Annotated in this window: 54 protein-coding genes, 1 tRNA gene and 1 pseudogene (2 of these 56 running past the window's edge); 34 read left to right on the top strand and 22 right to left on the bottom strand. The window is 64.6% G+C overall.

Annotation, left to right across the window (positions count from 1 at the left end; all coding sequences use genetic code 11):
- Positions 1-174 carry the start of a PspC domain-containing protein gene (locus tag ACF07D_RS04310; protein ID WP_391504018.1) on the bottom strand. The gene continues 1,299 nt to the left of window position 1, outside the view, so the window shows 174 of its 1,473 coding nt (coding positions 1-174); its start codon is at positions 172-174; its stop codon lies off the left edge, out of view.
- Between the two features lie 114 nt (positions 175-288).
- Between ACF07D_RS04310 and ACF07D_RS04315 the strand changes: the two genes are divergently transcribed.
- Together ACF07D_RS04315 and ACF07D_RS04320 are read left to right on the top strand one after the other, a co-directional pair.
- Positions 289-2,013, top strand: coding sequence for a PspC domain-containing protein (locus ACF07D_RS04315; RefSeq protein WP_391504019.1), 1,725 nt, complete (start codon positions 289-291; stop codon positions 2,011-2,013).
- Entirely contained in the window at positions 2,010-2,504 is a 495-nt protein-coding gene (locus ACF07D_RS04320; protein ID WP_391504020.1) for a hypothetical protein, read from the top strand. Before ACF07D_RS04315 ends, ACF07D_RS04320 begins: the two co-directional genes overlap by 4 nt.
- Before the next feature lie 247 nt (positions 2,505-2,751).
- Here the strand turns inward: ACF07D_RS04320 and ACF07D_RS04325 are convergent.
- Positions 2,752-3,476: pseudogene (locus ACF07D_RS04325) on the bottom strand (IS5 family transposase); the annotation flags it as partial.
- 122 nt (positions 3,477-3,598) lie between these two features.
- A complete protein-coding gene (locus ACF07D_RS04330) occupies positions 3,599-5,107 on the bottom strand; it encodes a sensor histidine kinase (RefSeq protein ID WP_119284966.1) in 1,509 nt (502 codons plus the stop codon).
- 206 nt (positions 5,108-5,313) lie between these two features.
- Between ACF07D_RS04330 and ACF07D_RS04335 the strand changes: the two genes are divergently transcribed.
- The 4 genes from ACF07D_RS04335 to ACF07D_RS04350 all read left to right on the top strand — a co-directional run bounded on the left by ACF07D_RS04335 (position 5,314) and on the right by ACF07D_RS04350 (position 7,866).
- Positions 5,314-5,781, top strand: a complete 468-nt coding sequence (locus tag ACF07D_RS04335; protein WP_391504021.1) for an Rv3235 family protein — start codon at positions 5,314-5,316, stop codon at positions 5,779-5,781.
- Positions 5,782-5,944: 163 nt separating this feature from the next.
- Positions 5,945-6,676 carry a VIT1/CCC1 transporter family protein gene (locus ACF07D_RS04340; RefSeq protein ID WP_391504022.1) on the top strand — a complete coding sequence of 244 codons (732 nt, stop codon included), beginning with the start codon at positions 5,945-5,947 and terminating at the stop codon, positions 6,674-6,676.
- A gap of 36 nt (positions 6,677-6,712) precedes the next feature.
- Positions 6,713-7,051: an MGMT family protein gene (locus tag ACF07D_RS04345; RefSeq protein WP_391504023.1), complete on the top strand. Its 339-nt coding sequence runs from the start codon at positions 6,713-6,715 to the stop codon at positions 7,049-7,051.
- Entirely contained in the window at positions 7,048-7,866 is an 819-nt protein-coding gene (locus ACF07D_RS04350; RefSeq protein WP_391504024.1) for a LysR substrate-binding domain-containing protein, read from the top strand. The genes ACF07D_RS04345 and ACF07D_RS04350 overlap by 4 nt, the downstream gene beginning before the upstream one ends.
- Positions 7,867-7,926: 60 nt before the next feature.
- Here the strand turns inward: ACF07D_RS04350 and ACF07D_RS04355 are convergent, their stop codons facing one another.
- Positions 7,927-8,835, bottom strand: a complete 909-nt coding sequence (locus tag ACF07D_RS04355) for a DMT family transporter (RefSeq protein ID WP_391504025.1) — start codon at positions 8,833-8,835, stop codon at positions 7,927-7,929.
- 68 nt (positions 8,836-8,903) lie between these two features.
- On the opposite strand from ACF07D_RS04355, the gene ACF07D_RS04360 reads away from it, so the two are divergent.
- Positions 8,904-9,485: a TetR/AcrR family transcriptional regulator gene (locus tag ACF07D_RS04360; RefSeq protein WP_391504026.1), complete on the top strand. Its 582-nt coding sequence runs from the start codon at positions 8,904-8,906 to the stop codon at positions 9,483-9,485.
- 27 nt (positions 9,486-9,512) lie between these two features.
- On the opposite strand, the gene ACF07D_RS04365 is transcribed toward ACF07D_RS04360, so the two are convergent.
- Together ACF07D_RS04365 and tdh are read right to left on the bottom strand one after the other, a co-directional pair.
- Complete coding sequence (locus ACF07D_RS04365) at positions 9,513-10,700, bottom strand: glycine C-acetyltransferase (protein ID WP_391504027.1); 1,188 nt, start codon at positions 10,698-10,700, stop codon at positions 9,513-9,515.
- A complete protein-coding gene (tdh, locus tag ACF07D_RS04370) occupies positions 10,700-11,743 on the bottom strand; it encodes an L-threonine 3-dehydrogenase (RefSeq protein WP_391504028.1) in 1,044 nt (347 codons plus the stop codon). Before tdh ends, ACF07D_RS04365 begins: the two co-directional genes overlap by 1 nt.
- A gap of 86 nt (positions 11,744-11,829) precedes the next feature.
- On the opposite strand from tdh, the gene ACF07D_RS04375 reads away from it, so the two are divergent.
- Complete coding sequence (locus ACF07D_RS04375; RefSeq protein WP_119284974.1) at positions 11,830-12,753, top strand: LysR family transcriptional regulator; 924 nt, start codon at positions 11,830-11,832, stop codon at positions 12,751-12,753.
- Here the strand turns inward: ACF07D_RS04375 and ACF07D_RS04380 are convergent.
- Complete coding sequence (locus ACF07D_RS04380) at positions 12,750-13,640, bottom strand: neutral zinc metallopeptidase (RefSeq protein WP_255808377.1); 891 nt, start codon at positions 13,638-13,640, stop codon at positions 12,750-12,752. The genes ACF07D_RS04375 and ACF07D_RS04380 overlap by 4 nt on opposite strands.
- Before the next feature lie 17 nt (positions 13,641-13,657).
- A complete protein-coding gene (locus tag ACF07D_RS04385) occupies positions 13,658-15,349 on the bottom strand; it encodes a DUF885 domain-containing protein (protein WP_391504029.1) in 1,692 nt (563 codons plus the stop codon).
- A 64-nt stretch (positions 15,350-15,413) separates the two neighbouring features.
- On the opposite strand from ACF07D_RS04385, the gene ACF07D_RS04390 reads away from it, so the two are divergent.
- Positions 15,414-16,007, top strand: coding sequence for a helix-turn-helix domain-containing protein (locus tag ACF07D_RS04390; RefSeq protein ID WP_391504030.1), 594 nt, complete (start codon positions 15,414-15,416; stop codon positions 16,005-16,007).
- Between the two features lie 14 nt (positions 16,008-16,021).
- Here the strand turns inward: ACF07D_RS04390 and ACF07D_RS04395 are convergent, their stop codons facing one another.
- Entirely contained in the window at positions 16,022-16,771 is a 750-nt protein-coding gene (locus tag ACF07D_RS04395) for a DUF1028 domain-containing protein (protein ID WP_391504031.1), read from the bottom strand.
- A gap of 113 nt (positions 16,772-16,884) precedes the next feature.
- Here ACF07D_RS04395 and ACF07D_RS04400 point away from each other — a divergent pair, with 113 nt between their 5' ends.
- Genes ACF07D_RS04400 through ACF07D_RS04415 form a run of 4 tightly spaced genes read left to right on the top strand, consistent with a single transcriptional unit; the run spans position 16,885 to position 21,927 of the window.
- Positions 16,885-18,423 carry an ABC transporter substrate-binding protein gene (locus ACF07D_RS04400; RefSeq protein ID WP_255808380.1) on the top strand — a complete coding sequence of 513 codons (1,539 nt, stop codon included), beginning with the start codon at positions 16,885-16,887 and terminating at the stop codon, positions 18,421-18,423.
- On the top strand, positions 18,420-19,403 hold the full coding sequence (locus ACF07D_RS04405; protein WP_391504032.1) for an ABC transporter permease: 984 nt from the start codon (positions 18,420-18,422) through the stop codon (positions 19,401-19,403). Before ACF07D_RS04400 ends, ACF07D_RS04405 begins: the two co-directional genes overlap by 4 nt.
- On the top strand, positions 19,400-20,314 hold the full coding sequence (locus tag ACF07D_RS04410) for an ABC transporter permease (RefSeq protein ID WP_391504033.1): 915 nt from the start codon (positions 19,400-19,402) through the stop codon (positions 20,312-20,314). Before ACF07D_RS04405 ends, ACF07D_RS04410 begins: the two co-directional genes overlap by 4 nt.
- The gene (locus ACF07D_RS04415) at positions 20,311-21,927 is read left to right on the top strand and encodes an ABC transporter ATP-binding protein (RefSeq protein WP_391504034.1); all 1,617 of its coding nucleotides are present in this window, start codon (positions 20,311-20,313) and stop codon (positions 21,925-21,927) included. Before ACF07D_RS04410 ends, ACF07D_RS04415 begins: the two co-directional genes overlap by 4 nt.
- On the opposite strand, the gene ACF07D_RS04420 is transcribed toward ACF07D_RS04415, so the two are convergent.
- Positions 21,924-22,841: a glutaminase gene (locus tag ACF07D_RS04420; protein ID WP_119284983.1), complete on the bottom strand. Its 918-nt coding sequence runs from the start codon at positions 22,839-22,841 to the stop codon at positions 21,924-21,926. The genes ACF07D_RS04415 and ACF07D_RS04420 overlap by 4 nt on opposite strands.
- 30 nt (positions 22,842-22,871) lie before the next feature.
- The gene (gene pip, locus ACF07D_RS04425) at positions 22,872-23,849 is read right to left on the bottom strand and encodes a prolyl aminopeptidase (RefSeq protein WP_391504035.1); all 978 of its coding nucleotides are present in this window, start codon (positions 23,847-23,849) and stop codon (positions 22,872-22,874) included.
- Between the two features lie 115 nt (positions 23,850-23,964).
- On the opposite strand from pip, the gene ACF07D_RS04430 reads away from it, so the two are divergent.
- Genes ACF07D_RS04430 through ACF07D_RS04445 form a run of 4 tightly spaced genes read left to right on the top strand, consistent with a single transcriptional unit; the run spans position 23,965 to position 26,279 of the window.
- A complete protein-coding gene (locus ACF07D_RS04430) occupies positions 23,965-24,291 on the top strand; it encodes a PadR family transcriptional regulator (protein WP_391504036.1) in 327 nt (108 codons plus the stop codon).
- Between the two features lie 49 nt (positions 24,292-24,340).
- On the top strand, positions 24,341-24,721 hold the full coding sequence (locus ACF07D_RS04435) for a DUF1048 domain-containing protein (protein ID WP_119284985.1): 381 nt from the start codon (positions 24,341-24,343) through the stop codon (positions 24,719-24,721).
- Positions 24,718-25,518, top strand: coding sequence for an ABC transporter ATP-binding protein (locus ACF07D_RS04440; protein ID WP_391504037.1), 801 nt, complete (start codon positions 24,718-24,720; stop codon positions 25,516-25,518). The genes ACF07D_RS04435 and ACF07D_RS04440 overlap by 4 nt, the downstream gene beginning before the upstream one ends.
- Positions 25,515-26,279, top strand: a complete 765-nt coding sequence (locus ACF07D_RS04445) for an ABC transporter permease (protein ID WP_391504038.1) — start codon at positions 25,515-25,517, stop codon at positions 26,277-26,279. Before ACF07D_RS04440 ends, ACF07D_RS04445 begins: the two co-directional genes overlap by 4 nt.
- 72 nt (positions 26,280-26,351) lie before the next feature.
- On the opposite strand, the gene ACF07D_RS04450 is transcribed toward ACF07D_RS04445, so the two are convergent.
- From ACF07D_RS04450 to ACF07D_RS04460, 3 genes are all read right to left on the bottom strand, one after another.
- Positions 26,352-28,430, bottom strand: coding sequence for an acyl-CoA dehydrogenase (locus ACF07D_RS04450; protein ID WP_255808387.1), 2,079 nt, complete (start codon positions 28,428-28,430; stop codon positions 26,352-26,354).
- A gap of 216 nt (positions 28,431-28,646) precedes the next feature.
- Positions 28,647-30,155 (bottom strand): DEAD/DEAH box helicase, encoded by a 1,509-nt coding sequence (locus tag ACF07D_RS04455; RefSeq protein WP_391504039.1) that lies wholly within the window; start codon positions 30,153-30,155, stop codon positions 28,647-28,649.
- 186 nt (positions 30,156-30,341) lie between these two features.
- The gene (locus ACF07D_RS04460; RefSeq protein ID WP_391504040.1) at positions 30,342-33,839 is read right to left on the bottom strand and encodes an efflux RND transporter permease subunit; all 3,498 of its coding nucleotides are present in this window, start codon (positions 33,837-33,839) and stop codon (positions 30,342-30,344) included.
- A 65-nt stretch (positions 33,840-33,904) separates the two neighbouring features.
- On the opposite strand from ACF07D_RS04460, the gene ACF07D_RS04465 reads away from it, so the two are divergent.
- A complete protein-coding gene (locus ACF07D_RS04465) occupies positions 33,905-35,200 on the top strand; it encodes a DUF445 domain-containing protein (RefSeq protein ID WP_391504041.1) in 1,296 nt (431 codons plus the stop codon).
- A 48-nt stretch (positions 35,201-35,248) separates the two neighbouring features.
- Here ACF07D_RS04465 and ACF07D_RS04470 read toward each other — a convergent pair whose 3' ends face one another.
- A complete protein-coding gene (locus ACF07D_RS04470) occupies positions 35,249-35,893 on the bottom strand; it encodes a hypothetical protein (RefSeq protein ID WP_119284992.1) in 645 nt (214 codons plus the stop codon).
- A 128-nt stretch (positions 35,894-36,021) separates the two neighbouring features.
- Between ACF07D_RS04470 and ACF07D_RS04475 the strand changes: the two genes are divergently transcribed.
- Positions 36,022-36,213, top strand: coding sequence for a DUF3073 domain-containing protein (locus ACF07D_RS04475; RefSeq protein ID WP_119284993.1), 192 nt, complete (start codon positions 36,022-36,024; stop codon positions 36,211-36,213).
- A gap of 75 nt (positions 36,214-36,288) precedes the next feature.
- On the opposite strand, the gene ACF07D_RS04480 is transcribed toward ACF07D_RS04475, so the two are convergent.
- From ACF07D_RS04480 to ACF07D_RS04490, 3 genes are all read right to left on the bottom strand, one after another.
- Entirely contained in the window at positions 36,289-37,029 is a 741-nt protein-coding gene (locus tag ACF07D_RS04480; RefSeq protein WP_119284994.1) for a phosphoglyceromutase, read from the bottom strand.
- A gap of 62 nt (positions 37,030-37,091) precedes the next feature.
- A complete protein-coding gene (locus ACF07D_RS04485; RefSeq protein ID WP_391504042.1) occupies positions 37,092-38,204 on the bottom strand; it encodes a YgfZ/GcvT domain-containing protein in 1,113 nt (370 codons plus the stop codon).
- A gap of 151 nt (positions 38,205-38,355) precedes the next feature.
- Positions 38,356-38,721 carry a hypothetical protein gene (locus ACF07D_RS04490; RefSeq protein ID WP_255808391.1) on the bottom strand — a complete coding sequence of 122 codons (366 nt, stop codon included), beginning with the start codon at positions 38,719-38,721 and terminating at the stop codon, positions 38,356-38,358.
- Between ACF07D_RS04490 and ACF07D_RS04495 the strand changes: the two genes are divergently transcribed.
- The 9 genes from ACF07D_RS04495 to pstB all read left to right on the top strand — a co-directional run bounded on the left by ACF07D_RS04495 (position 38,720) and on the right by pstB (position 48,663).
- A complete protein-coding gene (locus tag ACF07D_RS04495; RefSeq protein ID WP_162921380.1) occupies positions 38,720-39,463 on the top strand; it encodes a response regulator transcription factor in 744 nt (247 codons plus the stop codon). The genes ACF07D_RS04490 and ACF07D_RS04495 overlap by 2 nt on opposite strands.
- A gap of 19 nt (positions 39,464-39,482) precedes the next feature.
- Entirely contained in the window at positions 39,483-40,442 is a 960-nt protein-coding gene (gene mshD / locus ACF07D_RS04500) for a mycothiol synthase (RefSeq protein ID WP_391504043.1), read from the top strand.
- A 4-nt stretch (positions 40,443-40,446) separates the two neighbouring features.
- On the top strand, positions 40,447-42,570 hold the full coding sequence (locus ACF07D_RS04505) for an RNA degradosome polyphosphate kinase (RefSeq protein WP_391504044.1): 2,124 nt from the start codon (positions 40,447-40,449) through the stop codon (positions 42,568-42,570).
- A gap of 4 nt (positions 42,571-42,574) precedes the next feature.
- A complete protein-coding gene (locus tag ACF07D_RS04510; protein ID WP_391504045.1) occupies positions 42,575-43,528 on the top strand; it encodes an NUDIX domain-containing protein in 954 nt (317 codons plus the stop codon).
- Positions 43,529-43,541: 13 nt separating this feature from the next.
- Entirely contained in the window at positions 43,542-44,438 is an 897-nt protein-coding gene (locus ACF07D_RS04515; protein WP_391504046.1) for a diacylglycerol/lipid kinase family protein, read from the top strand.
- Between the two features lie 389 nt (positions 44,439-44,827).
- Positions 44,828-45,931, top strand: a complete 1,104-nt coding sequence (gene pstS / locus ACF07D_RS04520) for a phosphate ABC transporter substrate-binding protein PstS (RefSeq protein WP_370647893.1) — start codon at positions 44,828-44,830, stop codon at positions 45,929-45,931.
- Positions 45,932-46,031: 100 nt separating this feature from the next.
- Positions 46,032-46,967, top strand: a complete 936-nt coding sequence (gene pstC / locus ACF07D_RS04525; RefSeq protein WP_391504047.1) for a phosphate ABC transporter permease subunit PstC — start codon at positions 46,032-46,034, stop codon at positions 46,965-46,967.
- A 2-nt stretch (positions 46,968-46,969) separates the two neighbouring features.
- The gene (gene pstA / locus ACF07D_RS04530; protein ID WP_391504048.1) at positions 46,970-47,854 is read left to right on the top strand and encodes a phosphate ABC transporter permease PstA; all 885 of its coding nucleotides are present in this window, start codon (positions 46,970-46,972) and stop codon (positions 47,852-47,854) included.
- Between the two features lie 29 nt (positions 47,855-47,883).
- Positions 47,884-48,663, top strand: a complete 780-nt coding sequence (gene pstB, locus ACF07D_RS04535) for a phosphate ABC transporter ATP-binding protein PstB (RefSeq protein ID WP_119285004.1) — start codon at positions 47,884-47,886, stop codon at positions 48,661-48,663.
- Positions 48,664-49,040: 377 nt separating this feature from the next.
- On the opposite strand, the gene ACF07D_RS04540 is transcribed toward pstB, so the two are convergent.
- On the bottom strand, positions 49,041-49,670 hold the full coding sequence (locus tag ACF07D_RS04540; RefSeq protein WP_255808395.1) for a hypothetical protein: 630 nt from the start codon (positions 49,668-49,670) through the stop codon (positions 49,041-49,043).
- A 13-nt stretch (positions 49,671-49,683) separates the two neighbouring features.
- Positions 49,684-50,235, bottom strand: coding sequence for a DUF308 domain-containing protein (locus tag ACF07D_RS04545; protein WP_391504049.1), 552 nt, complete (start codon positions 50,233-50,235; stop codon positions 49,684-49,686).
- Positions 50,236-50,443: 208 nt separating this feature from the next.
- Between ACF07D_RS04545 and ACF07D_RS04550 the strand changes: the two genes are divergently transcribed.
- The 3 genes from ACF07D_RS04550 to ACF07D_RS04560 all read left to right on the top strand — a co-directional run bounded on the left by ACF07D_RS04550 (position 50,444) and on the right by ACF07D_RS04560 (position 52,069).
- On the top strand, positions 50,444-50,707 hold the full coding sequence (locus ACF07D_RS04550; RefSeq protein WP_391504050.1) for a GlsB/YeaQ/YmgE family stress response membrane protein: 264 nt from the start codon (positions 50,444-50,446) through the stop codon (positions 50,705-50,707).
- 434 nt (positions 50,708-51,141) lie between these two features.
- Positions 51,142-51,840, top strand: a complete 699-nt coding sequence (locus ACF07D_RS04555; RefSeq protein WP_391504051.1) for a hypothetical protein — start codon at positions 51,142-51,144, stop codon at positions 51,838-51,840.
- A 154-nt stretch (positions 51,841-51,994) separates the two neighbouring features.
- Positions 51,995-52,069, top strand: a tRNA-Leu gene (locus ACF07D_RS04560).
- A gap of 129 nt (positions 52,070-52,198) precedes the next feature.
- On the opposite strand, the gene ACF07D_RS04565 is transcribed toward ACF07D_RS04560, so the two are convergent.
- Entirely contained in the window at positions 52,199-52,939 is a 741-nt protein-coding gene (locus ACF07D_RS04565) for a DUF3800 domain-containing protein (RefSeq protein ID WP_391504052.1), read from the bottom strand.
- A 471-nt stretch (positions 52,940-53,410) separates the two neighbouring features.
- On the opposite strand from ACF07D_RS04565, the gene ACF07D_RS04570 reads away from it, so the two are divergent.
- Positions 53,411-53,800: a hypothetical protein gene (locus tag ACF07D_RS04570; RefSeq protein ID WP_391504053.1), complete on the top strand. Its 390-nt coding sequence runs from the start codon at positions 53,411-53,413 to the stop codon at positions 53,798-53,800.
- 326 nt (positions 53,801-54,126) lie between these two features.
- Here the strand turns inward: ACF07D_RS04570 and ACF07D_RS04575 are convergent, their stop codons facing one another.
- Complete coding sequence (locus ACF07D_RS04575) at positions 54,127-54,357, bottom strand: hypothetical protein (RefSeq protein ID WP_391504054.1); 231 nt, start codon at positions 54,355-54,357, stop codon at positions 54,127-54,129.
- A 739-nt stretch (positions 54,358-55,096) separates the two neighbouring features.
- Here ACF07D_RS04575 and ACF07D_RS04580 point away from each other — a divergent pair.
- Positions 55,097-55,573, top strand: coding sequence for a hypothetical protein (locus ACF07D_RS04580; protein ID WP_391504055.1), 477 nt, complete (start codon positions 55,097-55,099; stop codon positions 55,571-55,573).
- A protein-coding gene (locus ACF07D_RS04585; RefSeq protein ID WP_391504056.1) for a hypothetical protein crosses the window boundary here: on the top strand, positions 55,560-56,434 show its 5' portion. It continues 787 nt past the right edge of the window; only the first 875 of its 1,662 coding nucleotides appear in the window; the start codon lies at positions 55,560-55,562; its stop codon lies beyond the right edge, outside the window. Before ACF07D_RS04580 ends, ACF07D_RS04585 begins: the two co-directional genes overlap by 14 nt.

The raw sequence follows: 56,434 nt of genomic DNA on the forward strand, positions 1-56,434 counted from the left end.
CCAGAGGTACAAGATGCCGCCCGCGCCGCCGGCAAGCAACGCCAGCAGCATGCCGATCCGCACGGCAAGCACCGGAACCCTCAGGTGCTCAGCAAGCCCACCGCACACCCCGGCGAGCAGCCGCTCGGACGGCGAGCGCGTGAGGAGTCGCGGGGTCGGGTTCGAACTTGCCATGCACCTATCAAAGCACTGAGTACCCCCGGACGGGGGCCTCAGGGCTACAAACCAGGGTGGGCTCAGGGTGAACCCTCATAGCCCCGAGGCGCCTGCCCGGGGCACACTCGAAGTATGAACCAGACACCCCCTCCTCACGGCAGCGCCCCGGGCGGCGCACCCCAGAACGCGCCGTTCGGCGCCGGCTTCTTCGCTTGGATCCGTGGCCTCGGCATCGGCCGGGGAGGCGACCGCTGGTTTGCCGGCGTCGCGGGCGGCATTGCGATGCGCGCCGGAATCGATCCGATCATCGTGCGCGGCATCTTCGTCGTACTCGCTGTGCTCGGCGGCCCAGGTATCGTGCTCTACCTCGCGGGCTGGCTATTGCTTCCAGATCAGGGCGGCAAGATCCACCTCGAGGAGGTATTCCGGGGGCGAGCAGGGACCGCGGCGGTCGTAGCAACTGTCGCGGTCGGCGTCTTCGTCGTCCTTCCGGTCTTCTTCAGGATCCTCGGCTTCACAACGATCGGCGGCTGGAACCTGTGGAACGCCTTCGGTCTGCCACACTGGCTTGTCACGACAATCTCGGTCCTCGTGTGGATCGGTGTCATCGCAGTCGCAGGGTTCTTGATCAGCAGGCTCTTCCTGGAACGCGGCCGCCGGGTGCGCGACGAATCACAGGCTCAATCGCCGAACGGGCAGCAGTCATTTGGTGAGGGAGCCTCGTGGTCGGCCGCCCCGGGTCAGTCCTGGGCCACCCCGCCAACGACAGGGGGCGCGGCCGACGCGCAGGCTACCCACGCGTTCGCATCTCCTCCCAGTGCGGCATCAACTGACGCGCCGTTTGCGGGAGCGGCACCGCAGCAGGATCAGCCCCCGACGACGCAGCTCCCCCAGCCTGCACCAGATTGGACGCAGCGCATCGCGGACAGCGCCGAGCGCGCAAGCGAGAAGGCAACGAAGTGGAGCGAGGACGTCGGCCGTCAGGCGGATGAGTGGAGTGCACGCTACGCAGCACAGCACGATCTCATGAAACTTGGCGCCGCACACGTCGTCATCACTCTCGCCATCGCGTTGCTTGCAGCGGGCGGCGCGGCATACATCGCGTTCGACATGCAGTTGAACCAGAATCTGGTACTCACCGCAGCTCTGCTCGGGGCCACCGGAGTCCTCGCGGTCTCGCTCATCGTCGCTGGTATTCGGGGCCGCCACACCGGCTGGGTGGGCTTCCTCGCGGCCTGCGGCGTGATCGCGCTCCTGTTCACGTCAATCATTCCCGACGGCTCACGCTTCCAGCCGTTTGGCACTGCGCTCGTGACGGCAGACGATCCAGGATCCGTGCTCATCGCTGGCACAACCGATGTCGACCTCACGACGCTCGACGACGTGAACGGTGCGAGCGACATGGAAGTGTGGCAGCTCGCTGGCCGCTCGGTAATCACGCTCCCCGAGGACGAGCCTGTACTCCTCACCATCCGACTGCTCGCGGGCTCGCTCGACGCGTCCGAGCTCAGCACAGGATCCTCATCGGCAGCCGGACCGTTCCTCTCTCGCACGATTGACACCCGTGTCGATCGCGATGACGACGCCGCACGGGTGACTGTCTACCTTCTCGCCGGTAGCGTGCGAGTGGAAGAAGCGCCAGCTTCAAACGAGAGCTTGAAACGCGCGGCCGACAGCGCGACGGCGAACCGCGCGGATCTGCGCGAGGAGCTGACCGACCTTCGCGAGGAAGAGAGCACTTTGCGCTCTGAACTTGATGAGCCGGGCCTCAGCGAGGTGCGCCAGGAGCGGCTCGAAAATACGCTTGACTTCACCCGCGACGAGATCGCAAAGCTAGAGAAGGAGCTCGCACGATGAGCACCGAGACGACCCCAGTACCCGAGCCGGCGCCGGGCGACGCAGAACAGACAGGTACCCCGGGTCTCGCGGCTGAGCAGCCTGGCGGCACGGCTCCGGCCGCGCAACTCGCGGACGACTCAGCGCCAGCCACTGAGCTCCCACCGATTCCTCCGGTGCCGCCAGTCCCGCCCCTATCGACGACAGGTCAGTTCACGCCTGGCGCCGGGTACGCCCACACGTATCCTTCGGGCCAGCCCACACCGCCTCAGGTCCACCCGGCAGCGGCCCCAGCCCCCGTCCAGACGGCCGCGCGCAAGCCGAGACCGCGAACAAGCCCGATCGTCTGGGGCGCACTCATCCTTGTGTTCTGCGCCTACGTCGCGGTGCGCGCGGCTGGAGGGTCGATCGACGTGACCACGTGGCTCATCACCACGATTCTTGGGCTCGGGACACTGCTCCTCGTCGTCGGCGTAGCCGTGCTCGTGCGCACGTCGCGCGACAAGAACTAGGGCATGTCTCGTAAACGAGGTCTGCCCCAAGCGGCCCGAACTGCCGCGCACCGTGAGGCGGAGGTGGGCGCTCATAGTGGTGCTATGTGCGCACGCCGACAACGATGCGGGGCGCGGCAGAGCGGGGCGCGACGGCAAGCTCAATTGCGAGACATGCCCTAGGCGCCGGCTGGCGACCTTGCGTGTCGTGGTTTGGGCCCCCTTAGGCCCGGCGAGGGCACCGCACCAGGCTCGAGACCGCCTACGACCACCGAGACCGCTCACCCTGCCACGACAGGGGATGCGGTCTCGGAGGCGAGATGCGGCCTCGGCCGGCGCCGGCGCCAACTCACTGGCCGGAGCCGGCGCAAAAGGCTAGGGCGCGTCTGTTCCCGCGGTTCAGGGATCACAGCCTCGATGCCACGCTTACGCAGGTGTGAACGATTCACTTGCGACGAGTACGCCTTATCGCCAAGCACCGCGTCGGGACGGCACCGGCGCCCGACCCGCAAATGCTCCAGCAACGGAATGAGTATCGGTGAATCGCCATCCTGCCCCGCCGAGCAGATCGTCACACGCGGCAGACCTCTCCCAACAACCAGCTGATGCGTCTTCGTCGACAAGCCACCCCGGGAGCGGCCGATCGCGTGATCAGCTGGCTCGGTCAGAAGATTCTTGTAATTCGACGAAGCCCCTGTTGAGGCGCGTAATATTCGTCGCGTGTTGGTGCGCCCCGGCGATCGTGGAGTCCACGGAGATATCCCAGTCGATCAAACCGGCCCGGTCAGCATGCTCGAGCAGGCGGGCCTGTACTCGATCCCAGACGCCGTCATCGGCCATGCGCTTGTGCCACTGCCACACCGTCTGGTGCGGCCCGAACACTTCGGGGAGGTCACGCCACGCGATCCCGCACCGATACCGGTAGATGATTGCCTCGATCATCGTGCGGGCATCAGCGAACGGGCGCCCTTTCTTCCCGGTCAGGCCGGGCATCAGGTCTGCAATCAATGCCCATTGATCGTCTGAGACGAGCTGGAAACGTGACCCGGTTCCAGGTTCCCAGCTCTACCCAGAAACACTAGACCGACACACCCTAGCCCCGTCGTGTTAGCTCGCTAGCGCTCGACCTTCGCAATCGGCCGGGTCTGCGCGGCGAGCCAGTGCAGCGGAATATCAATCGCCACGCGGGTTCCGCCAGCAACGTCTGCGCCCCACTGGATCGTCCCGCCGAGCTCACCCTCGATGAGGGTACGCACGATCTGCGTGCCGAGCCCGTCGCCCACGGTGCCGCCTGGTAGCCCCGTTCCTGTGTCAATGACCTCAACGGCCAGCCGCTCCGGAGTACGGTCGGCCCGAATGAACACTTCGCCCTCGCGCCCGGCGAGCCCGTGCTCGACAGCGTTCGTGACGATCTCGGTGAGCGCGAGCGCGAGCGGTGTTGCGTACTCCGACGGCAGCTCGCCGAACTCGCCTTCCTTCCGCGGATGAACCGTGGTCCCGTGCAGGCTTGCAACCTCGGCTGCGAGCCCGAGCACTCGCTCAAACACGACGTCGAAGTCGACGATCTGCGCGAGCCCCGTCGACAGGGTGTCGTGCACCACTGCGATCGCGGCGACGCGGCGCATCGCCTGGCCGAGTACCTGCTTTGCTTCTTCACTCCGGGCCCTCCGGGCCTGCACACGGAGTAGTGAAGCGACAGTCTGGAGGTTGTTCTTCACCCGGTGGTGGATCTCGCGAATTGTCGCATCCTTGGTGATGAGCTCCTGGGCTTGCTGCCTGAGCTCGCTCACGTCGCGGGTGAGCACGACCCCACCGATCCGCTCGCCATCGCGGAACACGGGAATTGATCGCATCGCAACCGACAGCCCTCGGGCGAAGATCTCCGTTCGCTTGGCGACCTTGCCCTGGCTGATGAGCGGTAGCGACTCGTTCGTATCGAACTGCCCCTTCAGCACCTCAGAGAGCACCTCTGAGAAGTTCTGATCTTCGATCTCATCGCGGTAGCCAAGCATCGTGAAGGTTGTCTGCGTATTCGGGCTCACAAACGTCGCAATGCCCTCAAGGTTCACCCGAACGAGCCCATCAGTTGCACGCGGAGCGCCCTGCTGTCCGCCGACTCCACCGGGGTTGGGAAACGCGCCGGTCTGGATCATTCCGAGGAGGTCGTTCGCAACCTCCCTAAAGGCGGCCGCGATACGTGACGCATGCTGCGTGTCGTGGGCGCTCGTGTGCACCGTCGCGACGGCGAACGGGCCGAAGACCTTGCCCTGGCTGTCGCGGCGGCTGATCGAGTACGCCGTCAGCTTCATCGGGTTCTCTTCGTACCACGCGGGAGAAGTCGAAGCAGCCGGCTTGCCGGTCTCGAGCGCCTGCTCGACGACCTCACGCCACTCGGGCCGAAGGAAATCACCGATCACGTCGCGGTAGAACAGCGTGATGTACCCGGCAGGTCGGCTGTGCGCGACGGCCAAGTAGTCGCCGTTCTCAGACGGGACCCACAGCACAATATCGCTGAGCGCGACGTCGGCGAGCAGTGGAAGGTCGAGCGCGAGCAGCTCAAGCCACTCGAGTTCCTCTTCCGTGAGATCCGAGTACTTTGTTGCAAGGTTTCGAAGGGTCGCCACGGTCTAAGCCTAGGGCACGCGACACCGTTTTCCCCGCTGCTCGCAACTCGCTTTCGCAGTCACCCGGCACGCAACTGCCAGGAAGCAAAGCACCACGTCGAAGCACGCACTTGACCCGTTCGTACGCGCCGCCCGTACCGTAAGGTTCACAGTTCAGCCGCCGAGGGGACAGCGGGTCATTTCGCCCGAGCCAGGGAGTCCCTTTCATGAGCATGCCGCTTTCCAGCGAACCACTCGAACACGGCGATGGAGAAGCGCCCCCGCGACCGCTCCGTGCACTCGATGTCGACCCACCAGGATCGGCCGCATTGCCTGATCTGCCGCAGATCGGCGTGCTTGCCCAACTTGAGGCACGAGTGATCGGCGCGATCGCAGTCTTCGCGTTCGAGGCAGTCGAGGGAACACGCCAGGTCGCCCAGCTCGGCAAGTGGGTCACGACACGGGTCGCCGATGAACTGGATGAGGTGCGGCGCCTCAACGTTGAACGCAGGTCGCTCTATCACGACACCCGTCGCATCGTGCCAGTCGTCGGGCGCGTCCGCGCCACGAGCCCGACGGCCTGGGTGACGGAGGCGGCAGTGGTCCTCCTCACCCCCAGCAGATCCCGAGCCGTCGCCATCCGCTTCGAGGCGATTCGAGGGCGGTGGCAAGCGACCTCGATAACGGTGCTCTAAGAAAGCGTCGCACCGCGAGCGAAAGTTCGTTCAGCCGAACTCAAAATCACAGGTTTACCGAGGTCACAAACGGGCTATTCCCTCAGGCAAAATCCCTGTTAACGTTGCACTTTGCGCCGCAGGCCAGCGCTACGCGGCAGTCGTTTTACTTAGAGAGCTCATTGTGAACCTACCCACCGAATCGGATGACATTTCCCGCCCACACGATTACGACCATCGCCATGCCGATGTCTCATCGGGCTGGCTCCGCGCGACGGTGTTCGGCGCCATGGACGGCCTCGTCTCGAACATTGGTCTCATCGCCGGCATCGCCGCGGCTGGCGCGTCAAACACGATCGTCGCAATTACAGGAATCTCGGGCCTCATCGCTGGTGCGATCTCCATGGCTCTCGGCGAGTACACCTCCGTTCGCACTGCCAACGAGCAACTCGACGCCGAGGTCGTCACCGAACGCGAGGCGCACACCCGCAACCCGATCGGCGAGCAGGCTGAGCTCACGGTGCTGTTCTCGAATCTCGGGATGGAGCGGGAGACGGCAGAGATCGCGGCGTCGCAGGTGCACGCGAACAGCGAGAGCGCTGTGCGCGTGCACCTGGCCCACGAGCTCGGCCTCAGCCTCGATGACCGCCCATCCCCGTGGGTCGCGGCGTTCTCATCGCTCCTCTCGTTCGGCATCGGCGCATTCATTCCGATCATCCCGTTTGTCTTCGGATTTGGAAACCTGTGGCTCGGTCTCGCCTTCGGTGGCGCCGGCCTTCTGCTCGCTGGTGGCCTCGCCGCAACGACAACGAAGCGCAACTGGCTTGCCGGCGCCGGCCGCCAGCTCCTCTTCGGAGGCATCGCTGTTGCGGCGACCTACACGATCGGAAAGCTGCTGGGAGTCTCGGGTATCTAACCGCCAGCGGGGCCTTGCGGGCGTAGGCTAGACCTCGTGCCCGATCCTGATTTCGCCGAAGCGGTGCTTGCGATTGTCGAGCGGATCCCCGCTGGCAGAGTGATGACGTACGGTGATGTAGGGATCGCGGTTGGTTCTGAGGCCCCGCGCGCCGTAGGCCGCGTGATGGCCCTGTACGGCCACTCGGTGAGCTGGTGGCGAGTCGTTCCCGCGAGCGGCATGCCGCCCCAAGGGCATGAACGGCTCGCACTTCCGCACTATCGCGAGGAGGGCACGCCACTCAGGCGGGTCGAGTCACCCGACGAGTACCGCATCGCGCTCTCGGCAGCGCGGCTGCCCTATTCCCATGAAATCTATGCAGAGGTAGTGCTGTGACCGATACTCCCGAACCCACCGCCGCAGCCGAGATCCAACTTGGCTTCACGCGCGGGGTCGCCCCCAGCAAGTGGGTCAGGCGCTGGAACGCGATCTCGCCGGAGCAGCCGCTCAGCATTGTGCCGTTTCCGAAGCCATACGGCAGGCCCGAACATGCCGCCGACTTCGACATGATCCTCGAACGAACTGCTCCGGGCGGGACTCCGGTGGGGGCCGACGACGGCGCAGCACGCACCCACCATGCGCTCCGGCTGTACGACGAAGCCGTCGCGCTCGTGCTCCCAAAGGGACACGATTTCACGGGCAGGGAGTCAGTATCGATCGCTGATCTTGCCGAGGTGAGACTCCTCGACCACCCCGACCACGCGCCCGACTGGCCCGCCGCCGAGGCGTGGGAGGACCCAGCATGGATGCCTGCCGACGTGCACGCCGCGCTCGACATCGTCGCGACTGGGCTCGGTGGCATCCTCATGCCTGCGCCGCTCGCCAGGCACATCGTCGATAAGCACGCCCACCTGACCGTCAGGCTTGAGGAGCCGATCGTCGGTGGTTCGATCTGGGCGAGCTGGCCTGTCGAGCGAGACGCCCCCGACATGCAGCACCTCGCCGGGGTCATGCGCGGCCGCACTGCGCGGTCCTCGCGCGGCGTGCAGGCCGACGCGCAGACGGCTCCGAAGGAGCCAAAGCGCAGGCAACAGCCGAAAGCGAAGGCGAAGCCCAAGCTCAAACCGAACTCTCGTGGCGCTCAACTGCAGGCGGCCGCCGAGAAGCGTGAGCGTGAGAAGGCCGAGCGCCGGCGGGCGAAGCGCAAGTAGCGACGCCAGAAGCGGTGAGCTCCGCCGCACGATCGAACCCCCGTGAGAACGCTGCTGCGTTCAGCTGAGGTGCCTGCGCGCGGGCAGAGCGAACAGCACCAGGCTCGCACCGATGAGCACGACGCCCGCAATACCTCCTGCGGCGAGACGCTCACCGACGATCACCGCGGCGAACCCTGCCGCAATCACAGGCTCCGACAGGGTCAGCACTGTCGCCGAGGTCGCATCGATGTGTCTGAGCGCGAGCCCGAACAGCACATAGCCGAGAAACATCGGCACGAGCGCCATGTACGTGCCGACCCCAAACGCTTGCCACGAGCTCACAAGTGGGCCTCCCGTTGCGAAGAGCACAGGCATGAGCAGCAACCCGCCGAACCCGAACACCGCACCCATCGCGACGCGGGAGTCGACGCCGGGCCCGATCAGCCTATGAGCAGCCCATGCGTACCCGGCGTAGCTCACGCCAGCGACTAGGCCGAGTCCGACGCCGAGACCTACCTGACCCGTGCCACCCGAATTCCCGTGACCGCCAAACACGCTGAGAACGGCCATACCCGCAAGGCCGAGCACTGCGGCCACGAGCCAGCGGCGCGATGGCCGCTTCCGATCGGTCGCCCAGTCGAGCAGCGCAGCAAACACTGGCGCGGAGCCAAGCGAGACGACAGTGCCAATCGTCACCCCGGCGGTGTGCATGCTGCTGTAGAACGCGAGTGGGTACGCGAAAACACCAAGCCCGCCAAAGAGTACGAGCGCCCATCGCGCTCGCAACTGTGGGAGCGCACGCACAAGGCCGCGCCCGGCGACCACCGCCTGCAGCAACCCGCCGACGCCGAGCGCAACGGCGCCGATCGCCAGCGGACCAACCTCGGGCGCGAACGTCGCCGCCGTGCCCGTTGTTCCCCAGAGAACCGACGCCGCGAGGACAAGCACGACCCCGAGCCCGGGGCGGGTGTGAGTGGAATTGCGCATTCGTCAAGCATAGTAGACAGATCGGTCTACCTTGGTACACTTGTCGCGACACCGATCTTGGAGAGAACGTGAACGGCAGAAGCACAGCCCGCACGAAACGCGAACCGGCGCGCGACAAACTACTTCGTGCCGCAGCCGAGGAGTTCTACTCCAAGGGAGTGACTGGAACCGGCATCGATACGATCATCGCGACCGCCGGCGTCGCGAAGAAGAGTCTCTACAACAACTTCGAGTCAAAAGAGACACTGATCGCCGCCTATCTCGAGGAGCGACACCGGGAGTGGCTCGCCTTGTTCTCCACGCGTCTCGCGCACGCCGACACCCCCGCAGACAGGGTACTCGCGGTGTTCGACGCGTACGCAGACCACGCGAACGCTGGGTACCGCGATGGCTGGCGGGGCTGTGGTCTACTCAACGCAGCGGCCGAGCTCCCCGTCGGTCACCCCGGGCGGGCCGCCGTGCGCGCCCACAAAGACGAGGTCGAGCAGATCCTGCGGCTGCACCTCGCCGAGATTTCTGACGCACCCGACGAGCTTGCCGCACACCTGGCGCTCCTCCTCGAAGGCTCAATGGCGAAGTCCGGCCTCGAAGGCACTGACGCCTGGGTACTCACAGCACGCGGGCTCGCGGAGCGGCTGCTGCGCCCCTGAAAGCGCAGCAGCCGCCTCCTGGCCAGATCACTCGCCCGGTTGCACCGCGCGTGCCGCATCGATGAACGCGGTCACGCAGGCCTTGATCTGCGACTCGGTGTGGGCCGCAGAGAGTTGCACGCGGATCCGTGCCTCGCCCCTGGGGACCACGGGGAAGCTGAAGGCAGTCACAAACACCCCTCGACGCTGCAGCTCAGCCGCGATCTGGGCGGTCACCGCAGCATCCCCGAACATGACAGGCACGATCGGATGGTTGCCGGGGAGCAGCTCAAAGCCCGCTTCCGTCATCAGCGCCCGGAAGAGCTCAGCGTTGTGCTGGAGCCGCACCCGCGCGTCACCGGCCCCCTCGACGAGATCGAGCGCGGCGAGCGATCCAGCGACAATCGCTGGAGCGAGGGTGTTCGAGAAGAGGTACGGCCTCGCGCGCTGGCGCAGCAGCTGGACGATCTCGCTGTGCCCCGACACGTAGCCGCCAGAGGCCCCGCCGAGGGCCTTGCCGAGCGTGCCGGTGACGATGTCGACGCGGTCGGCAACTCCACAGAGCTCGGGGGTGCCTGCGCCAGTCTCCCCCATAAAGCCGACGGCGTGGGAGTCGTCTACGAGCACGAGCGCGTCATACTTGTCGGCGAGGTCGCAGATCGCCTCGAGCGGCGCGACAAAACCGTCCATCGAGAACACGCCGTCAGTCACGATCACTCGGAACCGGGCATCCGCAGCCTCTTGCAGGCGCGCCTCAAGCTCTGCCATGTCGCAGTTCGCGTACCGGTAGCGGCGGGCCTTGGATAGCCTGATGCCATCAATCAGCGACGCGTGGTTGAGCGCATCCGAGATGATCGCGTCCTCCGCACCAAACAGGGTCTCGAACACGCCGCCGTTCGCGTCGAAGCACGATGCGAAGAGGATCGTCTCTTGGGTCCCGAGAAACGTCGAGAGCCGCGTCTCAAGCTCAAGGTGCTGATCCTGCGTCCCACAGATGAACCGCACGCTCGCCAGGCCGTATCCCCACTCGTCAAGCGCGGTGTGCGCCGCGGCGACGATGCTCGGATGGTCGGCAAGACCGAGGTAGTTGTTCGCACAGAAGTTCAGCACCTGGGTGTCGCCGACGGTGATCTCGGGACCCTGGGGCCCCGCTATCCCGCGCTCGCGCTTGAACAGGCCTGCGTCCTCGATCTCGGTGAGCTCTGTCGCGAGGTGTGCTTTGAATGCTCCGTACATTACAGTTCCGTCCAGTCGAGGATGATTTTTCCGGTTGTCGCCGAGCCTGCGGCCGCAAAGCCACGCTCCCAATCGCGCGCGGGGATCGTGTCGGCAATCACCGACGTGATGCGCGCCCGCAGCTGCTCGCTCGTCTCAAGCATCGCGGCCATTGCGTTCCACGTCTCAAACATCTCGCGCCCGTAGATGCCCTTCAGCGTGATCATGTGGGTCACCACCTTGGCCCAGTCGATGGCGAACTCGGCAGTTGGCAGCCCCAGCATCGCGATCCTGCCGCCGTGGTTCATGTTCTCGAGCATGCCTGGAAGCGCCGGGCTCGCGCCACTCATCTCGAACCCGATGTCGAAGCCCTCACGCATGCCAAGCTGCGTCTGCGCGTCACGAATCGACTCGGTCGCGACGTTGACTGTCGCGTGGGCGCCAAGGCCACGCGCGAGCTCGAGGCGGGCGTCGCTGATGTCGGTCGCGACGACGTAGCGCGCGCCAACGTGCCTTGCGACGGCGACCGACATGAGCCCGATCGGGCCGCAGCCGCTCACAAGCACGTCCTCGCCAACGAGCGGGAACGCGAGCGCCGTGTGCACCGCGTTTCCGAGCGGGTCAAAGATCGCGCCGAGCTCAGGCGAGATTGTGTCCGAGTGCACCCAGACGTTGCTTGCTGGCAACGACAGGTACTCGGCGAACGCACCGTCGCGGTGCAGGCCGAGCCCCTTCGTTCGGATGCACATCTGGCGGCGGCCAGCCCGACAGTTGCGGCACGTGCCGCAGACGATGTGCCCCTCGCCTGACACACGGTCACCGACGCGCACGTCGCACACTCCCGCACCGATCTCGACGACCTCGCCATAGAACTCGTGGCCTGGGATGAGCGGGGCTGCGATGTTGTTCGCCGCCCACGCGTCCCATTCAAGGATGTGCAAATCGGTACCGCAGATGCCGGTTCGCAAGACGCGGATGACGACATCGTCAGGGCCACACACAGGATCAGGGACCTCGCTCAGAACGAGGCCTGGCCCCGCCTCCGGTTTCATGAGTGCTCGCATACAGCTATTTCGCCATGGAACACAGTTCAGAACAAGATTGTCTTTCTTCAGATTTGATTAAGCTAGAGCTAAATCAAGGAGGCGCTGTGGAGATCTACCAACTCGAGATTCTGCGCGAACTCGGCACCCTCGGCAGCGTCACTGCGGTCGCCGACAGCCTGCGTGTGACCCCCTCCGCGGTCTCGCAACAGCTCAGCGCACTCCAGCGCGGCTTCAGGGCCCCACTCACCCGCCGGGACGGACGCACCCTCGTGCTCACCGAGGCCGGCTACGCGCTCGCCCGAGCCGGCACCGGCGTCATCGAGGCGATGGCAGCCGCGGCGGGCGCAGTCGAGGCCTTTGAACAAGAGCCCTCGGGAGTCGTCACAGTCAGTGGCTTCCACAGCGCGTCGCAGGCAATCTTCGGCGGACTGCTGAGCGAGCTGCGGGACATCGCCGCCGCCCCCGATCTCAGGCTGTCTGACGAGGATGTGGCGCAGGAGGAGTTTCCGCTGCTTACCGCAAGCTACGATCTGGTGATCGCGCACCGCCTTGAGCACAGCCCGCCGTGGCCCGAAACCGGGCTCAAGGTCATCCGGCTCGCGCAGGAGCCCCTCGACATTGCGCTCCCAGAGGGGCACCCACTCGCCGACCGTGAGCAGCTCACTCCAGCCGACGTCGCTGGCGAGGCCTGGGTCACAAGCCGCGCGGGCTACTCCCCTGACGACCTGCTCGGAGCCATCGCTGCCGTCGCAGACCAATCAGTCAAGGTCGTGCACCGTATCAACGACTACGGCTCAGTCGCCGCAATTGTCGCCACGGGCGATGCTATCGGCATGGTGCCGCGCTACACCGTCGGCTCAGCCCTTGCAGGGCTGGTGCTCCGACCGCTCGCCGGCGTCAACGCGACCCGCGCAATCGACATGCTGACACGCCCGGAGACACTGCACCGCCGCTCAGTGCAAGTTACAGTGACGGCACTGCGCACCGCGATGAACAGACTCGTACAGGCGGGCGAAGCGAGGCGCTAGAGCTGGCTCGCTGGCACGTCGAACGTGCCACACGATGTCGGCCCCTGCTCGTAGCCGGTCATAAACCAACGCTGACGCTGCTCGGAGGTGCCGTGCGTGAACCGCTCGGGATCAACGCGCATACCCGAGGACTGCATGATGTGGTCGTCGCCAACCGCGGCAGCAGCGCTCAGGGCATCGTTGATTTCAGACTGGGTGACGGGCTTCAAAAACGGAACGCCACTGTCGTCGGTGACGGTCTGAGCCGCCCCGACCCACGCACCCGCGAAGCAGTCGGCCTGCAGCTCAAGCCGCACCGAGCCCGACGTCGCACCGGATTCGCGGCCCGCCTGGTTGAGCGAACCGGTGATGTTCGAGATGTGGTGGCCCCATTCGTGCGCGAGCACATACATCTCGGCAAGCGGCCCGCTCGAGGCGCCGTAGTCCGCGCGCAGGGTGTCAAAGAAGGCGGTGTCGACGTAGATTCGCTCCTCGGGCGGGCAGTAGAACGGACCAGTCGCGGCAGACGCGGTGCCACACTGCGACTGGGTCTGGCCGCTGAAGAGCGCGACGGGCTGCGGACTGCGATAGTTGCCGACCTGAGTGTTCCAGTAGCGGTTGAGAGAATCGCTCGTCGCGGTCATGCGGCACTCAACGTTTGCGTTCGCGTCGGCACCCGTGTTGCAGTTCTCGACCGCAACGATCTCTTCGCTCGACGAGCTGCCACCGCCCGAGCTCAGCGCCGGCGCGAAGCCTGTGAGATCAATTCCGAGCAGCTGTGACCCGAGAAACAGCACGAGCATGAGCCCAATGCCGCCACCGCCGACAGCCAGGCCGGTTCGGCGTCCGCTGCCGCTGCGCTTCTGCACCTGACTCGTGTCGATGCGAACGTTCTCGTTGAATGTCATGCTCGAATATTATCCCGTCAGCGGCGCATCGCCCACTGCAGGGCGTCGAGACCAAGCGTGCCAAGTGAGAGCGCTCGATCGTGAAACGATGCAAGCGTGAATCCCGGCTCTCGTTCTGCCTCCGCCCGCAGTCCGAGCCACAACCGTTCACCCAGCTTGTAGGAGCTCGCCTGGCCGGGCCAACCGAGGTACCGGAGCACCTCGAACCGCAGCGCCTCGGGGCGCATCGTCACGTTGTTCGCCATGAACTCGTACACGCGCTCAGCCGTCCAGACGCCGCCGTCTGGTGCGCGCTTACCAAGGTGCAGGCCGATGTCGACGACCACCCGAGCGGCACGCATCCGTTGCGCATCGAGCATGCCGAGGCGGGCCCCGGGATCCTCAAGAAACCCAAGCTCGACCATGAGCCGCTCGGCATAGAGCGCCCAGCCCTCGAGGTGACCGGATGATCCCGCCCGGGTGCGCCGCCAGGCGTTCAACGTGTCCCTGCGGGCGACGGCGCCGCCGAGCTGCAGGTGATGTCCGGGCACGCCCTCGTGGTAGACCGTTGTAAGCTCGCGCCAGGTTCGAAATTCAGTCACTCCTGCTGGCACGGTCCACCACATGCTGCCCGGCCGACCAAAATCATCGCTGGGTGCCGTGTAGTAGATCCCGCCCTCCCGCGTCGGAGCGATGCGGCAGTCCAGCCTGCGGAGCTCGCTCGGGATCGCGAAGACCGGGCCGTCGAGAGCCTCAATAGCCTCGTCGCTCCGCTCCTGCAGCCACCGCTGCAAGGCGGCCTCCCCGTGAACGATTCTCCCGGGGTCTTCGTCGAGCAGAGCGATCGCCTGGGCCGGAGACGCTCCCGGCGAGATCTCAGCGGCCACCAATCGTTGCTCACCGGCTATCCGGTGGATCTCGGCGAGTGCCCACTCGTAGCACTCGTCGGCGTCGATCTCGGTGCCGAGGAAGTCTCGGGCAGCAAGAGCGTAGTTGTCGCGGCCAACGGCATCGCGTGAGTGTGTCCTCGGCGCGAGCTGCTCCCGCAGGTACCTCGCGAACGACGCGTAGGCGCGCGCGGCGCCAGCGGCTGCCGCACCGACCTCGGTTGCCAAAGCGCGGCCCGCCGCCGGCCAGGTGCGGGCTTCATGGGCGGCGGCCTCACCAAACCCTGGGAAGTACTCGGCCGCAAACCGATCTGCCTGAGCCGCGACGGCGAGCACCTGCCGCCGGGCGGGGCCGTTGCCGTGGGTCGCGCCGAGCTCTAGGGACTGCACATACCCAGCCAGCGCCGCAGGCACCGCAGCGAGCCGCGTGGCGATCGCGGTCCAGTCATCCTCCGTCGCCCGTGGCATGAGGTCGAACGCCTGACGAATGAGTTGTGCGGGCGTCTCGAGCACGGTCAGGTCTCGGAGCACGTGGCCTGCCTCGTATCGCGCGACTTGGATATCGAGTCGATCGCGCAGCTCGCGCGCCGTCACGGCGTCAGTACGATCGAGCGGGGTCGCACGGTCAAGTTCGATGAGCACCGCCCGGGCCTCGGCTGCCGCATGCGCAGCCCCCTCAGGCGAGTAATCTCCAAAGGTCGTCGCCGATTCTGATCGACCGAGCTTCGTTCCGAGCACCGGATCGAGCGCGACCTCAGTGTCGAGCCAGCGCTCGGCGACCGCGTCGACTTCCGTGACATGTCTGGAGCCAGAGGCCGCTCCCACTCGCTGCTGAATACTCATGGTCCGGTCACCTTTCTACGGCGCCGGTGTGGGAGTGACCCGGCTGGGAGATTAGTCTGAGGGTGTGAGCAAGGAACGAGACGCCCCGAACGCCGAGGTCGCCGCACTGGGTCGCGAGCTGCGCGACGAGCGCCAACGGCAGGGATTGAGCCTGAATGCGTTGAGCCAACGCTCGGGAGTGAGCTTCGGCCTGATCAGCCAGCTCGAACGCGGCCTCGGCAACCCGTCGTTTCTCGCGCTGAAGCGGCTGGCCGAGGCGCTCGGAATCCCGATCTCGCGCTTCCTTGACGGGGGCGCAGACCGCGACGACCTCGTGGTGCGCGCGAACGAGCGCACGCTGCTTCCGGTGCTCGAGAGTGAACCCAAAAGCCAGCTCGTCGTTCGCGAGTTGCTCACACCGGGCCGACGATCGTCGCTGCAGGTCATTCGCAGCACGCTGCCGCCGGGCTTTACCAACGAGGGCAAGGCGTTCAGACATCTCGGAACAGAGTGCGTTGTCGTCGAGTCCGGGACGCTCACGGTTGTTCATGGTGAGCGACGCGTTGTGCTCGAGCCGGGAGATGCCATGACGTACCCATGCTCGGTTCCGCACTGGTGGGCGAACACGACCGCAGAGCCGTGCGTCGTGCTCGGTGCAGTGACCCCGTTCGAGCAATAGCACCGGCCTGCGAGTCATCTGCCTGCCGCTCGGCGCTCGGCAAGGGCGAGCTCGAGCAGCCTCGCCAGCTCGTCGATCGGTCGCTCGTGATCATCAGCGCGTAGGTCGATCGCGAGCGGTTCGTCGTCCGCCTCCACCGCATTCCAGGTCGCGGTTCTGCCCGGGCTGGACTGCTCGGTAGGTGTCGCCCCGGAAGGTACTGGTGAGACGCCGACAAGGATCGCTGCCGATTGCCTGCCACGAAGGTCTCCCCCTGCGGCGTCACCTGCGGCGAGCGCCGCGAGCACCCGTCGCGAGAAGTTCGCGAGTGCGCGGTCCCCCTCGGAAACGTCGAGCGCCGACGCAGTCGCGCCTTCCGGGTAGCGTTCAAACGCGACGCACATTGCCTCGACAACCTCCGGCCCGGGAAGCAGATTGCCGAGTACGACGAAGCCTGCACCAGATTCACTTCCCGCCCACGCGGTACAGGCCTCGCCGGTGTGCACCGCCGCGGCACCGTCCGCCGACACGACCGCTGCCTGTCGCCATGCAGCGCCTGCATCCCACTCGGGGATTCGCGCGACGGCGCTCGACGGGGAGTCCCCCGCGGCGAGCGCGTCGAGCAGTCGTGAGCGAAGGGAGCGGTTCGTGTATGCCTGGCTCGCTGCGGCGCCAATGCCGACTCTCACCGCCGGCACGCCAGCACCCACCGCGAGCGAACGACTCGCCGTTGCCGCGGCGAGGAGGCCCCTCGTTGGATCACTCGCCAGGATTGTAAATGTCATGTCGCTGCTTTCTCAGGTTGACGCGAGCCCGTTTTCGATGTTGACTATCGCAATAATGATGATTCCATCATAAAAATGATAATTCCGCCCACTCACGCAGAGGATCAGTGCCGATGAAGTCACGCACACTACTCCCAGGAGTCGCCCTACTGGGCGCCCTCGTTCTCGCAGGTTGCTCGACAGGCACCGCTGTCGACCTCGACGGTGGGAGCGCTGGCAGCACGCCAGGATCCGTGCTGTCGGCGGCAATCGCGGGCGAACCTGACCAACTCGACCCACACAAGACCACCGCTTACTTCTCGTTCGAGGTGCTCGAGAACGTCTTCGACACGCTCGTGCAACCCGACGAGAACCTCGAAATGCAGCCGGCGCTTGCCGAAAGCTGGGACCTCAGCGACGATCAGCTCACGTGGACCTTCCACCTCCGCGAGGGTGTGACATTCCACGACGGCTCACCGTTCACCTCAGCCGACGTCGCATACTCGCTCAGCCGCATCATCGACGAGGAGCTCGCAAACGCTTGGCGCCTCAGCGCCATCACAGGGATCGAGACCCCCGATGACGCCACAGTCGTCATCACAGTTGCCCAGCCCACCCCGAACCTCCTCTCAAGCCTTGGCGGGTTCAAGGGCATGGCGATTGTGCAGCAGGAGAACGTCGAGAGCGGCGACATCACCACGAAGCCGATCGGCACCGGGCCGTTCTCACTCACGAGCTACACCCAGGGCGATAGCATCAAACTCGCCGCGAACCCGGACTACTGGGACGGGGCACCCGAGATCGGCGGCGTGACGTTCTCGTTCCTCTCGGAAGGGAACACCGCCATCGCCGCGTTGAAGAGCGGAGAGATTGACTGGACTGACTCGATCCCCGCCCAGCAGATCGAGCAGCTTGGCGGCGACTCTGCCCTTGAAATCGGAGTTGAGCCGAGCACCGACTATTGGTATCTCGCACTGAACGAAGAGCACGAACCGTACGGCGATGTCCGTGTGCGCCAGGCAATCGCCTACGCCATCGACAGAGACGCGATCGCCCAGGTCACCAGCTACGGCACCGCGGCGACGAACCAGCTCGCCATCCCCAAGCAGAGCGCCTGGTACACCGAATTCGACGAGTTCAGCACAAACGTCGAGGAGTCCAAGAAGCTGCTCGCCGAGGCAGGAGTCGACGGGTCGTCACTCACCCTCGACCTACTCGCCTCCTCGGACTACCCAGAGACCGTCACCGCCGCGCAGGTCATCGCCGATAATCTCGCCCCACTCGGAATCGACGTCTCGATCCGGCAGCCCGACTTCGCAACATGGCTCGACGAGCAAAACAGCGGCAACTTCGACATGCTCATGATGGCCTGGCTCGGCAACATCGACCCGGACGACTTCTACTACGCGCAGCACCACTCGAAGGGCGCGAGTAACGCACAGGGGTACAGCAACCCCAAGGTAGACGAGCTGCTCGATGCCGGTCGGACCGAGACGAACGTCGACGCCCGCAAGAAGCTCTACGACGAGGCGGCGACACTCATCGCCCAAGAGGCAAGCTACATTTACCTTTACAACCCCTCGGTTGTGCAGGCCTGGCTCCCCGCAGTTGAGGGGTACGAAGTGCGCAGCGACAGGGCAGTCCGATTCAAGGATGTGAGCCTCGCCGAATGACGTCTACGCTGACGAGCCGAATCACAGGCTCGGCGACCCTGCGCTTCCTCGGGAAGCGGCTGCTCCACACAGTCGTCGTGCTGCTCGGCGTACTCGTGCTCGTGTTTACGCTCATTCACCTGGTGCCGGGCGACCCTGTTCGAATCGCGCTCGGAACCCGGTACACGCAGGAATCGTATGACGCGCTTCGGGCCGCCTCGGGACTCGATAGGCCGCTCATCGAGCAGTTCTTCGCGTACGTCGGTCACGCCCTCACAGGTGATCTCGGCGTCAGTTTCAGAAATGGTCAGCCGGTCACCGAGATCCTGCTCGAGCGGCTCCCGGCAACGCTGTCACTCGCCGGCGTCGGGATGCTCATCGCGCTCCTCATCTCGATTCCCGCCGGAACGTTCTCGGCGCTGAAGGAAGGCACCGTTGGCGACGGCATCGTCCGAGTCTTCAGCCAGTTCGGTGTCTCGATTCCCGACTTCTGGATGGGCATGCTGCTCATCACGCTGTTTTCGACGATCCTTGGCTGGCTGCCGCCGTCTGGCTACGTCGCGTTCGGCGAGGATCCTGGCGAGTGGCTCAGGCGTGTGTTTACTCCCGCGCTGACAGTTGGCCTCGTCGCAGGTTCGATCATGACCCGCTATGTTCGGGGCGCGGTGCTCGAGGTCGCGGAGGCGGCGTACGTGCGCACGGCACGCTCGAAGGGTCTGCGACCCGCGGTCGTGACTGGCGTCCATATCGCCCGCAACGCCTTCATCCCGATTCTCACGATCACCGGCATCCAGCTTGCAACGATGCTCGGGGGTGTGCTCGTCGTCGAGGTCGTGTTCGCCTGGCCCGGGCTCGGCCGGCTCGTTTACGACTCCGTCGCCTCCCGCGACTACCCAGTCGTGCAAGGAGCGGTGCTGCTCATCGCCATCGCTTTCCTCGTCGTCAACCTCATTGTCGACGCACTGTATGCCCTCATCGACCCGAGGATCCGACTGTCATGACCGCTCCAGACACCGTCGCAATCGCGACCGCGCCCGCACTCGCTGATGGCCGTCGCCCGTCGGCCTTCCGACTGTTCCTCCGAAGCCCGGTGAGCCTCGTCGGTAGCATCGTGCTCCTCGTAATGATCGCCGCGGCGATCCTCGGGCCGGCACTGGCGCCCTACGGCGTGAACGAGACCGATATCGCCGGAGCGCTGAGGCCGCCGAGCGCCGAACACTGGTTTGGAACCGATGACCTCGGGCGAGACGTCTTCTCGCGCGTCGTCATCGCCGCCCAGGTGTCGCTCCGTGTCGCGGTCGTGAGCGTCGCGATCGCGCTCGTCATTGGGGTGCTCCTCGGCATCCTCTCAGGCTATGCGGGCGGCTGGGCCGACGGTGTTCTCATGCGAATCGTTGACGTGATGTTCGCGTTCCCGATGCTCATCCTCGCGCTCGCGATTGTCGCCGTGCTCGGCCCCGGCGCAAACACCGCAACAATCGCGATCGGCGTGGTCTACGTGCCGATCTTCGCCCGCGTCGCCCGCGCCAGCACGCTGAGCGTGCGCTCAGAGCCGTTCGTTCGCGCGTCACAGACGATGGGAACGGGAGCCGGCAGGATCCTCGCGAAACATATCCTCCCGAACATCTCGGGTCCGATCATCGTGCAGACCTCACTCTCGCTCGCCTTCGCGATCCTGTCCGAGGCTGCACTCTCGTTCCTGGGCCTCGGCGTACAGCCGCCGCAGCCGTCGTGGGGCCGCATGCTCTTCGAGGCACAGTCCTTTCTCGGTTCTGCATGGTGGCTCGCTGTCTTCCCCGGCCTCGCGATCTTTCTCACCGTACTGTCATGCAACCTCGTCGGCGACGGCCTCCGCGACGTCCTCGACCCCAAGCAGCGCAGCGTTATCGAATCAAGGAGTGCTCGCCGATGAGCCAGACAAACACCCCGGTACTCTCCGTCCAAGACCTGCGCGTCACCATCGGCGGGACCGAGCTCGTGCACGGTATCTCGTTCGACGTCCACGACGGCCAGACCATCGGCATCGTCGGCGAGTCAGGTTCCGGCAAATCACTGAGCGTCCTCAGCGCCACCCGGCTGCTCGATCTCCCGCACCAGCGGGTGACCGGGAGGTCGCTGCTCCGCGGAGACGACCTTGTCACCGCCCCGAAGGCGCAGCTCAGGCGCGTGCACGGGCCGCAGGTGGGGTTCGTGTTCCAGGATCCAAGCACCTCCCTCAACCCGCTCCTCACGCTCGAACGGCAGCTCACGGAGGGCCCAGAGGCGCACCTCAGGCTCAGCCATCGCGCGGCACGCACCCGCGCGATCGAGCTACTTGAAGCCGTCGGACTCCCCGACCCAGAACGCAAACTGCAGGCGTATCCACACCAGCTCTCCGGCGGGCAGCGCCAGCGCGTGATGATCGCAATCGCGCTCGCCTGCGACCCCTCGCTACTCATCGCGGATGAGCCGACGACGGCGCTTGACGTCACGACGCAGGCGCAGATCATCGACCTCATCCGGGAGATGCAGCGCGAGCGCGGCATGGCGGTGGTGTGGATCAGCCACGACCTCGGGGTGATCGGGCAGGTCGCGACCGACGTCACCGTGCTGTACCGGGGCGACGCCGTCGAGCAGCAGCCGGTGCTCGACCTTTTCCACCGACCCGAGCACGACTACACGAAGCGGCTGCTCGCGAGCCGCCCCTCGCTGTCGAGTCCGCCACCCGAGCCAGCGCCTGTCGACGCACAGCCCGTGCTCGAGGTTGCCGGCCTCAACGTCAAGTTTCCGGTGAAGTCCAAGACGGGCACAACCTGGGTGCACGCGGTGCGCGACGTGAGCTTCACGATCGCCCGCGGCACCACGCTCGGCCTCGTCGGCGAGTCAGGGTCGGGCAAGTCAACGATTGCCGGTGCGCTCACCGGGCAGGTAACTCCCGAGAGCGGGTCGGTCTCCCTCGGAGGCGCCGATGTCCTTACCGCCCGCGGAAAAGATTTGCGCAGCATCCGACGACGGCTCGCCATGGTCTTCCAAGACCCGTTTTCGGCACTGAACCCCCGAACGACGGTCTCAGAGGCGATCTCCGAGCCGCTCATCGTGCACGGCCTGCGCGAGGGCAAGCGCGCCCGCGCGGCGCGTGTCACCGAGCTCCTCGAACAGGTCAACCTGCCTGCATCGTTCGCGTCGCGCTACCCGCACGAGATGTCCGGCGGGCAGCGGCAGCGGGTGTGCATTGCGCGCGCGCTCGCCTGCGAGCCTGAGCTCCTGGTCCTCGACGAGTCGACCGCATCTCTTGACGTTTCGATCCAGGCCGACGTCATGGATCTCCTGGGGCAGCTCCAACGCGAGCTCGGCTTGGCCTATCTCTTCATTGCACACGACCTCGCCGTCGTGCACGAGATGAGCCACGAGGTCATGGTGATGCGCCGTGGCGAGATCGTCGAGGCTGGCCCAAGCGAGGAGCTCTATGGGGCACCCCAGCACGAGTACACGCGATCGCTCCTCGCCGCGATCCCGCCCACCAGGCCGGCCGCCACGCTGAGCTAGAAGATCGACCAGTCGGTGCGCGCCGTGAGCTCGGCGAGCGCCGTCATGCCAGTCAGCGAGTTCCCCGAACCGTCGAGGCCCGGCCCCCACACGCAGATTGAGCACACGTCGGGGACGATCGCGAGGATGCCGCCGCCGACTCCAGACTTCCCTGGCAGGCCAACGCGGTAGGCAAACTCACCAGCCGCGTCGTAAAACCCTGAGGTCAGCATCACGGCGTTCACGCGCCGGGCCTGGTTCGAGCTCAGCAGCCGAGAGCCGTCAGCGCGCACGCCGCGCCGGGCGAGGAACGCACCGGCCGCGGCGAGATCCTCGCAGGTCATCGCGATCGCGCACTGATCGACGTAGCGTGCGAGCACAGCATCGACGTCGTTGGTCAGATTCCCGAAGCTGCGCAGCAGGTGCGCGATCGACGAGTTCCTGTCTGAATGGCTGAGCTCGGAGGCGGCCGTCAATGCGTCGACGGAGATGGCCGGGTTTCCTGACTCGGCCCTGACAAACTCGAGCACGGGCGAATCCTCGCCGGGGGTCAGGCCCAGCAGGTGATCCGCGACGACGAGGGCGCCCGCGTTCATGAACGGGTTCCGAGGGATGCCGCGCTTGTACTCGAGCTGCGCGAGCGAGTTAAACGCGGCGCCCGAAGGCTCGCGATTCACGCGCTGCCAGATCTCATCGCCATCCGCAGCCATGACGAGCGCAAGCGAGAAGACCTTCGAAATACTCTGGATCGAGAAGTCGACCGCGGCGTCACCTGCAGCGAATCGCTCGCCGTCCGTCGTCATGACGGCAATCCCGAACTGGTCGGGGTTCACTGCCGCGAGTCGCGGGATATAGTCGGCGACGCTTCCGCCGCCCATGACCGGCCGAACGGCCTCGTGCACCTCGTCAAGTACGCCCTGCAGATCACTCGCCATAGTGCCCCCAGTTTAGCGAAAAGCCCCAGCTCACTCCAGGTTTTTTGCGAAGCGATCCGTCGCGCGCACGAGCGCATCGACGATGCCAGGCTCGCTTGCGGCGTGCCCCGCATCGGCGACAATGTCGAACGAGGCCTCGGGCCAGGCGCGGTGGAGATCCCACGCGGTGCGCGCCGGCGTGCAGACGTCGTAGCGCCCCTGCACGATCGCGCCGGGGATGCCTGCAAGCTTGGCCGCGTTCGCGATGAGCTGCCCGTCTTCGAACCACCCGTTGTTCGAGAAGAAGTGGTTCTCAATACGAGCGAACGCGACCGCGCCGGCGACGTCGGCGCGAGCTTCCGCGATGACCTCGGCGTCCGGGAGCAGGCGCACGGTCGCGTTCTCCCAGACCGTCCAGGCGACGCCGGCGGGCACGTGCACTGCAGGGTCAGGATCGGTAAGCCTGCGGCGATAGGCTGCGACAAGGTCGTCGCGCTCCTCCTCGGGGATCGCTGCAAGGTATTCCTCCCAGAAGTCGGGGAAGAGGTGTGAGGCGCCATCCTGATAGAACCAGTCGATCTCGCTCTTTCGCAGCGTGAAGATACCCCGCACGACGAGCTCGGTAACCCGCTCAGGATGCGCCTGCGCATAGGCGAGCGAGAGCGTCGAGCCCCAGGAGCCGCCAAACACGAGCCACTTGTCGATACCAAGGTGGCCGCGCAGCCGCTCGATATCGGCGACGAAGTGCCAGGTGGTGATCGCCGACATGTCGGCGTCAGGCGCGCTCACGTGCGGAGTGGAGCGACCGCTTCCCCGCTGCTGCAGGAGCACGATGCGGTAGCGCTCAGGGTCGAAGTAGCGTCGGTAGTCCGCCGAGAGCACGCCGCCTGGTCCGCCGTGCAGGAAGATGGCTGGCTTCCCCTCGGGGTTCCCGCAGACTTCCCAGTACACCTCGTGTCCATCGCCGACGGGAAGCATCCCGTGAGCGTATGGCTCAATGGGCGGGTACAGCGTGCGCAATTCAGTCATTCCCCCAGCCTAGGGTGCCCCGCAAGCACTGGCTTGGTACTCAGCCTTGCTAAGTAGCGGTACTTAGTGTTACTTTATAGCGGTAGTCATTTACGCTAAGTAGAGGAGGTTAAGGTTGGCAAACCAACTCACCGAAATGCTCAAGGGCACCCTCGAGGGGATCGTTCTCGCGTTTCTTGCCACAGACCCCGCGTACGGGTACGAGATCACCACGCGCCTGCGCGACGAGGGGTTCGAAGACATCGCCGAGGGCACGGTGTACGCGCTGCTCGTGCGCATCGAGCAGCGCGGGCTCGTCGACGTTACAAAGGTTCCGTCCGAGAAGGGGCCGCCCCGCAAGGTCTATTCGATTAATGAGACCGGACGCGCACAGCTCGCGGAGTTCTGGCAGACCTGGGACTTCCTCGCCGACCGCATCGCCCGGCTCCGCCCTCCGGCCTAGCCAGGCACCACCATCGAACACACACAAACACATTTTCAAGGAGACAATCATGGCCGCAAAGTGGATTGAAATGCTCACAGGCTCGCTCGAACAGAAGAAGCAGTACCGGGAGCACATGGCGCGCCTCGACGCGCTTCCCGCCCCATACGGGGAGGCCGCGAAGGCAGTACAGCGCTACCTCACCTACGCTGGCGCCGCAGAAGACGGCGACACCCTCGTCACGATGATCGGCGATCACGTCGACCTCTGGGAACGGGCGGCGGTCGACGGCACCCCGGTCCGAGCGATCGTCGGAGACAACCCAGTCGAGTTTGCGGAGGAGTTCGCCAGGGCCTACGCGGGCAAGCAGTGGATCGACCGCGAGCGCAACCGGCTGACGCAGGCGATCGATGCCGCCGAGAAGAAACAACAGGAAGGTCAGGACTCATGACCGTCACGCACGCGGCCGCCATCAGCGTCGCGGGGGTCACAAAGTCATTCGGCGAACTCGCCGTGCTCCGAGGCGTCGACTTCGAGGTGAAGCCCGGCAGCATCTTCGCGCTGCTCGGCTCGAACGGTGCCGGGAAGACGACGCTCGTTCGCATCCTCGCCACGCTCACCGCGGCCGACGCGGGCAGCGCCATGGTCGCGCGCCACAGCGTCGCCGGGGCGCCGGCTGAGGTGCGCCGGGCGATCAGTCTGACCGGGCAGTTCGCCGCGGTCGACGAGACCCTCACAGGCCGCGAGAACCTCGCACTCATCGCGCGGCTGCGCCACCTCGACCGCCCCACCGAGATCGCCGACACGATGCTTGACAGGTTCGCGCTCACAGAGGCGGGCGACCGCAGGGCAGGGACCTACTCGGGCGGAATGCGACGCAGACTCGACATCGCGATGAGCCTCATCGGCGACCCGCAGGTGATCTTCCTCGATGAGCCGACCACGGGCCTCGACCCGCAATCGCGCATCGAAGTCTGGCAGACGATCCGAGAGCTCGCCCGAGGCGGCACCACGGTGATGTTGACAACTCAGTACCTCGACGAGGCGGAGCATCTCGCCGACCAGATCGCGATCCTGCACGAGGGCAAGATCATCCAGAACGGCACCTTGACCGAGCTCAAGGCCCTCCTGCCCGCCGCGAAAGTCGAGTACGTCGAGAAGCAGCCCTCCCTTGAGGACGTGTTTCTCACTCTTGTAGGCGAGGCCCCCGGGACGCCCGGAACAACCCGAGGAAAGGAACGGCCATGAGCTCGCATGCGCTCACGGATACAGGCGCGCTCACCGCGCGCTCGCTGAAGCACATCCTCCGAAGCCCCGACACGATCATCACGACGGCGGTCACCCCCGTGGCGCTCATGCTGCTCTTCGTCTTCGTGCTCGGTGGCGCGATCAACACGGGCTCCAGCGACTCGTACATCAACTACATGTTGCCAGGCATTCTGCTCATCACGATTGCCTCAGGGATTGCGTACACCGCCTACAGACTGTTCCTCGACATGCAGGGCGGAATCTTCGAGCGGTTCCAGTCGATGCCAATCGCACGGTCGAGCGTGCTGTGGGCGCACGTATTCACGTCGCTCGCAGCCAACCTCGTTTCGATTGGGCTCGTGATCGGGGTGGCTCTCCTCCTCGGGTTCCGCACGAACGCGTCGCCTGTCGCGTGGCTCGCCGTCATCGGGATTCTCACCCTGTTCACGCTCGCGCTCACCTGGGTTGCGGTCATCGCCGGCCTGTCCGCGAAGACTGTCGACGGCGCGAGTGCGTTCAGCTACCCGCTCATCTTCCTGCCGTTCATCAGTTCCGCCTTCGTCCCGACAGCGAGCATGCCCGGACCTGTCGCCTGGTTCGCCGAGCACCAGCCAGTCACGGCAATCGTCGATTCGATCCGCAACCTGTTCGCAGGCGATCCCGTCGGGAGCGAGCTCTGGGTCGCCCTCGCCTGGCTCGTCGGCATCCTCGCGGTCGCGTACGGCACGGCGATCCTGATCTACCGGCGAAAGATCAGGTAGCCCCCAGCCATACGACAGCGCCCCGCAGCCAAACCGGCTGCGGGGCGCTGTCTGTACTGCGTCGTGCGGGAGTCAGCTCGCCGTCGCGGCGGCCTTCTCCGCTGCTTTCTCAGCAGCCTTCGCCTGTGCGCGAAGCTCCTTCTCGTGGACAGGCCAGAGACCGGCTGCCCGCTGCTCGTCGACGTAGTTCTGCGCCTCCTGCTGGCGCTCCTCCTCTATGCCAGTCGCGATCTCCGCGCGCAGTAGGGCGTCGTCAAGGCCGAAGGCGTCCACAAGGTCGAGCGCGTGCTCGCGGATACGGCCAAGCAGCCTATCGATGTACGCAGTGACCGACTCGGCGCGCTTGCCCGACATGCGCCCGTGCACGAGGTACCACGTCATGTTGCGCTCAATGACCGTGAGCCCGAACAGGTCGCGCAGCCAGGTCATCACCTGCTTCGTGCCCGGATCGCTGAGCTTGTCGACTTCCTCGGTGAACGCCTCCCACTGGAGCAGTTCAGCATGGGCGCGAGCGGCCTCGATGAGCTTGTGCTGCTGGGCATTGAACGCGTCTTCGCTGCGCGCGGCACGCTCAGCCTTCGGCACGTCCTTCGTTGCGTCGCGCAGCGCGCTCGCGACCTCGGCGACCATCGTCTCGACGCGGTCCGTGAGCAGCTCTCGCTGCGACTCCGCGCTGCGGAAGCTCTCGACCGAGCGAGCAGTCTGCCCGAAGTCGACGATGCTCTGGCCAAGCTGACGGAGCCCGAACCGGCTCACGCGGTCGCCGATCTGGCTCGCAGCAGCTCGGGCGAGCGCGGCCTTGTCGCCGCCCTTGAACTGCGCGGCGTAGTCAGTGAGCAGGCGCTTGCCGACGAGCTGCAGTAGCACAGTGTTGTCGCCCTCGAACGTGACGTAAATGTCGAGGTCGGCGCGCAAACCAGTCAGACGGTTCTTGGCCATGAAGCCCGCGCCGCCGCACGCCTCGCGCGCTTCCTGCAGCGTGTCGAGCGCGGCCCACGTCGAGAGCGATTTCAGCCCGGCGGCGAGGGTCTCGAGATCCTCACGGTTCTCATCAGTGTCCTTCACACCAGAGAACACCTCATCGAACACGGTGAGCAGCCGCTCGTGCGCGAACGCCATCGCGTAGGTCTCAGCAAGCCGCGGAAGCAGCCGCCGCTGGTGCTGGCCGTAGTCCATGAGCACCGTCTCGCGTCCCGATGCGCCAGGGAACTGGCGGCGCTGCGTGCCATAGCGGATCGCGATGGAAAGCGCCGCCTGCATCGCGCGCACGGCCGAGCCGTCGAGCGAGACGCGGCCCTGCACAAGCGTGCCAATCATGGTGAAGAAGCGCCGACCGGGGCTCTCGATATGCGAAGAGTAGGTGCCGTCAGCAGTGACATCACCGTAGCGGTTGAGCAGGTTCTCGCGCGGAATCCTGACATTCGTGAAGTGCAGGCGGCCGTTGTCGATGCCGTTCAGGCCACCCTTCACGCCGTCGTCTTCGCTGCCGACACCGGGCAGCAGCTTACCGTCAGGTGTGCGGATCGGAACGAAGAACGCGTGTACGCCGTGGTTGACGCCACGCGTGATGAGCTGCGCGAAAACCACGGCGGCCTGACCGTGAAGCGCCGCGTTGCCGAGATAATCTTTCCACGCGCCCTTGAATGGGGTGTGGATCTCGAACTCCTCGGATTCCGGATCGTAGGTCGCAGTCGTGCCGATGGAGGCGACATCCGAACCGTGCCCGATCTCGGTCATCGCGAAGGCGCCGGGGAGCTTCAAACTCATCACGTCGGGCAGCCACTTCTCGTGGTGCGAGCGATTGCCGAGGTGCAGGATCGCTGAGCCAAACAGCCCCCACTGCACGCCACCCTTGATCTGCATCGAGGGGTCCGCGAGCACGAGCTCCTGGAACGCTGCGACGTTTCCACCGTGATTATCGCCGCCGCCAAGATACTTCGGGAAGGCGCGCTGAATCGCTCCCGCCTCGACAAGCTCATGGAGCTGGCTGAGCACCCGGATCCGGTGCTCATCCATCGGCTGCCCGGGAATCGTGTGCAGGCTCGGCCGTGAGCGCACGAGCTCCCTGGCTTCGAGGCGCTCGGTCTTCCACTTTCCGAGGAGCGCGTCGCTCACCTGCTGGACGTTGATGCGAGGGGCGTTGTCGGCCATCGATATCTCCAATTCGACCTGACGGCAGAGCCAGCCGGGAGCGAACGTCCACTGAGGTCGCCCGAGGGCCCGCCTGCCCTGATTATGGAGACAGGTTATGTCGACGTCGAGAAACCATCAACCGGCTCCGGGGCAGTCAACAACGAGTCCCAACAAGCCGAAGTTTGGACTTGTACCAAGCCTACAAATCCGGAATACGTTCCCTGTGCGGTATCTCTACTTGCGTCCGCTCGACTTTGGCCGCTTCTTAGGCTCGTACGCCTCGAAAACGAGCGGCTCAATGCCCGCTTCGTCGAGCATCTCCCGCGTCCGCTTCTGCCATGTCCGCGGGATAAGCGTTACCACCTGGCCCCCACGGCCTGCCCTGCCAGTTCGACCGGACCTGTGCACAAAAGTCTTCGCCTCCTGCGGAGGATCGAGCTGCACGACCGCGTCCACGTCGTCGATGTGAATACCTCGGGCCGCAACATCAGTCGCGACGAGCACGCGCGCCTTGCCCGTTGAGAACTCTTTCAGGTTGATCTCCCGGCGGGCCTGGCTGAGGTTGCCGTGCAACGATGTCGCAGACACCCCCGCGGCGAGCAGCTCCTCCGTGATGCGCTCTGCAGCCGCACGGGTCCGCGAGAACAACATCACTCGCCCAGGGATCTTCGCGAACTCAAGCACCGCCGCATCCTTGTCCTCGCGCATCACCATGTACACGCGGTGCGGCACCGTCGACACCGTTCGCGCGATCTCGTGCGCCGCGGGGTCGACAAGAAACTCGCCAACGAGCTCTTCGACGTCGCGGTCGAGTGTCGCCGAGAAGAGCAGCCGTTGGCCACCGCGTTCGGTCTGCCGCAGGGTCCACTGTGTCTCCTCGAGAAACCCGAGCTCGCAGAGATGATCTGCCTCGTCCACGATCGAGATCTGCACCTCGCGCAGGTCAAGCTTGCGCCGCTCGACGAGGTCACGGATGCGCCCCGGCGTGCCGATGACGATGTCGACGCCGCGCTCGAGGGCGTGCACCTGCGGCTCGCTCGGCACTCCACCGACGAGCTGCGCCGTGTAGAACCCGACGGAGCGCGCGAGCGGCTGCACCGTGCGGTCGATCTGCAACGCAAGTTCACGCGTGGGGGCGAGGATCAGCGCCTTCGGCTTCCGGGTGGCACCGGCCGAGCCTCGTGAGACACGCTCGCCACGCTTGGCCTGCTTGAGCTTCTTCGCCGCGGGCTCGCCAAGCTTGCCCTCTGCTTTGAGCACAAGAAGCCGTTCGACAAGAGCCGCACCGAATGCGATCGTCTTACCCGATCCAGTTTCGGCCCGGCCAAGCACATCGCGGCCTGCAATCGTGTCGGGAATCGTCGCAACCTGAATCGGGAACGGCGAATCGGCGCCGAGCTCGCCAAGTGTGCGCACGAGGTTCTGACCAAGGCCGAGATCTCGGAAGCTCCGGCCAGATGCGTCTTCGGCAGTCCAGACTTTCGGCGTGAAGTTTTGCAGGTTCTCTCCTGCCGGGCGTAGCCGCTTTGAGCCACGCTCGGACCCGCCGGGCCGCTGGGCGCGATCCTGCTGGGCTGCACCACGGCCGGCCTGGCCGCCCCTGCCGGCCTTACCACCGCTGCTGCTCTGTCCGCCGCGGGCGTCCCCGCCGCCTCGGGCGTCCCTGCCGCCGCGGGCGTCCCCGCCGCCAGCAGAAGACCTGCGATCTGCCCTATCAATGCCCGAACCTCTAGAGGTGGGCATACCTTCTGCAGATTCAATATCTTGTGCGCCACGACGCCCACGATCCGAGCCACCCGAACCGCCGTGAGCTTTCTTGCCACCAGCGGCCGCTGCGGCTCCACCGTACTTGCGCTTCGGAGCCCTGGAGCGGTTCGGATCGTAGTTTGCCGGGGCCTTAAACCCTCTGCGCTTCTTCTGTGCCATGAGTTAGCTATCCCGCCCGTCTGTGGTGGCCGGGCGTTCATCGTCAGCGTCGGAGCCGGGCGCAGATTCGGCCTCGGGCTGCGGCGGCTCGACGGCAGCGGGCGCGGCTGGATCCGAGTGTTCCGACGCAGCCGGTGCCGCGTGGTCAGACACCGCTGAAACCGCACTGTGCTCAGGAATCCCGTGCTCAGGCACGCCCGCCGCATCCGGAAGTGCCCCGAGGTCCGCCTCGATCGCTCCCCCGTGCGCACCAGCGACAGCGAGCTTCGCGGCGCGCTTGGTTGCCCTGCGCTCACGCGATTCCTCGCGCTTGCGCTCAACGAGGTAGTAGAGCGTCGGCAGTACGACGAGCGTCAGCACTGTCGATGAGAGCAGGCCACCGATGACGACAACTGCCAGCGGCTGCGAGATGAACCCGCCCTTGCCCGTGATGCCAAGCGCCATCGGCGTCAGCGCGAGGATTGTCGCGAGTGCGGTCATGACGATCGGCCTGAGACGCTGCAGCGAACCGTGGAGCACTGCGTCGCGCAGACTGTCGCCACGGTCTCGATACTGGTTCACGAGGTCGATCAGCACAATCGCGTTCGTCACGACAATGCCCACAAGCATCAGCACGCCGATGAGCGATGCGACGCCAAGTGGAATACCAGTCGCGATGAGCAGCAGCATCGCACCGGTCGCGGCGAATGGCACCGAGACGAGCAGCAGGAGTGGCTGCAGCAGGCTGCGGAACGTCGCAACCATCACCACGTAGACGATCAGGATCGCGGCGAGCAGCGCGATACCGAGCTGCTGGAACGCTTCCTCCTGCTGTGACATCACGCCGCCGATGCTGGCGGACGCGCCGACGGGAAGATCAACGCTCTCGAGCGCGGCGGTGACCTGCACCCCGGCGGCTCCGAGGTCGTCGCCCTTCGGAAGCGCAGACACTGTCACCATTCGAACGTTGTTCTCCGTGCGCACGGTCACGGGGCCGTCGGCGATCTCCACCGTCGCGAGCTCGTCGAGCCGCTTTTCACCGGCCCCAGTCTGAAGCTCCAGCGCTTTCACTCCTTCGACATCAGTCGGGGCTGTACCGAGGTCGAGGTATACGTTCACTGTTGAGTCGTCGATCGTGATGCGTCCGACCTGGCTCGGCTGCATGCTCTTCGCCGCCATGCCGCCCACCGCAGCCTCACTGAGTCCGGCCTCGGCGGCCTTCTCACGGTCAACCGAGACGCGAACGTAAGGCCGCGACATCGCGAGGTCACTCTCGACCTGCTGCAGCCCGTCCTGCTTCTTGAGGGCGGCGACGATGTCGTCGCTCGCCTCGGCGAGGGTTTCTTGGTCTTGCGCGGTCACGTTCACCTCGATCGCGCTCGACATTGACATGCCGCCGCCCGATTGACCGATCGCGAAGTCGCCAGCGTCCGAGATCTTATCGACGGCCGCGCGAATGTCGTCCTTGGCCTTCGCCTGGTCCGCGTCAGGGTCGAGCGTGAGCGAGTAGTTAATCGCTCCGTCGCCACCACCGCCGAACATCGCCATCATGCCGCCGGCCGAGCCGATCGTCACCTGGACGGTCTCGACCTCGTCGAGGGCTGAGAGTGCGTCTTCGACGCGTTCGGCCTGGGCGAGCTGCTCGTCGAGGCTCGCGCCTGGCGCCAGCGTCTGCGTGAGCCCGACCGAGTTCTGTTCGTCCTCGCTCATGAATGTCGTCTTCATGAGCGGTGTCGCGAGCACGGTGCCAGCGAGCACGAGCACCGAGAGGATCAGGGTGATGCCAGGCTTGCCGAGCGTCCACTCGATGATCGGGCGGTAGCCGCGCGCGAGCCAGTTGCCGCGGTGCTCGTTGTTCGTCGAATCAGCTGCGTCGGAGCCAGCAGCGGGGGCGGGCTTCGCCTCCGGCTTCAGGAACCAGTATGCGAGCACGGGAACGATTGTCAGCGACACGAGCAGCGACGCGGCGAGCGCAATCGTCACGGTGAATGCGAACGGCCTGAACAGCTCGCCGACCATGCCGCTGACGAAGGCCATCGGCAGGAATACGGCAACTGTCGTTATGGTCGCGGCCGTAATCGCACCAGCGACTTCGCGAACCGCGCGGAGGATCGCTGTCGCCCGATCCTCCCCTTCGACGAGGTGTCGTTTGATGTTCTCGATGACGACGATCGAGTCGTCGACGACGCGGCCAATCGAGATCGTGAGCGCGCCAAGCGTAAGCATGTTCAGCGTGTAGTCGGCGAAATTCAGTCCGACGAATGCGAGCAGCACCGAGGTGGGGATCGAGATGGCCGTCACGAGCGTCGCACGGACCGACATCAGGAAGACGAGGATCACGAGCACGGCAAACACGAGACCGAGCAGGCCCTCCGTCGTGAGCGACTCGATGGACTGCTCCACGTAGGGGGCCTGATCGAAGATCACGTTCAGCTTCACATCGCCGAGCTGCGTTGAGAGCTCGTCGAGCTTCTCCTGCACGACGTGCGAGACCTCGACTGTGTTCGCCTGTGACATCTTCGTCACTGCAATCGTGAGCGCAGGTTCGCCGTTGATACGCGAGATGCTCGTCACTGGGTTCGCTTCAAGCTTCACGTCGGCGACGTCGCCGATGGTGACGACATCGGGCAGCTTCGGCGCGGCGACGGCTTGGTCTGCGTCGGGCGCCTCGGTCGGCGGGAGTTGTGTACCTGGCTGCGCCTGTGCCTGTGCGGCCTGTTCAGCGAGCTGCTGCTGTGCCTGCAGCGCCTGCTGGTACGCCATGAAATCTTCGGTGCTGCGTGGCACCGGGATCGACGCGATGTCCTCAGCCGAGGTGAGCTCGGAACCGAGCTGCACGGCGAGCGTGTTCGTTTCGTCGTCGACAGTGCCGCCAGCGATGAGCACGCCGCTCTGCTGCAGCGCGTCCGTGATCCGCTGCTGGCTCATGCCAGCTTTGGCGAGCTTGTCGGCGTTCGGAACGATGGTCACGCGGTCGCCGCGCGCACCCGACAGCTGCGCCTCTCGAACACCGTCGAGGTCGCCGATCTCCGGGACGACGACGCGCTCGATGAGCTTCGCGGTTTCTTCAGGATCCTCGCCACTCGGGGGCGTGACAGCGATCTGAATCACGGGCAGGTCGTCGACGCTGCCGGCCACGACCTGCGTGTCCGCGGTCTCCGGAAGCATCTGCGAGATCCGGCTGACGGCGCGTTCGACCTTCTGCTCGGTGGCGGCGATGTCCACGCCGTAGGTGAACTGCGCGAGCACTACTGACATGCCTGTGCTCGATGTGGCCGTCGTGCTCTCGAGCTTCGGTACGCCGCGCAGCGCGGTCTCGACGGGACCCGACACGTCGTTATTCACAACGTCTGGCGAGGCCCCGGGGTACGTCGTGATGACGGCGATAGCGGGGAACTCCACCGATGGCATGAGCTCCTGTTTGAGGGATGACATTCCGAGAAACCCGAAAACGGCGGCCACGATCGTCACGAGCGCAATGAGTGCCCGGTTTTTTAGGCTGAGCACTGTAAGAAACTGCATGTAGGAAATTATCCCACGGCTGACTGATAGCTTCGCGGAGATACAAGAAGTCGCATAATGGAGGGGTGCCACTGTTGAACCGACGTACGCTCGGAGCCGTCACCCCCGCCGACTTCGACCGTTTGCACGCGCTGAGACGGATGCAGGGCATCGCTGTCGGCCTGCTGATCTTCATGGCCGTCGTGTTCGTCTTCGCCTTTGCCTTCCAGGAGCGAATCCCCTGGCTCGGGTATGTCAGGGCCGCGAGTGAAGGCGGCATGGTTGGTGCGCTCGCGGACTGGTTCGCTGTGACGGCGCTGTTCAGACACCCGCTCGGCGTGCCTATCCCGCACACCAACCTCATCGCGAACAAAAAGGACGAGATCGGTGAGGGGCTCGGGTCGTTCATTGAGGAGAACTTCCTCGCCGACGACGTTGTGCACGACAAACTCTCCCAGATCAGCGGCGCGCGAATGGCTGGAGCCTGGCTTCGCGAAGCGGGGAACGCGAGGCGCGTGAGCGACATGGCTGCGGGCATCGGCCTCGGCGCGCTCACCGTGCTCGACGATCGCGACGTGCAGGATCTGGTTGAGTCGCTCGTGCGACGCCACATTGTTGACCCTGAATGGGGGCCGCTTCTCGGTCGGGCAACGGAGTCGTTCGTGACTGGCGGCCACCATGAGTCCCTCGTGGACCTCGCTGCGAGCCGACTCGAGTTGTGGCTCGTGCAGCACCCGCAGGCGTTTGACAAGGTCATCTCGTCACGGCTCCCCCAGTGGGTGCCGAGCATCGTCGACAAGTTCGTCGACCAGCGGTTGCACGCCGAGGCAGTGAAGTTCCTGCAGAACGTTTCAGCGGATGCGAACCATCCTGCACGCGCAGCAATCACCAAGTTTCTGCACGATCTCTCACGAGACCTCCAAGAGCAGGAGTCGCTGCAGCAGCAACTCGAATCGTTCAAACGCGAGGTCTTTGATAGCCCGCGAATTCGAGATCTCGCGGCGAGCACGTGGCAGACAGCGCGCGCGGCGATCGTCGACATGCTCGAGGACCCCGAAAGCGAGCTGCGCAGCCGCATCACTGCCGCAGTCTGCGATTTCGGGCGCAAGCTTGAAGAAGATGCAACGCTGCAATACAAGATCGATGTCTGGGTGATGAAGGTCGTCGAGTACCTCGTGCGGACATACAGGCACGATCTCGCGCAGGTCGTTACTGACACGGTCCAACGCTGGGACGCAAATGAGGCGGCTGAGAAGATTGAGCTGCAGGTCGGCAAAGATCTGCAGTTCATCCGCATCAACGGCACCGTGATCGGATCGCTCGCGGGCCTCGGTATCTTCACGATCGCAGAGCTCATCATCGCCCCACTTGCGGGCCACTAGCCTCGCAGGAACGCCCGGAGAGGCCGCAGCGGCGCTGCGAACACCCGGCTACTCTGTGTAGGCGAACGGCAGGAGCATGTCCTGCACCCGCTCTTTCATCGCGGTGTGGTCGCTCCGCGTAGAAATCGCGCACCGCGACACGGTGCAGTCAAGGCCCTCTACGGTCGGCTCAGGCACAGTGAGCAACACCTCGAACGTACCCGTCGCCGCATCATCGTAGCCCTGCGTCGCAAAGGCGCGCCACGCCCAGTCGTTGGTGATCCAGGCGCTCGAGAGCGCCTCCTTCGCGGCGGCCTCGCCCTGTTCGGCGCCCTCGGGAATTCCCCCGAGGCAGGGGCCAGGCTTCACGTCGGGCGACGGCGGAATCGCACAGAAACCGACGTATATGCCGAGTCCGGCATCGAAGCCGCTCCCTGAGACGACAATCTGGTCGCCAGGCGCAAGCCCTTCGAGGTTCGCCGGTTCCCCGTCTGTCGTTGCGACCGAAATCGCCCGGGTTTTTCCGTCGGCGCCAGTTGCGCTCGACTCTGATTCGAAACCCGTCGGGATTGTTTGCCCCGAGCTGCCGGTGTTCGAGTGCGTGAGAATTGGCACAAGAATCGCTGCAACGACGCCAAGAATCACGAGAAACAGCGCAAGAACTGAGAACAGAACGATGCGCTTTACCGAGCGGCGAGGTGCGGGCGAAGTCATGACCTCATGTTAGCGCCGCTGAGCGCGCTTCCCAACGTGCTAAGATCATGCCCATACGTCCATGATTGATTGAGTACTGCCTCGCGGGAGAAATCCTGTGGGGCCCGAAATGTGTAAGGGGGTCACGCATGGGGCGCGGCCGTCAGAAGGCAAAACACACTAAGGTAGCTCGGGAGCTGAAGTACTTCAGCCCAGCCACCAACTACTCGGAGCTTGAGCGCGAGCTCGCTTCGGGGCACCTCTCTGAAGAGGACCGTTGGGCTGATCTTGCCGACAAGTACAACGTAGAAGACGACGAGCCGGAAGACGACGACAAGTAGTCGCTTCCGACTCCCGCAGTGCGCTGGTTCTGGCCGCCTCATCGTAGTGAGGCGGCCAGAACCTTTCGCGTGGAGTTACTTGCCCTGAGCCGCGACGGCTGCTGCGCCTGCCGCTGCTGCCTCGGGGTCGAGGTAGCGGCCAGCGCCGGTCGGCGTGCCGTCTTCATTGATCTCGTAGACGAGCGGCATTCCTGTCGGAATGTTGAGCGCCGCGATGTCCTCATCCGAGATTCCCTCAAGGTGCTTCACGAGCGCGCGGAGCGAGTTGCCGTGCGCCGTAACGAGCACTGTCTTGCCTGAGTTCAGCTCTGGGAGGATGCTGCTCTCCCAGTAGGGCACGAGACGAGTGACGACATCGGATAGGCACTCGGTGCGAGGAGCGTCACCGTCGATGCCCGCGTAGCGCGGGTCGTTTGCCTGCGACCACTCGTTCGAATCGTCGAGCACCGGCGGCGGCGTGTTGTACGAGCGACGCCACTCCATGAACTGCTCCTCGCCGTACTTCTGGAGCGTCTCAGCTTTGTCGAGCCCCTGCAGCGCACCGTAGTGGCGCTCGTTCAGCCGCCACGAGCGCTCGACAGGGATCCACATGCGATCGGCGGCCTCAAGCGCAAGGTTCGAGGTCTGAATCGCGCGGCTCAGCAGCGAGGTGAACAGCACGTCTGGGAGCATCCCTGACTCGGCGAGTAGCTTGCCAGCGGCTGCAGCCTCACCTCGCCCGCGCTCAGTGAGTCGCACATCGACCCATCCGGTGAACAGATTCTTTTCGTTCCACTCGCTCTGGCCGTGACGGAGCAGGATCAACGTGTTGGTCATGTTCCCAGCTTAGCGAGGTTCCTCAGGGCAGAGTGAGCGACATCGGGATTCGTGAGGGCGGGCTACAGTCGCTTCAGCTTTGGGATCGTGCGGGTAGCTCCCGCGTCGGTCGGCACAATCATCTCCTGCGCAGCAGAGATGACGCCCTCGACGGGTGCCGATGGATCTGCGGCTTCGGTTCCCGCTCGCACCGCGAGGGTGACATCGCCTGGAACCGAACGCTTGAGCAATGCGAATGCAATCGCACCCCACTCGTAGTGGAGCGCAGCCCGAGTGATCCTGCCGACTGGCCGCGCCTCGGGGCTCGCAGCTTCGCCCTCGCGAAACACGAGCGCGCCTGCAACTGGCAACTCCCCCTCCGAACCGTCGAGGTGCAGCATGACGAGACGTCTGGGCGGGTGACCAAGGTTGTGGACCTTCGCGACCGTCTCCTGGCCGCGGTAGCACCCCTTCGTGAGGTGCACGGCGCTGCGGAGCCAGTCAAACTCGTGCGGGATCGCACGCTCGTCGACATCTGAAACGCGAGACGGGCGCCACGCTCTGATCTCGAGTGCGTCAAGGGACATGAGTCCAGCCGGTGCCACGGCACGAGACACCGCGGCGAGCCTGTCGACGGGCAACACGAACTGGATCGCACTCCAGTTCGCGCCCGCATGCTCCCCGTGCGCGTACTGGGCTCCACCCCGTGTCACCTCAGCCCACGGGTCAACCCAGGCAACTGTTGGCTCAAAACCTTGCAGACCCTCGACGGCTGTTCCGCCTGCGAACGCGAGCACGGCTGCATAGTCGGCCGACACGTCTGCGACCTCGACTCGGAGCGCAAACCGCATTCTGTTGAGAAACGTGAAGAGCGGCTCAGCAGAACCCTCGTCCACGAGGAGCCATGTGGTCTCGCCGTCATCGACCACACGCATCGCATGCTCGATCCGGCCGTTCGGGTCAAGCAGCAGCGTCTCGGTGCTCTCGCCGGGTGCAAGGTTCAGCAGCTGTTGGCTCGTCATCGAGTTCAACCAGCTCAACCGATCTGGGCCGCTCACCGTCACGATGCCGCGATGGGATAGATCGACCACCGCATTGCCCTCGGCGAGCGCGCGCTGTTCTTGGAGGGGAGCGCCGTAGTGAAGAGCTACGGCCTCACCTACCGCTCCTGGAAGTGAAAGGAACGGGCTCGTCATCAGGGATGCGCCTAGCGCTGGCCCTTGAAGAGGTTGTAGATAACCGTGCCGGAAACCCAAGCGATCGCGACGCCTGCGAGACCCAGCAGGCCGAGGAAGAAGAGTTCAAGAGCCAAAAGCATGGCCCCAGTCTAGCAAGTTATTGCGCGGGCTACGCGATGAGCGTACTGACGATGTCGATGACGGCGATTATCACCACGGACCCCGCAATACTGAAAGACAGCCTGCTAATAAAGCCCTCGCGCTGGGCAGTGCCGAGCTGTAGCGCAAACGTCACAAGCGTCGACACCCCGACGGCGAGCGCGAGCCACTGAAAGCGTGCCTCATCGACGAAGACCGTCACCAGCACACCGAAGACAGCTGCGACTGCCCACGCAATGATGAGTCGCGGCAGGTGCCACGACACCTGGGTCACCTGCTCGGCGTCGCTCGGAGTCATGCCCTCATCTTCCCACACCGGTGCCCGGACTGTCCGAGATAGGATGTTTCTCAAGTCACACTCGGGGAGGTCAGTCATGGAACTGCTCCTGCTCACCGCGGGCGATTCCCCATCGACCAGCGCCGTTCGCTCACCGGGCGGAAGGATCGACAGCACTCAGGGTGAGGCAGCCGGGCCACTTCCGGCGCTCGAACTTCTCGCGCACAAGGTCGCTATCGCGAGCCTCCAGGCGCCGCTTCAGGCCGCGCTCGCCTACGAGAACACCCCGCACAGGATCAACGCGATCCTGATCGACGGCACCGGCGACCCACGCGCCGCCCGCGCGGCAGCGGTCGCGCTCAGCGGGCGAACGCGGCTGCCTCGAATCGCGGTCCTTCGCGATGCGGCGCTCGCTGCGTTGTCGCCAGAATGGGACCTCGCCGACTTCATTACGCCTGAGGCGAGTCCAGCCGAGCTCGAAGCGCGATTGAGGCTTGTTTCCGCAGCCGAGGCCACCACTGCCAATAGCAGTGGCGCGTCGGCGGTCGAGGTATCGGGCGTCGAGATCGACGAGTCCAACTTCGTCGCGACGGTCCACGGACGCAAGCTCGACCTCACCTACAAGGAGTTCGAGCTGCTGCACTTTCTCGCGCTGCACCCGGCGCGGGTGTTCACCCGTGAGCAACTGCTCTCCGAGGTGTGGGGCACTGACTATTTCGGAGGCGCGCGTACTGTCGACGTCCACGTGCGGCGCCTCCGAGCAAAGCTCGGCGATCACGAGTCGCTTATCAGCACCGTCAGAGGAGTCGGGTATGGTTTCGCGCGAGGGCGTGGGGCCTAGAAGGCGAGAGGAGCACGGCATGCGGGCAAGTAGTCTCAGAGCCAGACCAGGATCGGTTGACGATGCGCAGCCGCTCCTCGACCGCGCGGAGCAGGCCGACGGAAACTCACCTGTCTCTGACCAGGCGCTGCTCTCAGCAGTTCAAGAGCAGCGCGAACTGCGTGTGTTCACGCGGGTTGGCGACGCAGAGCCCCTCGCCGTCGGCATCGTCGGGCAGGGAGAACTCGACCTTGTCGTCGATCCTCCCGTGAGGGGCAATGGAGTCGGCACCGAGGCGCTGCGCATCCTCCTCGACTCACCTGCCGCGCGCGAACCAGCGCCCGGCGGCTCAACAGGGCCACTCGCATGGGCCCACGGTGAGAATCCGGCAGCAACGGCGTTGCTCCGCGGGGCAGGGTTCGAGCCAGTCCGCTCCCTGTATCGCATGGCGCTCGATCCTGCGCGCCTCCCTGCCGACGAGATAGACCCGTTCGCTGTCGAACTACCCTCTGGTTTCGTACTCCGCACGTTCGATGCGACGCCCAACGCCACGGGCGACGCGCATCCAGCTGACGCGCACGCCTGGGTGCACGTGAACTCGCGTGCCTTCGCATCACACCCCGAGCAGGGCAGGGTATCCCTCGAAGACTTCGCGCTGATGCGCGCCGAACCGTGGTTCGACCCTGAAGACCTGTTTCTCGTCGCGACTGCAGACACGAACCATACCGCCGGTTTCACCTGGGTGAAGACGCTGCGTGGCGAAGATGGCCTTGTCGAGACGGAACTCTACGTGATCGGCGTCGACCCTGACTTTGCCGGCACCGGGCTCGGCAAGGCGCTGCTCAAGGTCACGCTTACCCGCATGGCGCACCACACGCCCAAGCGAATCACCCTCTACGTCGACGGCGACAACACGCGCGCGGTGGGCATGTACGAGGGCGCAGGGTTCACCATTGATTCACGAAGCACACAGTGGCGCGGGCCACAGGTGTCAGAATAGAGCCATGAGCGAAGAGACCCGCGAGATCCCACTCATCGATGACGGGGTGCTGCCCGCAGATCGCTACATCGATCGCGAGCTGAGCTGGCTCGCGTTCAACCAGCGCGTGCTTGAACTCGCCGAAGACGAGACAGTGCCGCTGCTCGAACGTGCGAATTTCCTCGCGATCTTCGCGGCGAACCTCGACGAGTTCTTCATGGTGCGCGTCGCAGGCCTGAAACGCCGCATCCTCACCGGTCTCGCGGTGCCCACAAACGTCGGCACCGCACCAACCGACGTGCTCGCCGAGATCAACCGTCGGGCGTACGAGCTGCAACGGCGGCACGCACGCTGCTTCGCCGAGCAGGTGAAGCCCCAGCTCGCTGAGGCTGGCGTCCACATCGTTGAGTGGGAGGCCCTCGACGACGCTGACCGCGAGATCCTCACCGAGTATTACGAGCAGCGCATCTACCCGGTGCTCATGCCACTCGCCGTGGACCCCGCGCACCCGTTCCCGTACATCTCAGGTCGGGCACTGAACCTGTCTATTCGGGTACACAACCCGAATACCGACAAGGTCGAGTTCGCGCGCCTGAAGGTGCCGCAGATGATCCCCAGGTACGTTCGTGTCGATCGCCGCGAGAGCGACGACAATGTGCGCTTCATCGCGCTCGAGGAGCTCATTGCGAACCAGCTCGACGGCCTGTTCCCAGGTATGAAGGTCATCGACGACCATGTCTTCCGTGTGACACGCAACGAAGACGTCGAGATCGAGGAAGACGAGACTGAGAACCTCATCCAGGCGCTCGAGAAGGAACTGTTGCGGCGCCGTTTTGGCCCGCCAATCCGGCTCGAGATCTCCGACGACCTCGACGACGCGACGCTTGAGCTGCTCGTGCGCGAGTTCGACATTGACGAGGAGCAGGTGTACACCCTGCCCGCCCCACTCGACCTCTCGGGGCTCTTCGCGCTGAGCGGACTGCGCCGGCCAGACTTGAAGTTCACACCGCACATTCCGGTGACTCACCCCGCCTTCCGCACGAGTTCGACGAGCGACAAGCCCGACATGTTCGCCGCGATCGCTCGTCGCGAAGTGCTCGTGCACCACCCGTACGAGTCGTTCGCCACGAGCGTGCAAGCGTTCATCGAGCAGGCGGCGACCGACCCAGACGTGCTCGCTATCAAGCAGACGCTGTACCGCACGTCTGGCGACAGCCCGATTGTCGCCGCGCTCATCAAGGCGGCTGAGGCGGGCAAGCAGGTGCTCGCGCTCGTGGAGGTGAAGGCACGCTTCGATGAAGAAGCAAACATCACGTGGGCGCGCAAGCTTGAGCAAGCAGGCGTGCACGTCGTCTACGGCATTGTCGGGCTGAAGACGCACTGCAAGCTCGTCCAGGTGATTCGTGAGGAGAGCGGCAGGCTCACCCACTACTCCCACATTGGCACTGGCAACTACAACCCGAAGACGAGCCGCATATACGAAGACTTCGGCCTGTTCACTACCTCCCCCGACATCGGGCGTGACGCGACGAAGCTGTTCAACGTGCTGTCGGGCTATGCGATTGAGACTGACTACGACAGGCTGCTCGTCGCGCCTCTGCAGCTGCGAACCGGGCTCCTCGAACGCATCGAACGCGAGGCAGAGCACGCGCGAGCTGGGCGCCCAAGCGGTATCAGGCTGAAGGCGAACTCGATGGTTGACGAGGCGATCATCGACGCGCTCTATCGTGCAAGCCAGGCCGGTGTCCCTGTCGACGTGTGGGTTCGCGGCATCTGCTCGATCCGCGCTGGTGTGCCCGGACTCTCCGAGAACATCAGAGTGCGATCGGTGCTTGGACGCTACCTCGAGCACTCACGCATCTACTGGTTCGAAAACGGCGGCGACCGTGACGTTTTCATCGGCAGCGCTGACCTCATGCATCGCAATCTGGATCGCCGCATCGAGGTGCTCGTGAGCATCGTCGAACGCGACCACCTCGCCCGCATCGACCGCTTCTTCGGCTTCGCGTTCAGCGACGATGTCTCGTCGTGGCGCATGCTCCCCGACGGCACCTGGCAACGTCGCGTGGTGAGCGAAGAAGGCGAGCCCCTCCCAGACCTGCAGGATCTCGTGATGATCGATCGCACCCAAGCGAGGAGAGCGCGGTAACAGCGTGGCGAAACAGGTATTTGCGGCGGGCACGGTCCCGTGGCGGCGCGTGAAGAATGCTTCAGGCAAAGACGAGCTCATGGTGCTCCTCATCCACCGTCGCAAGCAGCGCGACGTGTCATTCCCAAAGGGAAAGCTCGACCCCGGTGAGAGCATGCCGCAGGCAGCTGTGCGCGAGACCCACGAAGAGACTGGGCTGCGGATCTCGCTCGGCGCGACGCTCGGCACGATCCACTACGACCTGCCTGGCGGCGGCACAAAGATTGTGCAGTATTGGGCTGCCGAGGTCACCCCAAAGACTGCTCTCGCCTCCACGTTTAAACCGAACTCTGAGGTGCAGGCGCTCGAGTGGGTTGCGGCGAGCGCGGCCCGCGACCTCCTGAGTTATCAGGCTGACCGCGAGCTGTTCGACGTGTTCACGCGTCTCGCCGCCCCCGGCCTGCTCGACACGTTCTCGGTGACCCTGCTGCGGCACGCAAAAGCGCAGGCACTCGGTGAGGAGTATCCGGCCGATCGCCTCCGACAGCTCACGCAGGGTGGCGAACGGCAGGCGCATACACTTGCCCCGATCCTCCGCTCGTTCGCGCCGAAACGCATCTACTCGTCGACTGCGACCCGCTGCCTCGAGACAGTCGCTCCCCTCGCCGAACTCATCAAGAAGGATGTGCGCGAACAGGAGTGCCTGAGCCAAGACTTCTGGGACGAGGGCGATTTGACGCTCACGCGCAGGCTCATCGGCAAGATCGTGACGCGTGGCAGAAGTGCCGTCATCTGCAGCCATCTGCCTGTACTGCCAGACCTTGCTCGCGAGCTCGTGCTTGCGAGTGGTAGCCTTCCGGGCGAGTACGTCGAGGACGCAGCGCGGCTGCCACCCGCGGGGTTCTCCGTGTTCCACTTCTCCCGGTCCCGGCCAGGCGCCGGAATCCTCGGGGTAGAAACGTATCCGCTGAAACACTAGTCAGGGGTGAACAATGCGCGACGAAGCGCCATTCGGAGTCGTGGTGAATCCGCGGTCCGCGTTCGGTCGCGGCGCTCGCGTAGCTGGGCGGGTGCTGGCCGAGTTCGCCGCCGCCGGGGTTGCCGCCATCGAGATCTCTGGCAGTGACGGCGAGGACTGCCAAGCGAAGGTGCGACAGGCGTGCCGCGACGGACTCCGGGGCCTGGTGCTTGTCGGAGGGGATGGGCTCATTGGGCTCGTACTCCAGGTCGCAGAGGCCCGGGCGCTCCCGATTGGGGTGGTTCCCGCGGGCAGCGGCAACGACTTCGCCCGCCAATTCGCGCTCGCGCACTCGCCTGAGGCCGCAGTCGCGCGGGTTCTTGCCGCAGAGGCTGCGCCCCTCGCTGTCGACCTTGGCGTAGTCGAACGCCCGGGCGCAGCCGAGCACTGGTTCGCCGGAGGGCTCTCGATCGGGCTTGACGCCGCAATCAACAGGAGAGCGAACTCGATCCGCGTGCCGCTTGGGCCGTTCAGGTACCACCTCGCGCTCATCGTCGAGATCCTCACGTTGAAGCACCGGCGATTCTCCGTGCGGATCGGCTCCTCAGCCCGCTCGTTCACCGGCGTCCTCGCGACCGTGATGAACACTCGAGCAATCGGCGGCGGCATCCCGCTCGCCCCCGGCGCCTCAGTGCACGACGGCAAGCTCGATCTCGTTGAGGTCACGTACGGCACGAAGCTTCGGCTGTTGAGCGTGCTCGGGCTGCTGGCCCGGGCACGCCACGAGCTCCTCCCGGAGGTGACCATCACGCGGGCCGAGACTGTCTCAATCGACGCGGGCGATGAGATCGCCTACTCTGACGGCGAGCTCGTGGGCACCGGCCCGTTCGAGGTGCGAGTCGCACCGGGCGCCCTGCGACTCCTGGCATAAGGGAGGCGGCCCGGCCCCTCGGCCCCTCCCCTGGCCCGGCCCCTGGGCCACCCCCACCCCGACCCTGGGCCTGGGCCCGGGTCTGGGTCTGGGCCACCCCAACCCATCCCACCCCATCCCAACCCATCCCGCCCCTCGGAGAGTTGGCAGTTGTTGTCGTTCTGAGCGCGGCGTACCGACAACAACTGCCAACTCCTCCGCCGAGGGGAGCAGCTGTTGGCGCGCCCGACGGAGGGTGCCCTGGTTGGCGGTTTCCCCGACATCACTTCGAGTTCACCTCATGTTTACCTTCCTGTCGGCCGCCGGTCACACCCGATCCTTAGCGTTGACACCGTCAGGCACTCGCCCGGCATTCAGGATCACACCACATCAGAATGGACACGACGCTCGTGAAGTTCTCATCCACGATGAAGGCAGCCGCCGTCGGCGGCGCCGCCCTGCTTATCCTCACCGGCTGCGCGGCAAACGAAGCCGCTCCCGATACCGGCGAAGAGACAACCCCTTCGTCGCTCTCCGGCACCCTCTCGGGCGCTGGCGCATCGTCGCAGGACGCGGCGCAGCAGCAGGGCTGGATCGCCGGCTTCCAGACTGCAAACGCCGACGTCACGATCAACTACGATCCCTCGGGCTCGGGCGCTGGCCGCGAATCGTTCCAGAAGGGCGCAGTCGCGTTCGCTGGCTCCGACCGTGCGTTTAAGGCCGAGGAAATCACGGCTGGTCCGTTTGACGCTTGCACCACGAGCGACATCGTTGAGATTCCGGCGTACATTTCGCCGATCGCCCTCGTGTTCAACGTCGACGGTGTCGACAACCTGAACCTCGACGCAGACACCATCGCGAAGATCTTCACGGGCGAGATCACGAAGTGGAACGACCCGGCAATCGCTTCGGCCAACGCCGACGCTACGCTGCCGGACCAGGCAATCGTGCCCGTGCACCGCTCCGACAAGTCGGGCACGACAGGCAACTTCACCGACTACCTCGCAGCAGCCGCGCCGTCCGCGTGGACCGCTGGCTCGGTCGAGGAGTGGCCGGCAGAGATCACCGGTGGCGAGGCAGCCCAGGGCACCTCGGGCGTCGTCGAGGCAGTCAAGGGCGGCGTGGGCACCATCGGCTACGCCGACGCTTCGAAGGCCGGCGACCTCGGCACCGTCTCTGTGAAGGTCGGCGACGAGTACGTCGCGTTCACCCCTGAGGCCGCTGCAGCTATCGTCGACGCGTCGCCGCTCGAGGAGGGTCGCACCGACCACGACCTCGCGATCGCCCTCGACCGCACAAGCACCGAGGAGGGCGTCTACCCGCTCGTTCTCGTGAGCTACCTCGTCGGCTGCGAGAAGTACGAGGACCCGGCAAACGCCGAGCTCGTGAAGTCGTACTTCGAGTACATCGTGAGCGCTGAGGGCCAGGACGTCGCGGCTGAGGCCGCCGGGTCGGCACCCATCTCGGACACGCTCCGTGAGAAGGCCAGCGCAGCGGTCGCGTCGATCAGCTAAGCCCCTCCTGGTGGATCCGGCGCCCGCGAGCGAAACGCCGGATCCACCAGGTTCCACCCGCTCTCAGCCTCACCCACTTCCACCGGAAGGCACTCCTCAAGTGACTGCATCCACGGCCACGCCGCGTCAAGTTCTTAGCCGCGGCGACCGAGTGTTCTCGCGCACGGCCATCGCCTCCGGCAGCATGATCCTCATCATCCTCGCCGCCGTCGCGATCTTCCTTATCGTGCAGAGCCTGCCCGCGTTCGTCGCTACGAGCGAAACCGCGTCGGTGCTCACAACAGACTTCTGGGGCTACGTCGGCCCCCTCGTGTTCGGCACCGTCTGGGCGGCCGTCCTCGCACTCATCATCGCGCTGCCGCTCTCAATCGGCATCGCACTCTTCATCTCACACTACGCCCCTCGGAAGCTGTCCCAGTTTCTTGGCTACCTCATCGACCTGCTCTCGGCAGTGCCCAGCGTCGTGTACGGCCTCTGGGGCATCCTGGTGCTCGCGCCGGCCGTGCGGCCCGTCTACGTCTGGCTCAACGAGCACGTGGGCTGGTTCCCGCTGTTCGGCGGCACCGCGAGCGGCACCGGGCGCACGATCCTCACCGCGGCCATCGTGCTCGCCGTGATGATTCTCCCTGTCATGACCGCGATCTCGCGCGAGGTCTTCCTGCAGGCGCCGAAGCTGAACGAGGAGGCCGCGCTCGCCCTTGGCGCGACGCGCTGGGAGATGATCCGCCTCTCGGTCCTCCCGTTCGCGAAGCCGGGCATCATTTCGGGCGCCATGCTCGGCCTCGGCCGCGCTCTCGGCGAGACCATGGCCGTCGCGATGGTGCTCTCCGCGAGCGGCATCGTCTCCTTCAAGCTGCTCACCTCCGACAACCCGTCCACGATCGCCGCAAACATCGCGCTCACGTTCCCCGAGGCGTACGGCGAAAACGTGAACGTGCTCATCGCGACGGGCCTCATCCTGTTCATCGTCACCTTCCTCGTGAACGCGCTCGCGCGGTGGATCGTGAGCCGTCAGACCGCGAAGACCGGAGCGTAATCATGTCCCTGACTGCAGCAGCAACGGCGGCCACCAAGCGTCGCAAGCTCACCGACAGGTTCGTCACCGTCCTCGTCACGGCCGCGTTCCTCGTCGCGCTGATCCCCCTCATCTCGCTCGCGATCACCGTCGTCTCGAACGGCATCGCGCGCTTCGACCCCGAGTTCTTCTCGTCGTCGATGCGCAACGTCACCGGCGAGGGCGGCGGCGCGCTCCACGCGATGATCGGCACGCTCCTCATTACCCTCGCGGCCACCGTCATCTCGGTCCCGCTCGGGCTCATGACCTCGATCTACCTCGTCGAGTACGGCCGCGGCCGCCTCGCGAAGACAATCACCTTCCTCGTGGATGTCATGACGGGCATCCCCTCGATCGTCGCCGGCCTCTTCGCCTACGCGGCCTTCGTGCTCATCTTCGGGCCCGGCGTGCGCATGGGCATCATCGGCGCCGTAGCCCTGTCCGTGCTCATGATCCCGGTCGTCGTCCGCTCGAGCGAAGAGATGCTCAGGCTCGTGCCCGGCGAGCTCCGCGAGGCGTCGTACGCGCTGGGCGTGCCGAAGTGGCGCACGATTCTGAAGGTGGTGCTCCCCACCTCGATGGCAGGCATCATGACCGGCATCATGCTCGCAATCGCCCGCGTCATCGGCGAGACCGCTCCCCTGCTCATCACCGCGGGCTTCACGGCAAGCATGAACTACAACCTGTTCAGCGACCGGATGCAGTCGCTCCCGGTGTACGTCTACACCCAGTTCGCCAACCAGGGCAATCCTGCCTCTGCGTTCATCGAACGCGCCTGGGCCGCCGCGCTCCTCCTCATTCTCATTGTGATGGCGCTCAACCTGTTTGCCCGCCTCATCGCTCGACGGTTCTCGGCCGTCGCACGCTGATCACAGACCACACCCACAGAAAGCAGCACATGTCGAAGCGCATCGAAGTTGAAGACCTCAACGTCTACTACTCGAAGTTTCTTGCAGTTGAAGACGTCTCGCTCACGATTGAGCCACGGTCGGTCACCGCGTTCATCGGCCCGTCGGGCTGCGGCAAGTCGACCTTCCTGCGCACCCTCAATCGGATGCACGAGACGATCCCGGGTGCCCGCGTCGAGGGCAAGGTCATGCTGAACGACGAGGATCTCTACGCCCCCGGCGTAGACCCCGTGCTCGTGCGTCGCCAGGTCGGCATGGTGTTCCAGCGGCCGAACCCGTTCCCGACGATGTCGATCCGCGACAACGTGCTCGCGGGTGTGAAGCTCAACAACAAGCGCATCTCGAAGAGCGACGCCGACGAGCTTGTCGAGAAGTCGCTGCGCGGCGCGAACCTGTGGAACGAGGTGAAGGATCGCCTGGAGAAGCCCGGCGCGGGCCTGTCCGGCGGCCAGCAGCAGCGCCTCTGCATCGCCCGCGCGATCGCGGTCTCCCCCGAGGTGCTGCTGATGGATGAGCCCTGCTCGGCCCTCGACCCGATCTCAACGCTCGCGATCGAGGACCTCATCGCTGAACTCAAGCAGGAGTACACGATCGTCATCGTGACTCACAACATGCAGCAGGCGTCGCGCGTCTCGGACCGCACTGCCTTCTTCAACATCGCAGGTACCGGCAAGCCAGGCAAGCTCATCGAATACAACGACACTGCGACGATCTTCGGCGCCCCGTCAGTCCAGGCGACTGAGGACTACGTCTCAGGTCGCTTCGGGTAGCCACGCTGGGCCTAGCGCCCGTAAGCGGTACTTTTCTACCGCCTAATCGCCCGCCTGCACGCTCTGTGCGGGCGGGCATTGTGCTTCCACCCGGCCGCGCGGCCATAACCCTGGGATCTGCAGCAGATATGCCAGCTTCGCAGCATCGGGGCATTTCTGCTGCATTTCCCATAGGCATGCACCGCGCGGCACAGTGGGCAGGCGCATACTTGCCAGTACCAGAGCTACCCCCAGCCCCAGAACTAGCCAATGGCACAAAAGACCGAGCCGCAGAACGCCTCTCGGCGGAAGGCCGCTCGAAGCGGCGAATTTTGGAGCCCGGGGAACTGCGGCCCGGCACCACTAAGTGTACCCGCAGTTCAGTGTGAGCAAACGACTTAGCCGAGAGTACCGTCACGCCACCGCCTGGCGGCGCCGTCGAGCTCCCGAGCAATCGTCGAATACCTGAGCGCGCGAGTGGTGAGTTCTGTCCCGTGCGCTTCGTCGTGAACGTCCCGGTCATCGGCGAGTTCTGCTGCGCCCGCAGCCATCACACGGGAATATGCCGCAGCACGGTCAAGCGTCACCCCGAGATCACCGACGAAGGCGCCGCGGAGGATCCGGTCGCACAGCTCAGAAATCGTTTCGGGCGTGGCGGGCTCGACGGCGCCGACAACGATCGGGTCAATCGTACCGATCCTTCCCGAGCCCCTCGCGAACAGGTCGGCTGTGCCTTCAGCATCCGCGACGGTAATGCGCCGAAGCAGGTACAGGCGCCAGAGCACGCCCGCGAGCGAGTGCGGGCTTTCTCGCGCCCAGAGCTCAGCAATATCGTTGATTCCATCGCCCGCGGCGACGTCAACCACTCGGCGCACGATCTCGGGGTCTGCGACCTGCCGCACCCGGTGGAGCAAAGCCCACGAGGTCTCTTGCGCGAGCCTGTGGGCCGCTTCTGGATCGTCTGAGCCGATAATGCCGTCGAAAGCTGCTGACGGCTGCAGTATTGGTCGCTGGTGTTCTCGTGTCATACGGTGAGCCAGGTTACGCGCTTCCGCGCCGAAGCGCGACCGCCGCCCAGATCAGCGATCCTCCAATGAGGGTTGTCACCAGGCCCGCGGCGAACGCGGCAAGCACGAGCGCAAGCGACGGCCAGATGAGGGCGGCGACGCCGAGTGCAACAAGCACGGCTGGTATTGCAATGAATGCCCAGTGGAGTGACTGCCGCATACGGATCGCAATCGCGAGCCAGACCGTCCCGACGAACAGCATCATCGCCGCGACGAACCCGACAAGCATGCTCACCGTCAGCTCGGGGAACGCGAGCGCGACGACTCCAAGCACGATGAAGAGAATCGCGGCGGGAGTACCAAACCCCCGGGCACGTGAGCCAACGAGCGTGGCAATGCCGTTACCGATGAGGGCCGCTCCAATCAGGAACGCGAGGATCCTGCTGGCGGCGAAGAACGGCCAGATGAGCAAGCTCAGGCCAATCAGCACTGTCACGATACCGACAGCGAGCGGCACGCCCCACGGGAAGTTGCGGGATGGTCGTCGGCCAGGCTGTGACCCTTCGGGGATAAGCTCCCAACTCATACGGTGTCCCTTCGCTTCGGTGTCGCCACTCGGTCGGCGGTCAACTCGCCAGGCGCTACCTCAACTGTATGCGCCACAAGCTGAGGTGTGGGCTGCGTGCGCTTTCGGCGCAATCCAGGTCAACCAGGGCGGCTGTGAAAATCACAGACACCCTTGACTGACATTGGGAACGGAGAATAATTGGGAATCAAAGAGAAAGGGGAAACTCATGGGATTCTTAGCTTTCATCGTGCTCGGGCTCATCGCGGGGGCAATTGCCAAGGCGATCATGCCTGGCAAGAGTAGCGGCGGTTGGTTCGCCACTTTGATACTCGGCGTTGTTGGCGCCGTTGTTGGCGGCTGGCTCGGCTCGCTCCTCTTCGACGCTCCGCTCCAGGAGTTCTGGTCATTGCAGACCTGGGCCCTCGCAATTGGCGGCGCGCTCGTCGTGTTGCTCATTTGGGGCATGATCACCGGACGCCGCAAGGAATAGTCCACGAAACGCGAAAAGGCCCGGCCAGGAAACTTTTCCTGACCGGGCCTTTTCTTCAGTTTGCGTTGTGCCCCCAGTAGGGATCGAACCTACGACCTGCGGATTGAACGAGCCGTTTTCGGCACAAACCAACACGAAAACACATTAGCCGACAAACGGCGATCGTTCCCCGCGCTGATCTGGGTTTTCAGTGCGAAATGAAACGCCACCACCGGACAAACTACGACAATCGAATGTACGAACAGAATCCGCCATGTTGGCCAAATGTTGGCCACGGGCACCCCTCCGACACTCCGGCAGCAGGGGCTCGCGCAATCTGAGAGTTGCGCGTACACTAGATCTCAATAGGTGCTTTAGGCCCATCACAACTAGATCCCACGGAGAACGTGGAATCGACTTGTGATGGGCCTATTTTCGTTTTGAAGGGGATACGAATGAATAACGCGGAACGCGCAGTCGAGAGGCTCACACGACACCACACCGAGATCGAGCACGGCCACCCAGTTGAGTGGCCGCCCCTTCTGGACTGGCTCGAGCGCTCCATCACCGAAGTCACTGGCCGATCAGGCGGCAGCGGCGAAGGCGGTTCCCCATTCAACGAGAACGCGTGGCGACTCCAGCAGCGCATCACTCGACAGCTCCGCCTCATTCACGAAGCACTCTTCCTGCCTTGGACACCCAACAACCTCACTGCCGCCACCGAGCTCGCATGGTCGACCGCACGCAACGAGCGAGATGGCGGACGCATGGACGACACCCAATGGGAAACCATCAGCGATGAGTTCATCGACTGGGTGCAGCGAATTGAAGCAGAAGACAACCGGCCAATGTCACTCCCCCTCGAGCAATGTCCCCGGTGCGACGCACGCCGCGTGTACGCATCGCGAGACGAGTCCGGCGAACGCGTCTACGTGAACGAGGCCCCGAGCGAAAACGACTCCCCTAAGCCGGCAATCACCGTCGAATGGGACGAAGGCCGCCTCCCTGTCGCAGAGTGCCGCAACCCCGATTGTGACGGCTACTGGGTCGGGTGGGAAGCAATCACCGGACTCGGTTACTCGCTTGGCGCCACGCAAGACCTTGCCGTACTCGCAGCGTGCGGGATCTCCCTCGACCTCACCCCGGCCCCCTAACTCGAACAAGTGTTTGCAACTGACGTTCGAATGCACTACCCTTGGTAGTGGCCCGATACGGCCTGCCCAAAAGCAGACGTAGCGGGCCTTTTGCGTCCACAACGCATACAACTGAATAGACAATTCAACAGCTCGCACACCGGTGCGGGCACACGGTCGCTTAGCCCAATCAGGTAGAGGCAGCGGGTTCAAGTTCCGCACAGTCTGGGTTCGAATCCCAGGGTGACCACGATTGACCGCCAATTCAAACTAACCAGCAGTAGACAAACATTGTGGCGAGAACATACACTGGAACAAATGGATTGGGAATACCCAGTCGGCGTCAGGCTCCTAGGACTACCTAGGGGCCTTTCGCTTTCTAGGGATAGACCTTCAACCCGTACCCGTGGATATTCCCCTTGGGTGAACGCACGATATGTGGCTCCAAAACATCCCACGCGCGGTTTGCCTGGGTGGGGCGCAAGAGTTTCAGGCCGATTGGGCGAGCAACCATGTCGGCCAGTTGAAGTCCAGCACTGTTGCACATCTTGCTCACGATAGTGAAATCGAGCGTTTCGGGCATGCCTCGCATCTTGGTCGCGGCCATGATGCGGTGGAACTCGAGCTCCAGAGCGTCATCTTCTGCCTTACCCCGACTTTCGAACACGACACGGACTCGCCGGGCTTTCTGCCCGCGTTGTTGCAGCTGCAAAAAAACTCGCTCGAGCCCAAACTCTAAAGCAACGTGATAGGGATCCGTTTGGGAACCGCGGCGACGCAAAAACTCTTCTTTACGAATCGCAGCCGAGACTATTCCATAGCGTTCCTCACACAATATGGCGTTTAGTTCGGACATGAACGGCGTCCGTACGCTTTCGTCCATCAGGATGTCAAAAGGCGGAGCCGACTTCCGTATCTCGCGCTCGTGAAGAATCGTCATGTCGTGGCCGAAATAATTGAACTTCAGTCGCTGGATTCTGGGCACGACGCTCGTGATGTAAGTCTCGATCGGGAAAATGCAGAAGGCGAGTACAAAGACCGGATAGTTTTTGTCAATCGATGAGAGTGAGTGGTCCCCGCTTTCATCGACGTAGACAACATATTCACCGAATTCGCTCATACTTCCAGAGCATACTGCGGCACCAGCGTCCAGCCAACAGCTCCACCCTTGGCTTCGGCGTGACGCCGCAGAGCGCTCTTCTTCGCCCACACTTACCGCCGAGCACCATTCCGACCGCATTCTCTTTGAACAATGCAGACGCTCAGGCCCTCGGCACATATTCTTCCCCGTGCCGCATCGCTGCCTCATCCCTGGCGGGCGACGAGTTCGTGTTCTCGTGAAGCGAGGCGCCCGGGCTGTATTGCCCGCCGGCGGCACCTTCCGGCCTATGCTGTAGCTATGAGAATGACCTTTTTAGTGTGTGCAACGACCGCTCTCGCTTTTTCACTTCTTGGATGCTCAGCCCCAGCTGAACAGCACGACACCCCCGCCCCAACCGAGGACACCTCGAAGGCCCCAGCCGATCAGACTAGCGCTGACGGCGACTTCTCATTCGCCCACATCAAATCCTGCGATGACGTAGAACCGTTCGTGGCGACTTGGGTCGAAGGCCTCAACCCTTACGACTGGAACAGCGTTTCCGAGACTGACATTCACTGCGGCTGGGATACGCCACCGGAGGACGTCACACCAGATAATGCTCGCTCGGTGGAAGTCAGATTCGCGGCGATCTCAGAGCGGCCCGACTACAGTCCGCTAGAGGGCATGGCAGGTTTCGAGCGCGTCAGCGACGAATGGGTCACTGCGAACAACGGTGACGCGTTCACGATGACAGTCGACATCGGAATCTCTGCCGTCATCGGAACAACAATTTGGGTGCCAGGCGTCGAAGTAACAGTGTCAGGCGGGCGATGGGCAAACCTCCCTGAACTGGACGGCCCAGCAGGGCTAGAAATCGCCAAGCAGATTCTCGCTTCCTAGAGCGCCACACGACCTCAGACCAAAACCCCCGGCATCCCACCGGGGGTTTTGTCATTCCCCCACACTCTTCCCCGCGCCGCATCGTCGGCATTCATTCATTCGCACGCTCACGGCGTGACGCTTCACGACCTTTGGGTGCGCGCGCGGGGATCCCTACCAACGGAGGCATACGATGAGTCGGCGCATTCGCACCATACGGCAAGCACGCAAGCTGCGTGCCACCGTCATCAGGCGGAAGCTACTCGCCAAGCTTCTCCTTACCGAGATCACGACAAACAAGATCAGTGCCGGCGCAATCACAGCCGACAAGATCACTGCTGGGGCAGTTACGCCCGTGCGTCTGCGTCTGGAAGATCCACCACACACCACCAGCCGAGCGCCCGAGGGTTCACCTGAATGATGTCCCCCTCGAGGGCGTCAGCAAGCACGACACGGAGAGGCACGAGTTCGTTGGCGACGAAGCCAGCCTGCAAGCGTTCCTCGACAGTGTCAGCGTCCTCGCGGACATGAAGGCGCCAGTTCTCCGAGGCCGAGCCCAGCAGCAAGTGTTTAGCCATAAACCGACCCTACCCATGACGGAGGCCGATGTGAAGACACACGCCTTCCGAGAGGCTTCCCAATGAGCGACCAGCCCGCCTGCGAAGACTGCGGCCACCCTTACCCGTCCGTACGCGCCGCTCTTCTCTGCTGTGACGAGGAGTACCGCGGCGACCGATACACCGAGGGACAACGGTGAGGGTCTGCAGCAGTCCTGGCTGCCCGACCATCTACCCCAGCAGCCAGGGCAGCCGATGCCCTACCCACAAGGCCATAGCCGATAGGGCCAGAGGAACAGCCGCCCAACGCGGATACAACAGCAAAGGACACCGCGCATTCCGAACCGCAGTCATCCAACGCGACCCCGTCTGCGTCGCCTGCCACCTCCGCCCCAGCAACGTAGCTGACCACCACCCACACGGACGAGACGAGCTCATCGAGCTCAACCTCAACCCCAACGACCCACAATACGGACGCGGCCTCTGCGAACCATGCCACGCCAAAGCCACAGCAGCCAACCAACCAGGCGGCTGGAACAAGGCGTAGCCCCCACCACACCCCACACGGCCCCCAGGGGGTACCCCCAGGTCAGCGCCAAGGCGAAGTACCGCCGGGGAGGGTGAAAAAACGTCAGAGGGGTTCAAAATGTTTCAGGATGCCCCGTGGAGGGGCGGACCATCCCGGAGGTGCAGCATGGCTTCTGGTGGCCGTAGGGCTCGTTCTGGGCCTGCTCCTGACCCTCTTTCACGTACCTCTCTGGTGAATGGGCGCGAGTTCACGATTCTGCCGCTCGAGCACAGTGTTGTTGCTCCGGAGTATCCGTTGCCGAAGCTGTCGCAGTACGACGAGTATTTCTCGGACGGCAAGAAGATCCGCGAGTTCGACGCGGCCGAGACTGAGGCAGTCCGTGAGGCAGAGCTGGCGATGTGGGAGCGCTTGTGGGTGAAGCCGCAGGCGGTGATGTGGGCTCGGCTTGGTCTGGTCGACCAGGTGGCAGCGTATGTGCGCGCCTACATGGAATCCACTGGGCAGAACTCGAACTCTGGCCTCAAGACTGCCGCCATCCGTATGGAGGCGGAGCTAGGTATCTCGACTTCTGGGATGTTGCAGAACGGCTGGGTGTTTGAAACGCCGGCTGGTGAGCCTGTCCCGGATCCAAAGCCGCCGAGGGGCGGTGTGAAGAAGCAGACCGGTACTGGTTCGTGGTTGGAGGCGGTGAAGGTTGAAGAAGCCTGACTACGTCATCCCGCCCCGGACCGAAACGCTCGGGCATTTGTGGATCTGGTGGATTGAGCATCACTGCGTCATCCCAGATGGAGACGACGCCGGCGAGGCGTTCGTGCCGTCGCTCGATCACAGCGTGTATCTGGCGAACTGGGGGCGCATACGGCCAGGCGCGAAGCTCGGAGATCGTGCTGCAGCGTTCGTGTACCGTGTTGGCCTCTGGGTCGCTGCGCAGAAGGTAGGCAAGAGCCCCGGTGTGGCCGCTGAGACGTGCCTCGAGTTCGTGGGGCCCGCCTTGTACGGAGGCCGCGCTGTCGAGGGCGAACGGTACGAGTGCCCGTTCCCCAAGTGCGAGTGCATGCACGACCCCTACTTCTACATCGAAGGCGAGCCGAAGGGGCGCCCGTGGGCAACTCCCCGGATCCAGCTTGCCGCGGTGGTGGAAGATCAGGTCGAGAACACGTGGGGCGCTCTTGTCCCGATGATCGACCTCGGTCCGCTCGCGAACGTCATCCCGAAGACAGGCGAGGCGTTCATCCGGCACCCGAACGGGAACCGTGACTCGCGTATCGAGATCGTCACTTCGAAGGCCGACGGCAAGCTTGGTGCGCGAATCTCTGCAGGCAAATGTGACGAGACAGGCCTGTGGACTGACTCGAATAACATGGCCAAGTTCGAGCGCACCCTTCGTCGTGGCGCTGGCGGTATGGGCGGCAGGATCTCGCATTCGTCGAACCCATACGACCCGGCCGAGAACAGTGTGCTGCAGCGGCAGATGGAGTCGAAGCAGAAGGACATCCTGAAGCATCACTACCCACCGCCGGCCGCGTGGAACTTCAAGCTCAAGAAGGACCGCGAGCTGATCTTCAAATG

This window comes from Leucobacter sp. NPDC015123, from assembly GCF_043080205.1.
In the GTDB taxonomy this organism is placed as follows: Bacteria; Actinomycetota; Actinomycetes; order Actinomycetales; family Microbacteriaceae; genus Leucobacter; species Leucobacter aridicollis_A.

Coding starts and splice junctions, on each gene's coding strand:
- ACF07D_RS04315 (WP_391504019.1), top strand. CDS start 289: ATGAACCAGACACCCCCTCCTCACGGCAGCGCCCCGGGCGGCGCACCC.
- ACF07D_RS04320 (WP_391504020.1), top strand. CDS start 2,010: ATGAGCACCGAGACGACCCCAGTACCCGAGCCGGCGCCGGGCGACGCA.
- ACF07D_RS04335 (WP_391504021.1), top strand. CDS start 5,314: ATGAGCATGCCGCTTTCCAGCGAACCACTCGAACACGGCGATGGAGAA.
- ACF07D_RS04355 (WP_391504025.1), bottom strand. CDS start 8,835: ATGCGCAATTCCACTCACACCCGCCCCGGGCTCGGGGTCGTGCTTGTC.
- ACF07D_RS04365 (WP_391504027.1), bottom strand. CDS start 10,700: ATGTACGGAGCATTCAAAGCACACCTCGCGACAGAGCTCACCGAGATC.
- tdh (WP_391504028.1), bottom strand. CDS start 11,743: ATGCGAGCACTCATGAAACCGGAGGCGGGGCCAGGCCTCGTTCTGAGC.
- ACF07D_RS04380 (WP_255808377.1), bottom strand. CDS start 13,640: ATGACATTCAACGAGAACGTTCGCATCGACACGAGTCAGGTGCAGAAG.
- ACF07D_RS04385 (WP_391504029.1), bottom strand. CDS start 15,349: ATGAGTATTCAGCAGCGAGTGGGAGCGGCCTCTGGCTCCAGACATGTC.
- ACF07D_RS04395 (WP_391504031.1), bottom strand. CDS start 16,771: ATGACATTTACAATCCTGGCGAGTGATCCAACGAGGGGCCTCCTCGCC.
- ACF07D_RS04400 (WP_255808380.1), top strand. CDS start 16,885: ATGAAGTCACGCACACTACTCCCAGGAGTCGCCCTACTGGGCGCCCTC.
- ACF07D_RS04405 (WP_391504032.1), top strand. CDS start 18,420: ATGACGTCTACGCTGACGAGCCGAATCACAGGCTCGGCGACCCTGCGC.
- ACF07D_RS04410 (WP_391504033.1), top strand. CDS start 19,400: ATGACCGCTCCAGACACCGTCGCAATCGCGACCGCGCCCGCACTCGCT.
- ACF07D_RS04415 (WP_391504034.1), top strand. CDS start 20,311: ATGAGCCAGACAAACACCCCGGTACTCTCCGTCCAAGACCTGCGCGTC.
- ACF07D_RS04420 (WP_119284983.1), bottom strand. CDS start 22,841: ATGGCGAGTGATCTGCAGGGCGTACTTGACGAGGTGCACGAGGCCGTT.
- pip (WP_391504035.1), bottom strand. CDS start 23,849: ATGACTGAATTGCGCACGCTGTACCCGCCCATTGAGCCATACGCTCAC.
- ACF07D_RS04435 (WP_119284985.1), top strand. CDS start 24,341: ATGGCCGCAAAGTGGATTGAAATGCTCACAGGCTCGCTCGAACAGAAG.
- ACF07D_RS04440 (WP_391504037.1), top strand. CDS start 24,718: ATGACCGTCACGCACGCGGCCGCCATCAGCGTCGCGGGGGTCACAAAG.
- ACF07D_RS04445 (WP_391504038.1), top strand. CDS start 25,515: ATGAGCTCGCATGCGCTCACGGATACAGGCGCGCTCACCGCGCGCTCG.
- ACF07D_RS04450 (WP_255808387.1), bottom strand. CDS start 28,430: ATGGCCGACAACGCCCCTCGCATCAACGTCCAGCAGGTGAGCGACGCG.
- ACF07D_RS04455 (WP_391504039.1), bottom strand. CDS start 30,155: ATGCCCACCTCTAGAGGTTCGGGCATTGATAGGGCAGATCGCAGGTCT.
- ACF07D_RS04460 (WP_391504040.1), bottom strand. CDS start 33,839: ATGCAGTTTCTTACAGTGCTCAGCCTAAAAAACCGGGCACTCATTGCG.
- ACF07D_RS04470 (WP_119284992.1), bottom strand. CDS start 35,893: ATGACTTCGCCCGCACCTCGCCGCTCGGTAAAGCGCATCGTTCTGTTC.
- ACF07D_RS04475 (WP_119284993.1), top strand. CDS start 36,022: ATGGGGCGCGGCCGTCAGAAGGCAAAACACACTAAGGTAGCTCGGGAG.
- ACF07D_RS04480 (WP_119284994.1), bottom strand. CDS start 37,029: ATGACCAACACGTTGATCCTGCTCCGTCACGGCCAGAGCGAGTGGAAC.
- ACF07D_RS04485 (WP_391504042.1), bottom strand. CDS start 38,204: ATGACGAGCCCGTTCCTTTCACTTCCAGGAGCGGTAGGTGAGGCCGTA.
- ACF07D_RS04495 (WP_162921380.1), top strand. CDS start 38,720: ATGGAACTGCTCCTGCTCACCGCGGGCGATTCCCCATCGACCAGCGCC.
- ACF07D_RS04490 (WP_255808391.1), bottom strand. CDS start 38,721: ATGACTGACCTCCCCGAGTGTGACTTGAGAAACATCCTATCTCGGACA.
- mshD (WP_391504043.1), top strand. CDS start 39,483: ATGCGGGCAAGTAGTCTCAGAGCCAGACCAGGATCGGTTGACGATGCG.
- ACF07D_RS04505 (WP_391504044.1), top strand. CDS start 40,447: ATGAGCGAAGAGACCCGCGAGATCCCACTCATCGATGACGGGGTGCTG.
- ACF07D_RS04515 (WP_391504046.1), top strand. CDS start 43,542: ATGCGCGACGAAGCGCCATTCGGAGTCGTGGTGAATCCGCGGTCCGCG.
- pstA (WP_391504048.1), top strand. CDS start 46,970: ATGTCCCTGACTGCAGCAGCAACGGCGGCCACCAAGCGTCGCAAGCTC.
- pstB (WP_119285004.1), top strand. CDS start 47,884: ATGTCGAAGCGCATCGAAGTTGAAGACCTCAACGTCTACTACTCGAAG.
- ACF07D_RS04540 (WP_255808395.1), bottom strand. CDS start 49,670: ATGACACGAGAACACCAGCGACCAATACTGCAGCCGTCAGCAGCTTTC.
- ACF07D_RS04545 (WP_391504049.1), bottom strand. CDS start 50,235: ATGAGTTGGGAGCTTATCCCCGAAGGGTCACAGCCTGGCCGACGACCA.
- ACF07D_RS04550 (WP_391504050.1), top strand. CDS start 50,444: ATGGGATTCTTAGCTTTCATCGTGCTCGGGCTCATCGCGGGGGCAATT.
- ACF07D_RS04555 (WP_391504051.1), top strand. CDS start 51,142: ATGAATAACGCGGAACGCGCAGTCGAGAGGCTCACACGACACCACACC.
- ACF07D_RS04565 (WP_391504052.1), bottom strand. CDS start 52,939: ATGAGCGAATTCGGTGAATATGTTGTCTACGTCGATGAAAGCGGGGAC.
- ACF07D_RS04575 (WP_391504054.1), bottom strand. CDS start 54,357: ATGGCTAAACACTTGCTGCTGGGCTCGGCCTCGGAGAACTGGCGCCTT.